The following is a 55,929-nucleotide window of genomic DNA, read 5'->3' on the forward strand; positions in this document are numbered from 1 at the left end:
TGGCGACGTTCGCCCTGCTGGCGTTGGAAAACGGCTAGCCCGCGAGCCCCGTCCAAGCTTGACCATACAACCCAGACGTCACTATCGCCTTGCGCGAAGATCCGCATACGGTTTACAATCGTTGACAATGCGGGGAGCCCGACGCGCGTTAAGGATGTTAACGCGCCCGAGCTCAGGGGCGCGTTCTAGTCCAAGGAGCTCGTCGTCATGTCTGACGCCGCGCACTGCCAGCGTATAGAAATCGCCCACGTCCCCGACGGCTGGGTCGTCACCGAAGATGGCCGCCTCGCCGGCTTCTTCGACAGCGCCGAAACCGCCTACAAGCGGGCGCTCGCCATATGCGGCGAGCTGTTCGAGCGGGGCGTGCCGTCCCGGGTCTACGAGCTGCCTGCTCTGGCCTGAGAGGTCACGACGGCCGACTATCCACCGCGCGCTGGCCGTTGCGCTCGCCTCCGCTTGTCGAGCGATCGGGGGCGAGTCCGCCGGTGCGCGTGAGCGCCGAGGCCGAACCGACGACTTTACAATCGTTGACATTTTTCCGGCGCTGAGAGGACTAACATCCTCAGGCTAGGGACTGTTTTGCCGCGCCTGGGGCTGCGCGACCTGCCGGAGGCCACGCCATGGCCCAGTCGACGCGTAACCACCTGCGTACCGAAGTCCGCATCTTCCTGATCGTCAGCGCCGGCGCTTTCGCCTTCGGCTTGGCGATCGGATTCGGGTTCATGGGCCTGCACTGATCCGGTCGAAATCGTTTCGGATCGTACGTGACTTCGCCCTCTCCTCGGGTGGAGCCGCCTCTATGCGGACCGACGAAACGTCGGCTTTGGGTAGAAAGCGAACATCCAGAACCCCTCTCTCTGAGAGAGAGGGAGGGGCCCGCCGCGAAGCGGTGGGAGGGTGAGTGGTTTCACCGCTGGCCGGAAATCCCGAGCCTCTCATTGAAGCATCTCAAGAGTGAACCCAGGTTTGAACCGTCGGCGGCGCCGCCGCTTTCGCCGGAGCTTCGTTCGGAAGAGTGTAACCTCTCACCCTCCCATGCTGCGCATGGGCCCCTCCCTCTCTCTCAGAGAGAGGGATTTTGGCAAACGTTCGCCCAGCGTCGAGAGCCAGCCCTCCGGCGGCAGCCCAACATTCTTCGCGGGGGCGTCGGCAATCCGCGCCCCCGACCGCCTCAGTCCCCCCGATCGCCCTTCATCAGGCGGGCCTTGTCGCGGGCCCAGTCGCGGGCGGCTTCGGTCTCGCGCTTGTCGTGGTTCTTCTTGCCCTTGGCCAGGCCGATCTCGAGCTTGGCCAGGCCCTTCTCGTTCCAATAGAGCTTCAGCGGGATCATCGTCCGGCCGTCGCGCTGCACCGCGCCGATCAGCTTGTCGATCTGCTTGCGATGCAGCAGCAGCTTCCGGTGGCGGCGCGGCTCGTGGTTGAAGCGGTTGGCGTGGCCGTAGGGCGGGATGTCGGCGTTGATCAGCTTGATCTCGCGCCCTTCGACCGAGGCGTAGGATTCGGCGATGTTGGCCCGGCCGACGCGCAGCGACTTCACCTCGGTGCCGGTCAGCATGATGCCGGCCTCGAAGGTCTCCTCGATGAAGTAGTCGTACCGGGCGCGCCGGTTCTCCGCGATCGGCTTGGTCATTATTCGAGGCCAGCCTCGCGCATGGCTTCCAGGATCGTTGGACGCACGGCTTGAGCGCACGGCGCGATCGGCAGTCGAACGTCTTCCGAGCACAGGCCCAGATGGGCCAGGGCGAACTTGGTCGGGGCCGGCGAGGAATCCATGAACAGGGCCTTGTGCAGGCGCACCAGGCGATCCTGCCAATAGAGGCCGGTTTCCCACTGCCCTTGCATGCAGGCGTTCATGAAGGCGGCGCAGGCGTCCGGCGCGACGTTGGAGGTGACCGAGATCACCCCGTGGCCGCCATGGGCCATGTAGCCGAGAGCGGTCGGGTCGTCGCCGGTCAGCAGCACCCAGTCGGGACCGCACATCAGGCGCTGGAAGCTGATCCGGGTCAGGTCGCCGGTGGCGTCCTTGATGCCGATGATGTTGGGCAGCTTGGACAGGCGCTCCAGCGTCTCGTTGGAGATGTCGACGCCGGTGCGGCCCGGCACGTTGTAGACGAACACCGGCAGCTCGACGGCGTCGTTGATCGCCTTGTAGTGCTGGTACATGCCCTCTTGGCTCGGGCGATTGTAGTACGGCGTCACCACCAGACAGGCGTCGGCGCCGACCGTCTTGGCGTGGCGGGCCAACTCGATGGCCTCGTCGGTCGAGTTGCTGCCGGCGCCGGCGATCACCGGCACGCGGCCGGCGGCGGTCTTCACGCACAGCTCGACGACGCGCTTGTGCTCGTCGTGCGACAGGGTCGAGGTCTCGCCGGTGGTGCCGACGGGCACCAGGCCGTGGACGCCGCCGGAGATCTGGCGCTCGACCAGGGCCACGAAAGCTTTTTCGTCCACCTCACCGTCCCGGAACGGCGTGACGAGGGCCGGAATGACGCCCTTGAAGTGAGACTGGACCATGACTGCAAATTGCCGTGAGAAGACGCCGCGTGGTGTTGCGGCAGGACGATGGGGGCGGACAATATGTCCCAGCCCCGGCGTCCGGCAACCGGCGCGTCGAGGCAGGGTGCGGATTTGAGGGGGGAAGCCTGCTTGGTCAAGCCCGGGAACCAGACTTTAAACCCTATTGAGGCCTGAATCGTCGCATAGGGCCTGGCCTGAGATTCGCGTACAAGGCTCTTTGGAGACTTGGTTAAGGAGAGCGTTTTGGCTTCAGTGGTGCGTCGGATTCTGCTCGGGGGAGCTTGCGTCGTGGCCGTGGTCGTGGGGGCCGCGGACGCCCAGACGACGTCGGGCTACGCCAGCCAACCCACGTCCGGCCTGATCACCACGCCGCCGACCGCCGTCCCCGCCGCCCTGTCGGACACCGACTCCGCCAACCTGCAGACCGCGCTGGCCGCCGCCAAGCGCGGCGACGTCTCGGGCGCGCGGATGGCGATGGACAGCCTGCAGGACCCGATCGCCAAGAAGATCGCCCAGTGGGCGCTGGTCGACAACAACGCCGAGGCGATGAGCTTCTTCGAGCTGGACGCCGCCCGCCGCGACCTGGCTGGCTGGCCGCGCGCCGCGCGCCGCGACGCCGCCGCCGAGAAGGCTCTTTCCACCTCCGGCCTGGATCCGGCCCGCATCGTCGCCTGGTTCGGCGGCGCCCAGCCGGCGACGGCCGACGGCGCCATGGCCCTGGCCAGCGCCTATCAAGCGACCGGCCGCAACAAGGAGGCGACCGACCTCATCCGCCGCACCTTCCGCGACAAGGTGTTCGAGGCCGACGCCCAGCGCAGCCTGATCGCCCGCTTCGGCGGCATGCTGACCGCCGACGACTACGCTCGCCGCGCCGACATCCTGCTGTACGGCCAGCAAGGCCCGGCCGCCCGCGACCTGGTCGCCATGCTGTCCGACAGCCAGCAGGCCACCGCGCGGGTGCGCATGGCCTATCGCCAGAACTCGGCCAGCGCCAACGGCCTCTACAACGCCCTGACGCCGGACCAGCAGGCCTCGCCCGGCGTGGTGTTCGAGCGTGCGGCCTATCTGCGCCGCGCCGGCATGGACACCCTGGCCCTGCCAATGGTGGTCAACTTCCCCGTCCCGCCGACAGAGGAGGCCTCGACCGCCATCTGGAAGGAGCGCAAGCAGCTGATCGTCTCGGCCCTGAAGGCCGGCGACAGCAGCGGCGCCTATGCCGCCGCCAACAATGTCCAGGCCCTGGCGCCGGCCGACATCGCCGAGTCCGAGTTCTATGCCGGCTGGATCGCCCTGACCCGGCTGAAGGACGCCGACGCGGCCGCCGCTCACTTCGCCCAGATCGCCGCCGTCGGCGCCTCGCCGATCACCAAGGGCCGAGCCCTCTATTGGCAAGGCCGCGCGGCCGAGGCGCAAGGCGACCCGATCGCCGCCCAGACCTTCTATGCCGAGGGCGCGCGCTACATCACCACCTTCTACGGTCAGCTAGCCGCCGAGAAGGCGGGGCTGAAGGAGCTGCGCCTGGACCGCGACCCGGTCATCACCCAGGCCGACCGCGCCCGCTTCTATGGCCGCGAACAGATCCGCGCCGCGCGGATCCTGGCGGACATCGGGGCGCGCGACCTGTTCCGCAGCTTGGTGCTGTACATCGACGACACCCTGCCCAACGCCGAGGAAAGCGCCCTGCTGGTCGATTTCGCCCGCGGCTATGGCGACCAGGACCTGGCCATGCGCGCCGTGCGCACGGCCGCCCAGCGCGGCTTCATCCTGGCGGAGCGCGGCTATCCGCTGCTGGACCATCACTTCACCCCGGGGCCAGGCGCGGCCGAGACGGCCTTCGTCTATTCGATCTCGCGCCAGGAGAGCAATTTCGACCCGGCCGCCCGTTCGGGCGTCGGCGCGCGCGGCATGATGCAGCTGATGCCCGCCACCGCCTCCATCGTCGCCCGCAAGCTGGGCGAGATCCACAGCATCGACCGCCTGTCGGACGCCTCGTACAACATGCGCCTGGGCTCGGTTTATCTGGGCGACATGGTCAGCAGCTTCAGCGGCTCGTACATCATGGCCGCCGCCGCCTACAATGCCGGCCCCGGTCGCCCGGCCCAGTGGGCGGGCCTGTGCGGCGACCCGCGCGGCGCCCAGACCGACCCGCTCGACTTCATCGAGTGCATCCCGTTCTCCGAGACCCGCAACTACGTGATGCGGACCCTGGAGACGACCATGGTCTACCGCGCCCGCCTGAACGGCGGCGTGGCCCCGCTGACCCTGTCGTCGGACCTCAAGCGCGGCGGCTACGTCTACAGCCCGTCAGTGGCGGCCGCCTACACGCCGTCGGCGCAGCCCTAAACCCGCTTCGCCGCCAGCACCGGCCCCGCCTCGGTCTCGACCAGCTCGCCGTCCAGCCGGAAGACGTGCCCGAGAATGAACCGCGACAGCGCCTCGCGCGGCGGTCCTTCGGCGACGATGCGGCCGTGCGAGACCACGACGATCCGGTCGCAGGACCGCGCAGCCAGGCCCAGGTCGTGCAGGGTCACCACCACCGCCGCGCCCTTGGCGGCCTCGGCCCGCAGGAGGTCCAGGGTCAGCAGCTGCGCGTCGGGATCCAGGCCCGCCACCGGCTCATCGGCGACCAGCAACGGCGCGCGCGTAGCCAGCAGCCTCGCCAGCAGCACCCGCGCCCGTTCGCCGCCGGACATGTCCAGCACGCCGCGATCGGCCAGCTCGGCCGCGCCGACCCGCGCCAGGCAATCCAGAGCCAACGTATCGGCCGCCTCGTCGGCGAGGTCGGTCGCGCCCAGGGCGGCGACCAGGCGGGCCGGCAGGTTCCAGGCCACGCGGCGGTCCTGCGGCAGATAGCCGACCAGCCTGGCGCGTTCGTCGGGCTTCAGAGACGCCAAGGGCTGATCCGACAGGCGAGCCTCGCCGGACTCCAGCGGCAGCAGCCCCAGGCCCGCGCGCAGCAGGCTGGTCTTGCCCGCGCCATTGGGTCCGACCACGCCGACCACCTCGCCGGCGGCCACGCTCAACGAGGCATCCTCCAGCACGGTCTTGCGCCCGTGGCGGGCCGCGAGCGTCGTCAGGGTCCAGAGCGCGCTCACGACCGCCAGCTCCGCGAAGCCCGCCAGGCCAGCAGGGCGAAGGCCGGCGCGCCGAACAGGGCCGTGACCACGCCCAGCTTCAGCTCCTGCTCGGTCGGGACCAGCCGGGCGGCGAGATCCGCCAGCACCAGCAGCAGAGCGCCCGCCAAGGCCGAGGGCCATAGGATCCGCTTGGGATCGTCCTTGACCAGGGCTCGCACCAAGTGCGGCGCGGCCAGGCCCACGAAGCCAATCACCCCGGCCGCCGCCACCGCCGCGCCCGTCAACAGGGCCGCGCCAGCCACGGCGTAGACCCGCAGGCGCGCCATCGGCAAGCCGGACATCCGTGCGGCCTCTTCGCCCAGGGTCAACATGCGCAGGCCATTGCCCGCTCGGACGCACAAGGCCGCGCCGATCGCCATGGGAACCAGGGCGCGAAGGGCGTCCATCGCGTCGCGGTTCTCGACCGAACCCATCAGCCAGGCCAGGATCTCGGCCGTCGTCACGGGCGATGGCGAAAGGTTGAAGACCAGCGCCGTCAGCGCCCCGCCGAACGCCGACAAGGCCACGCCGAACAGAATCAACGCCTCCGGCTCGCGGAACCGCGCCGCCAGCACCACGACCGGGCCGCCGGCGACCAGGGCGCCGATCAGGGCCGAAAGCTCGATCGCGCCCGGAACCACCGCCAGGCCCGCCGAGATGGCCAAGGCCGCGCCCAAACCCGACACGGCCGAGACGCCCAGCACGCCGGGATCGGCCAGCGGGTTGCGCAGCAGCCCCTGCATCGTCGCGCCGGCAAGGCCCAGGGCCGCGCCGACCAGGGCCGCCACCGCCACGCGGGGCGCGCGGATGGTCCACAGCACCTCGGCCGGCGGCGAGGCTGGGTGGGTCAGGGCTTGGGCGTACTGGGCCAGCGACAGCGGGGTCTCACCCAGCGACACGGCCAGGATCGCCGCGCTGGCCAGGACCAGCAGCATCAGAAGACAAAGGCGGACCAGGCTCATCGCGCCGCCTCGGCCAGGATCGCGCTGCCCTCGGCGGCGAACCAGCCCGGACAACCGATCATCGTTCCCGGGAGCGAGGCGACGGTGCGGGTCTTCACGACGGTCTGGAGGGCGGCATGACGGCCAGGCCCCCAGCGGTCCGCGCCGGCCCGGGTCCCGTCGAAGAAGCCCAGCACCACGGCCGCCGGCGGCTTCATCACCAAGCCCTCCAGCGAGACCGGCGCGAAATACGGAGCCTTGGAGGCGTTCGAATAGCCGGCCGCCTTCAGCAGGGTGTCGATCAATGTGCCCGAACCGGCCGTGTAGCCGCCGGGTGTCAGATACAGCACCGACTTGCCCTTCCCCGCCCCGGCCGCGCGGGCCAGCTGGGCGTTCATCCGCGCGATGATCGCCTCGCCCTGAGGCTTGCGGTCCAGGGCGGCGGCGACCTTGCGGACATTGGCGCGGACGCCGTCGAAATCGGCCGCGTCGTCGAGGGCGACGGTGGTGACGCCCTTGTTCTCCAACGCCTTGGACAGCCGCGCGTCACCGCCCCACAGACGTACGACGACGTCGGGCTTGGCCGCGACCAGGCTCTCGAAGGTGGCGCGGCGCAGCGGCAGGCCCACGGCCTCGCGGCGCAGGTAGCTGTCGCGGGAGATGGCGCGGTGCGAGAGACCGACGACGCTGTCGCGCGGCGCCAGCGCCAGGACGTACTGGTCGGCGCAGGAGTCCAGCGACATCACTTTCGGAGAGGCGGCGAGAGCCGCTCCAGGGGCGAACGCCATCACCGCCAGAAGCGCGCTCAAAGCCTTGACGGCGTTCACCAAATCAGTCCGTGACCAAGCCGTAAAGCAGGCCGTCCAGCATGACCTTCATCAGTTGATCCTGATCCGACCAGCCGCGCGAGGGCTTGGTGATCAGCAGCGAGACCAGGCCGTGGCAGCCGCTCCACAGCACTTCGGCGGCCTGCACCGCCGAGCCTGAGCGCAGGCGGCCCTGGGCGGCGATCTGGTGCACTGGCTCGCTGAACTTCTCGAAGCAGCGGTCGCCCAGCTCCAGGGTGTCGGCGATCTTGTCCTGCGAGATGTGCTCGCCGGTGCTGCAGAACACCAGCTGGTAGGTGTTGGGATTGTCGAGGGCGAACTTCATGTACGCCTCGAGCATCAGCCGCACGCGCGAGACCGGGTCGATCGGCTGGGCGGCGATTTCGATGTTCAGGGTCAGCAGACGCTCGATGGCGTCGTTGCTGATCTCCATCAGGATCTGGTCCTTGTCGCGGAAGTGCATGTACAGCGCCGTCGACGATACGCCCACCGCGTCGGCGATCTTGCGGATCGTCGCGCCGGCATAGCCTTCGGCGATGAAGATCCTCTCGGCCGCCGCCAGGATCTCGCCCCGCCGCAAGTGCCCGTCACCCTTGGGCTTTCGCGCGGACTTGTGAGGCTTCTTCAGAACGACCGTCACGGACTTGGCTTCCCCTGCATTTCCCCCGAGGGACACTAAACGGGAATCACCCAGTCGTCGCAAGAACGTGCGTCGCAGGAGAATTTCGCGAACGCCCGCGCAGATTGTGCGTAAGACGCACATTTTTCCGTTTGACAGCTCATGGTTGCGATTCCGTTATCTGCAAGTGTTGGGGCGAGCGGCGTTCAGGGGCATCCATGGCGCGCGAAGACAGACGATTGGACCCGGCGTTCGCGCCGGCTAGCGGACCTGTGTCCGTTGAACAGGAAGGCCCGGCGGCGTTTCCGCTCGGCTGGCAGGACAAGGCGCGGGACGGCGCGCACCTGACCCTTTCCCGGGGTCAGGCGGCGTTCGTCGCCGTGGCGGGTCTGCTGTCGGCCATCGGCGTCGCGTTGGATCCGTGGAGCGCCTTGACGGTGATCCATCACCTGTTCTTCGGTGTGTTCCTGCTGGGCGGCGCCACACGGCTGGCGGCGGCCTGCACGCCGCTGCCGTCCCCTCGGCCGCCGCCGTTGCCGGACGAGGACCTGCCGACCTACACGCTCATCGCCCCGCTCTATCGCGAGGCCGAGGTCGTGGCCGAGCTGGTCGAGAACCTTGCCGCGCTGGACTATCCGCGCGACCGGCTGCAGGCCCTGATCGTGCTGGAGGCCGACGACGAGGTCACCCGGGCCGCCGTGCGCGCCATTCCCCTGCCCGCCTTCGTCCAGGTGCTGATCGCGCCGCCGGGGACGCCCAAGACCAAGCCGCGCGCGTGCAACCACGCGCTGGAACGGGCGCGCGGCGAGTTGGTGGTGATCTATGACGCCGAGGACATGCCCGACCCCGGCCAGTTGCGCGAAGCGGCCGCCCGCTTCGCCGCCTCGGATCCGCGCCTGGCCTGTCTGCAGGCGCCCTTGCGGATCGAGGATCCGGGCTTTTCGCTATTCCTGCCTTCGCAGTTCCGGCTGGAATATGCCGCCCATTTCGAGGTGCTGCTGCCGGCCTTGGCGCGCTGGGGCCTGGCGTTTCCGCTGGGCGGCACCAGCAACCACTTCAAGGTCGCCGCCTTGCGCGAGATTGGGGCGTGGGATCCCTACAACGTGACCGAGGACGCGGATGTCGGCTTTCGCCTGGTCGCCGCCGGCCATCGGCTGGGCGTGATCAGCCGTCCGACCTGGGAAACCGCTCCGACCACCTGGGGCCAGTGGTTCCCGCAGCGGGCGCGCTGGATCAAGGGCCACATGCAGACCCTGGCCGTCCATGCGCGCGGCCAGGTCCCGCGCCAGCCGCGCAACGCCGCGGCCCTGGTTCTGACCCTGGCGCAGTCGGTCACGTCCTCGCACCTGCACGGCCCGGTCATGCTGGTCGCCATCGTCGCGGCGACTCTCGACTATTTGCCGGACGCCGCGTTCGGCATCCCGCCGCTGGACCTGCTGCTCTACGTCCTGGGCTGGGGCTCGGCGGCGATCGCCGGAGCACGCGGCGTGATGCGGGCCGGCGGCCAGCCGAAGTTCCTGCATCTGTTCGGCATGGTGCTCTACTGGCTGCTGCAGAGTGTGGCGGCGGGCAAGGCGCTGCAGCAGTTCATCACCGCCCCACATCACTGGGACAAGACCCGGCACACCGCCCGCGCGACGTCGGTCTTCGGGTCTCGCCCTGGCCCACACTCTGGACGCGCCGGGCCGTAAGGCGGTATGGGCGGGCGATGGCCCCGAAGATCGCCCCCGCCCCCCTCGTCATGCGCACCACCGGCTGGGCGGACTACGCCCTGCTGGACAGCGGCAACGGCAAGAAGTTGGAGCGCTACGGCCGCTACACCGTGGTGCGCCCCGAGCCGCAGTGCTTCTGGGCCCCGCGCCTGCCGGCCAAGGCCTGGGAGGACGCCGACGCGGTCTTCGATCCTTCCGACGAGGACGAGGCCGGCCGCTGGCGCTTCAAGGGCAAGCCGATCGAGAAGTTCGACCTCGCCTGGGGCCAGGCAAAGTTCCACGGCCAGTTCACGCCCTTCCGTCACCTGGCCTTCTTCCCCGAACAGGCCGCCAACTGGGCCTGGCAGGACGAACGGGTGCGGGCCTTCTCGAAGGGCTCCGGTCCGCAGCCCAAGATTCTGAACCTGTTCGGCTATACGGGCGTGGCCTCGCTGGTCTGCGCCGCCGCCGGCGCGGCCGTGACCCACGTCGACGCGTCGAAGAAGTCGGTCGGCTTCGCCCGTGAGAACGCCGCCTTCGCCGGCCTGGCCGACAAGCCCATCCGCTGGATCGTCGAGGACGCCCGCAAGTTCGTGGCCCGCGAAGTGCGGCGCGGCAACCGCTATGACGGCATCATCCTGGACCCGCCGAAGTTCGGCCGCGGCGCCGACGGCGAGGTCTGGCGGCTGTTCGAGGATCTGGCCGCCCTGACCAAGGACTGCGCCGAACTGCTCAGCGACGACGCCTCGTTCCTGCTGATGAACGCCTATGCCGCCCGTGTGTCGGGCGCGGCGATGTCGGGCCTGCTGGCGCAGGAGCTGCAAGGCCGTGGCGGCGTCATCGACTGGGGCGAACTTTCCCTGGTCGAGGAAAAGGGCGACCGCCAGATCGGCCTGTCGTTCTTCGCTCGCTGGTCGTCAGAGGGATAGCGGCGATGAGCACCAAGACCGTCACCTCCTTGACCAACAACACCGTCAAGGCCGTCCGCGCCCTGCACATGCGCAAGGAACGCGAAGAGAGCGGCCTGTTCCTGGCCGAGGGCCTGAAGATCGTCATCGAGGCGATCGACTGCGGCCACGCGCCGAAGATCGTCATGTACGGCCCCGACGCCGCCGACCATCCGATGCTGAAGAAGGCGGTCGCCGCGTGCCTGAAGGCGGGCGGCGAGGTCATCGAGGTCAACCGCGAGATCCTCGAGAAGGTCTCTCGTCGCGACAATCCCCAGGCCGTGGTCGCGGTGTTCCAGCAGGTCTACACGCCGCTGTCGGCCATCGTGCCCGAGAGCGCCCCGTGTTGGGTGGCCATGCAGGCCGTTCGCGATCCGGGCAACCTCGGCACGGTGATCCGCACCGCCGACGCGGCCGGCTGCGGCGGGGTGATCCTGGTCGGCGACTGCGTCGACCCCTATTCGGTCGAGGGCGTGCGCGCGACCATGGGCTCGATCTTCGCGGTGAAGATCGCCAAGGCGACGATCGCCGAGTTCCTGGCCTGGCGCCAGGAATGGCCCGGCAGCGTCGTCGGCACCCTGCTGACCGCCACCGTCGACCACAAGGCCGCCGACTATGTGAAGCCCTCGCTGATCCTGATGGGCAACGAACAGCAGGGCCTGCCGCCCGAGCTGGCGGCGGCCTGCGACGTCAACGTCAAGATCCCGATGCGCGGCCGCGCCGACAGCCTGAACCTCAGCGTTGCGACCGGGATCATGATCTATACGGTGACGGGCTAGAGAGTTCCTTCGGAGGTCGCGATGCGTTGGCTGGTCCTGTCCCTGGCGCTGCTGGCCTCTCCCACCCTCGCCCAGCAGGTCGCCGACGACAAGGCCGACGTCAGCGTCGCCGCGCCCACCTGGCCCAAGGACGCCGGACCGGTCCTGGCCATCGATGCGGCGCACAAGAACTTCCACACGATCGACGGCCGCTTTGCACCGTTCGCGGCCTTGGCCCGCAACGACGGCTTCCGGGTCGTCGGCAACGACGCCCCCTTCACGGCCGAGAACCTGACCAAGGTTCAGCTGCTGGTCATGGCCAACGCCGCCGAGGACTTGGCGCCGGACGAGATCAAGGCCGTTCGCGCCTGGGTCGAGGGCGGCGGCGACCTGCTGCTGATCGCCGACCACATGCCCTTCAGCCACGCCGCCGACGGTTTGGCGCGGGCGTTCGGCTTCCAGTTCGAGAGCAGCTTCGCCTTCGAGCCGGTGCGCGGCCCGGAACAATTCTCAAGGGCCAACGGGCGGCTGGTCGAGGGACCGCTGACGCGCGGCGGTATCGACAGCGTCTACGCCTTTACCGGCACGGTGCTGCACGCCCCGCCGCAGGCGACCGTGATCATGCGCCTGGGGACCGGCTGGTCGATCCTTTATCCCCGGGAGCCATGGAAGTTCGAAGGCGTTCCGCAACGCCCGTCCGACGACAGGGACTTGCGCGGCGCGATCCTGGCGGTCGGCAAGGGCCGCGTGGCCTTGTTCAGCGAGGCGGCGATGTTCAGCGCCCAGCGCACCCCCCAGGGCGGCGGCATGGGTTTCAACTATCCGCAGGCCACGCAGAACAAGGCCTTCGTCCTGAATGTCCTGCGCTGGCTGGGGCGCGCACCTTAGGTCCCTCGCGGCTTGGCCCGCGTCGTCGGCGCGGCCGCCGCCGGATCGTCCGGCCACACATGCCGTGGGTAACGTCCCTTCATCTCCACCTTCACCTCGCGCCATGAGCCCTTCCAGAAACCGGGCAGGTCGCGGGTGATCTGGATCGGCTTGTGGCCGGGCGATAGCAGCGACAGCACCAGCGGCACCTTGCCGCCGGCGATGCTGGGGTGCTCGGTCAGGCCAAACAGCTCCTGCACCCGGATGTCGATGCGCGGCCCGGCCTCGGCGGCATAGTCGATGGCTACGGTGGTGCCGGTCGGGGCCTTGAACCGGGCCGGCAGCATCTGGTCGACCTTCTGCTGCAAGTCCCAGGGGACCAGGGACCGGATCGCGCCATCGAGACTGCTCTCGTCGAGGCTGGCGAGCGACGAGCGGCCGTGCAGCAGCGGTTCGAGCCATTCATCGAGCCGCGCGACCAGAGCGGCGTCCGACAGATCCGGCCAGGCCTCGCCGTCCAGGTCGCGCAGGAACGCCACCCGGCTGCGGAAGCCCTCGACGCCCTGGCCCAGCCGCAACGCCGACAGGCCGTTGGCGCGGACCTGGTCCAGCAGGGCGGCGGCGATCATCGCCGGATCGGGGTTCTCGATCAGTCGCTCGGCCAAGACCAGCTTGCCCAGGCGCAGCAGCCGCTTGGCGCGCACCTTGCCGCCGGCGGTCTCCAGGCGATCCTCGGCGACCAGGCGGTCGGAGAAGGTCTCGCGCAGGTCGGCCTCGTCGACGGCGGCGGCCAGCAGGATGCGGTCGCGGCTGTCGCCGCCGCCCAGCTCGCCCACGGCCAGCCAGGCCTCGCGGGCCAGGGGATCGGTCGGCTCCAGATAGACGCCGCGTCCGCCGGCCAGCTGGAACTCGCCCGGCTTGCCGCGCGCCTTGGCCACCCGCTCGGGATAGGCTTCGGCCAGCATCACGCCGATCTCCAGTTCGCGAGCGCCAGAACCCCGACCGGCCGCGCGGCTCCAACGCTCGACCAAGGCCATGGCGTCGCGGGCGCGTGGCGAGCGGTCGCGATGCAGGCCCTCCAACCGTCGGCGCAGGTCGACATCCTTGCCGCCCAGCCCCTGCTCGGTCAGCACGGCGGCGATCTCGGCGGCCTCGCGGGCCTGGCCCGAGGCGGCGGCGCGCACGACCATGTGGGCCAGGCGCGGCGGCAGCGGCATCTCGGCCAGGGCCTTGCCGTGGGCGGTCAGGTCGCCCTGCCCGTCCAGCGCCTGGATGCGGGTCAGCAGCGTCCGCGCCTCGGCGAAGGCGGCGGGCGGCGGCGGGTCCAGGAAGGTCAGGCCCGCAGGATCGCGCGCGCCCCAGCGGGCCAGGTCCAGGGCCAGGCGCGACAGGTCGGCCTCCAGGATCTCCGGCCGCGCGAAGGCGGGCAGCGCCCGGGTCTCGGGCTCGTCCCACAGGCGGTAGCAGACGCCGGGCTCGGTGCGGCCGGCGCGGCCTCGGCGCTGGTCGGCCGCCGCGCGACTGACGCGGATCGTGTCGAGCCGGGTGATGCCCGAGGCCGGGTCGTAGCGCGGCACGCGGGCCAGGCCGGCGTCGACCACCACTCGCACGCCCTCGATGGTCAGGCTGGTCTCGGCGATCGAGCTCGCTAACACAACTTTGCGCCGCCCGGCGGGCGCGGCGGCGATGGCGCGGTCCTGAACAGCCGGCTCTAGGGCGCCATAGAGCGGCGCGACATCGACGTCCGGCCGGCGCAGGCGCTCGTTCAGCCAGCTCTCGGCGCGCCGGATCTCGCCCTGGCCCGGCAAAAAGACCAGCACGCTGCCGGTCTCCTCGGCCAAGGCCCGCTCGACGGCGCGACCGACACGCTCCTCCAGTCGCTGTCGTTCGTCGCGGCCGAGATAGCGAGTGTCGACCGGAAACATCCGCCCCTGGCTCTCGACGATCGGCGCGTCGGTCAGCAGGGCCGAAATCCGCGCCCCGTCCAAGGTGGCGGACATCACCAGCAGGCGCAGGTCGTCGCGTAGCACGCTCTGGACGTCGCGCGCGAAGGCCAGGCCGAGGTCGGCGTCCAGGCTGCGCTCGTGGAATTCGTCGAACAGCACGGCGGCCACGCCGTCCAGGCCCGGGTCGTCGAGAATCATCCGGGTAAAGACGCCCTCGGTGACCACCTCGATCCGCGTGCGGGCCGAGACCTTGGACTGCAGCCGGACCCGGAAACCGACCGTCTCGCCCACTGCCTCGCCCAGGTTGGCGGCCATGCGCGAGGCGGCGGCGCGGGCGGCCAGGCGGCGGGGCTCAAGCACGATCAGCTTGCGGCCTTGGACCCACGGCTCTTCCAGCAGCGCCAACGGAACGGCCGTGGTCTTGCCAGCTCCCGGCGGCGCGACGAGAACGGCGGCCTCCCGCGCGCTCAGGGCGGCTTTCAGCGCCGGAAGGGCCTCGAAAATGGGCAACATCAGCTCGGCTTTAGCGCTCGATGGCGCGCGCGCCAAGCAGGGCTGGACGAGTCAGGCCGACGGGTAGCATTTACGCCCCCTCGCGGCTCGGCCTTGACCCCATGCTCATAAACGGGTCACGGTCCGCAAAATTTATCCAAGGGCGACCCCCGGGGGGAGTCGTGCGTATCCAGGAGGAACTATGTGGCGCGTTAAATCGCTCGATGCGATCCTAGCGACCGCCGAGAAGAAGTCGCTGCATCGCTCGCTCGGGCCTGTGCAGCTGACCATGCTCGGCATCGGCGGCATTATCGGCACCGGTATCTTCGTGCTGACCGCCGAAGCGGCCCAAAAGGCCGGTCCCAGCATGATGCTGTCGTTCGTCATCGCGGGCGCCGTCTGCGCCGTCGCCGCGCTTTGCTACGCCGAATTGGCCTCGATGGTGCCCGTCGCGGGCTCCGCCTACACCTATTCCTACGCCGTTCTCGGCGAGTTCTTCGCCTGGCTCGTCGGTTGGGCCCTGATCCTCGAATACGCCGTGGCGGCCTCCGCCGTGGCGGTCGGCTGGTCCGGCTACGTGGTCGGGTTGATCGAGCACCTGGCGCACATCGACATTCCCGACATGCTGACGGCCGGCCCCTATGCCGGCGGCGTCATCAACCTACCGGCCGTGCTGATTTCGCTGCTGGTGACCTGGCTGCTGGTGCTGGGCACCAAGGAGAGCGCCACGGTCAACGGCTTCCTGGTCGCCATCAAGATCAGCGCCCTGACCGCCTTTGTCTTCCTGGCCGTGCCGGTCATGAAGATGGAAAACTTCCACCCCTTCGCGCCCCTGGCCACCGCCGGGGTCATCGGGGCCGGGGCCTCGATCTTCTTCGCCTATGTGGGCTTCGACGCGGTCTCGACCGCGGCCGAGGAAACCCGCAATCCGCAGGTCAATGTCCCGATCGGCCTGATCGGTTCGCTGGTCATCTGCACCATCTTCTACCTGCTGGTCGCCGGCGGCGCTGTCGGCGCCTATGGCGCCCAGCCCGTCTTCGGCCTGAACCACGAAGTCCTGTCGCCCGGCTCGATCGAACTGGCCGCGCGCTGCAAGGAAATCTCGGCCGTCGGCGCCATGCCGCTGGTCTGCTCCAAGGAAGCCCTGGCGCACGTGCTGCGCGAGATCGGCCACCCGGCCGTCGGCAACCTGCTCGGCCTCGCGGCCGGCTTGGCCCTGCCCTCGGTCATCCTGATGATGATCTACGGCCAGACCCGCATCTTCTTCGTGATGTCGCGCGACGGCCTGCTGCCCAGCGTGCTGAGCAAGGTTCACCCGAAGTTCAAGACGCCGCACATCGTGACCATGGTCACCGGCGGCCTGGTGCTGGTGGCCGCGGCCTTCTTCCCGGTCGGTCAGCTGGCCGACATCTCCAACTCCGGCACCCTGTTCGCCTTCTTGATGGTGGCGATCGCCGTGATGATGCTGCGGATCAAGGATCCGGACCGTCATCGTCCGTTCAAGACGCCGCTGGTCTGGATCATCGCCCCGCTGGCCATCGTCGGCTGCCTGGTGCTGTTCTTCTACCTGCCGATGAAGGCCAAGCTGCTGCTGCCGATCTGGGCGGCCATCGGCCTGGTGTTCTACTTCGCCTACGGCTACCGCAAGAGCCACGTCGGCCGCGGCGTGACCGAGGTCGCCGAACTCGACCCGAACGCGCCGGGCACCGCCATTCCGCCGATGCCGGGCGCGCCTGCGCCGGGCTCGAAGGAAGAGCGCGAGTAACGGCTGGCTTGATCTTCGGCCACCAGGCTTTAGGTCAAAGAGGGCGGGCGCTTCGGCTCCCGCCCTTTTCTTTTGGAGTTCCGCGATGTCCCAGGCCCCGGGCGCCTCGACCATGCCGATCGGCGCTGTGATCGCCCCGGTCACCCCGCTGCAGCAGAACTGCACGATCGTCTGGTGCGCCAAGACCTTGAAGGCCGCCGTCATCGATCCGGGCGGCGAGGTCGACCGCCTGCTCAAGGCCATCGCCGACAAGGGCCTGACCCTGGAGAAGATCTGGATCACCCACGGCCACATGGACCATGCCGGCGGCGCGGCCGAGCTGAAGGTCCGTACGGGAGTACCGATCGAGGGCCCGCACGAGGACGACCAGTTCTGGATCGACCGCATCCAGCAGACCGGCGAGATGTACGGCGTGCCCGAGGCCCGGATCTTCGTCACCGACCGCTGGCTGAAGGACGGCGACACCGTCACCCTGGGCGAGACCGAGTTCGAGGTCTTCCACTGTCCGGGCCATACGCCGGGCCATGTGGTGTTCTTCCATCGGGAAGCGCGCTTCGCCCAGGTCGGCGACGTACTGTTCCAGGGCTCGATCGGCCGCACCGATTTCCCGCTGGGCAATCACCAGGACCTTCTGGACTCGATCACCCAGAAGCTCTGGCCGCTGGGTGGCGACGTGCAGTTCGTGCCCGGCCACGGCCCGATGTCTACCTTCGCGGCGGAGCGGCGCAACAACCCGTTCGTGGGCGACCGGGTGATCGCGGCGATGCAGGCCCAGGGCGACGCCTATCAGGCGCCAAAGAACCACTCGCCGGGCTGAGGGATCGTCAAGAGGATCGCCGGGGCTCAACCTGCAAAGGGGGGAGAAGCAGGCCGAGCCCCGTACGCCGCCAGCTCACAAGGGGGACAGTGAGCCGCCGGTGCGACATTGGCCCCATATGGGGGATCGCCCTATGCGGATCGCACGACTGGGTTGCGCCGCTGTTTCAGGCGTGAAATCTGGACGTGACGGGGGCGTGACAGGAAAATCGCATGGAAAACGTCCAGAACACCGTCCCAGGGACCATTGGCCAAGGCGAAGTCGACGCTCAGCGGGGCGCAGCTCCGCGCATCCTGATCGTCGATGACGATCCGGGCATTCGCGATGTCGTTTCCGATTTCCTCACGCGCCACGGCTACGCGGTCGAGGCCGCCCAGGACGCCCGCACCATGGAGCAGGTGCTGGCGCGCGGCCCGATCGACCTGATCGTGCTGGACGTCATGCTGCCCGGTGAAGACGGCCTGGCCATCTGCCGGCGCCTGTCGGCCACCAGCGACGGTCCGGCGATCATCATGCTGTCGGCCATGGGCGAGGAAACCGACCGCATCGTGGGCCTGGAGCTGGGCGCCGACGACTACCTGCCCAAGCCTTGCAATCCGCGCGAGCTGCTGGCCCGGGTCCGCGCCGTGCTGCGCCGCCGGCAGGAGCCTCGCGCCGTCGACGACGCCATGGGCGCGGCCTGCGAGTTCGCCGGCTGGCGCCTGGACCTCGTGCGCCGCGAACTACGCTCGCCGCAGTCGGTGGTGGTCAATCTCTCCAGCGGCGAGTTCTCGCTACTGCGCGCCTTCGTCGAGCGTCCGCAGCGCGTCCTGACCCGCGACCAGCTGTTGGACCTGGCCCGCGGCCGGGACAGCGACGCCTATGACCGCGCCATCGACGTGCAGATCAGCCGCCTGCGCCGCAAGCTGGACGACGGCGGCGGCAGCGAGCTGATCCGTACGATCCGCAGCGAAGGCTACATGTTCACCGCCAAGGTCGTCCGCACCCCATGACCATCTTCCGGCGCGGCGCGCCGCTGTTCGTCCAAGCCCTGGGTCTTGTCATCGTCACCCTGGTGGCGGCCCAGCTGATCTCGATCGCGGTCATCTTCACCCTGCCCCCGCCGCCGCCGGAGTTCTACCGGTCCAGCGAGATCGTGCGCGCCTTGAAGTCGGGCGAGCCGGTCCAGCCGCGTGACGGCCGCCTGCTGGTGGTCAAGCAGCGCGGCTCGATCCGTTCGCTGGGTCCGGACAGCCCGCGTCGGGCCGACTTCAAGGCCGGCATCAGCCGTGCGATCGGCGTACCGGCGAACCGCATCGAGCTGCAGATCGACAACGGCCCACGCTTTTTCGTGCGCCGGACGCCCGTCACGCCGCCCAAGCCCGACGGTCGCGTCGGGCCGAACGGAGGAGCGCGCGAACCCTTCGCTCGCGAGCCCGGCTCCGGCGGCCCCGGCGGGACCCGCCCCCAGGCCAAGGACGAGCCGCTGATCTTCGGCGACTTCAAGCTGGGCGTACGCCAGAGCGACGGCCACTGGCTGGTGGTCGAGCCCAAGCCGACCTTCCGCTTCGACAGTTGGCAACAACGAATTCTGCTGATCCTGCTGCTGTCGGTCGCCGCCGTGACGCCGCTGGCCTGGCTTTTCGCACGGCGCCTGGCCCAGCCAATCACCGCCTTCGCCGACGCCGCCGAACGCCTGGGCAAGGACCCACGCACGCCGCCGCTCAGCATCTCAGGGTCTGGTGAGGTTGTCGCCGCCGCCACGGCCTTCAACATGATGCAGGAGCGCCTGCGCCGCTATGTCGAGGACCGCACGGCCATGGTCGGGGCGATCGCCCACGACCTGCGCACGCCGCTGACCCGCCTGAAGTTCCGCATCGAAGCCGCGCCGGACGACATCCGTCCCAAGCTGGCCGCCGACATCGACCAGATGGAGGCGATGATCGCCGCCACCCTGGGCTTCGTGCGCGACACCCAGCGCCCGGCCGAACGCACGAAGCTGGAGCTGTCCTCCCTGGTGGAAAGCGTGATGGACGAGGCGGCCGAGACCGGCGGCGAGGCCACGGCCGAACGGTCCGAGAAGGTGATCGTCGAGGGCGATCCGGTGGCGCTGAAGCGCCTGATCTCAAACCTCGTCGACAACGCCCTCAAGTACGGTGGCGCGGCGCGAGGCCGGGTCTATGTCGAGGACGGCATGGCCATCATCGAGATCGACGACGACGGTCCGGGCGTACCGCCAGGCGAGATGGAGCGGGTGTTCGAGCCCTTCTATCGCGGCGAGCCCTCGCGCAACCGCGAGACGGGCGGTATCGGCCTGGGTTTGGCGGTGGTCCGCTCCCTGGCCCGCGCCCACGGTGGCGACGTCACCTTGCACAACCGGGCGAGCGGCGGCCTGCGAGCCTGCGTGCTGCTCCCGGCCTGAAGATATCCCACGGTAATCTTCGGCGACCCATTGCGGCCGAACCATGGCGAGTGTTGCGCCGCCGCAAGGCCGGCGGCGCGATCTGACATCACCGGGACATTCTGCCGGGCTTCAAAGCTTGGCTGATTGGAGATTCCCCGGATGATGCTTCGCTCGCTCGGCCTGACCGCCGCCCTCGCCGCCACGCTCTCGGCCTGCGCCAGCGCGCCGGCCGAAGATCCGGGACATCGGGGCGGGCCCGGCGGGCCGCGCGGCGAAGGCCGGCCGGGCCCGGGCGGCGGTCCGCAGCTGTTCATCAGCCCGGCCGGCGAACCCTTCCGCGCGCCGCCCGGCGCCCCCTACCCCGTCGCGGCCTGGTTCGCCGGCGCCGACGCCGACCACGACGGCGCCCTGACGCGGGATGAGTTCGTCGCCGACTCGCTGCGCTTCTTCGCCGTGGTCGATGGCGACCACAACGGCGTGGTCGACGGCTTCGAGGTCTCGACCTACGAGACTCGCATCGCCCCGGAGATCATCGGCGGCGCGGCGCCGGGCGCGATGCGCCGCGGACCAATGGGCCAGGGCCCGGGTGGCGGCGACGGTGACGACGCCCCGCGCCGGCGTCCGCAGGGGAGCAACGTCCTGCAGGGGGCGGCCCTGTTCGGCCTGATCGCCGAGCCGGAGCCGGTCATGGCCTCCGACGGCAATTTCGATCGCCGCATCTCCAAGGACGAGGCGACCAAGGCCGCCAAGACCCGCTTCGCCCTGCTCGACACCAACAAGGATGGCGTCCTGAAGCTGGACGAACTGCCCAAGACGCCCTCGCAGACGGGCTTGCGTCCGGGGCGTGGCGGCGGGCGCGGCGAAGGCGGCGGGAGAGGTCGTCGCGGCGGACGTGGCGGCGGCATGAGCGGCCATCGCGGCTGACCTCAGCCGCCCACCAGGGTGGCGATGATGTTGATGCCCAGGGCCAGGATGGCGGTGTTGTAGAAATAGGCCGTAGCGGCATGGGCGGTGACCAGCCGGCGCAGCTTCGACGTCAGGATGCTGTTGTCCGAGACCTGGAAGGTCGCCCCGACGCTGAACGCCAGATAGGCGAAGTCCATGTAGCCGGAGGGCGGCTCGCCTGGAAACTGGATGCCGCCCTTGCTCCTGCCGTCGCCGAAATGACGATGAGCGTAGTGCAGGACGAACACCGACTGCAGCACCAGCCACGACAGCACCAGGGTCACGCCGGCGCACGTGGCGATGAAGGCCTGGGCGCCGGCGGCCGTGTTCTTGGCCGCGATCATGGCGTCCACCACCGCCCCGAGACTGGCGACGATCGCGGCCAGGATGATCAGCAGCAGCACCGAGACGCCCTCGTCCTCCTGGGCGGCCCGCAGGCGAACCTCGGCCTCGTCAGCCCGCAAAAACAACCGCCAGGTGGTCAGCAGATAGACGCTCGCGCCACTGTCCCACCCCAGCAACAGGTGGGCGCCACGCGGCGCGCCAAAATATTTCGCCGCCGTCCACGCGAAAATTCCGACCGCCAAACCCAGCCCTAAACGCCAGTGGGACGCGGCGCGATCGACCATCTGCTTGGTCCTGCGAGGCATTCTCGGACGTCTCCTTAACGGCCGGCTCGTCCCGGTGCGGCGTAATTAGTGTCATCGCACGGTGAACCGAAAGCGTCTTCGCTGGTTACTTCACCGGAACGCGCAGGAAACGACGCCAGTGACCGACCCAGACGCCCCGCCCCCGCCCGAGCCTAAACCGCCCGAGTACGAGCCCGGTGTCATCCCCGTCGAGGAGCCCCCCACCTCGCCGCCGGTCGATCCAGGGGACGACCGTCCCTATGGCGCCTGATCTCGCCCGTACCGCCTGTGACCTGTCCGACTAGGAGCCCCCACATGGACACCGATAGCGAACGTCCCCGCGGTCGTCGCGGTTTCGCCGCCATGGACCCGGAACGCCGACGCGAGATCGCCAGGAAGGGCGGAGCTAGCGTGCCCAGCGAAAAGCGCAGCTTCGCCAAGGATCGCGATCTCGCGGCGAACGCCGGACGCAAGGGCGGTTCGTCCTCGCGCGGCGGTCGGCCCGGAGAACGCGCGCTCTAGAAAAGAGCGCACGGATGCCTACCCGAGACGCGCCGGCTCCGAGCCTTCGGAACCGGCGCGTTTTCGCGCGTATCGATCAGGAGAACGGCGTCTAGGCCGCCCTTCAGGCTGTAAGGGCGTAGACCGCGAAGGCCGGGTCGGCGCTGACCCACCGCTGGGCCACGGTCCAGCCGGCGCGGCGGGCGATCGCCTCGAAGGCCTCGGCCGGGTACTTGTACGAGTTCTCGGTGTGGATGGTCTCGCCGGCGGCGAACCGGAAGCCGTAGTCGCCGACCATGACGATCTGGTCGCGCGTGCTTTCCAGGTGCATCTCGATCCGGCTCTCGTCCGCGTTCCACACCGCCTTATGGGCGAAGGCCGACGGATCGAAGGTCCCGCCCAGCTCGCGATTGATGTGGACCAGGACGTTGCGGTTGAACGCCGCCGTCACGCCCTGGGCGTCGTCATAGGCCGGAACCAGCACCGCCGGATCCTTGGCCACGTCGGCCCCGACGATGAACAGCGAGCCCTCGCCCAGCAGCTCCCGCGCCTGGCGCAACAGCGCCTCGGCCTCGGCCGGCGCGAAATTGCCGATCGTCGAGCCGGGGAAGAAGCCGACCGGCGTGTGGCCCTTGGCGCCTTCCGGCAGGTCGAGAGCCTTGGTGAAGTCCTCGACCAGCGGCGCGATGGTCAGCGCCGAATAATCGGCGCGCAGGCTGGCGGCGGCCTCGTCCAGGGCGTTGGGGCTGATGTCGATCGGCGCGTAGACGGCGATCTGCGGCGCGGCGTCCAGCACGATCCGGGTCTTGGTGCTGGCCCCGCTGCCGAACTCGACCAGGGCCGCGCCGGCGGGGATCCGCGCGGCGATTTCGGGCGCGATCTCGCGCAGCAACGCCGTCTCGGTGCGGGTCAGATAGTATTCCGGAAGCTCACAGATCGCCTCGAACAGGCGCGAGCCCTCGGCATCGTAGAAATACTTGGCCGGCAGGGTCTTGGGCGAGGCCGACAGGCCGGCGATCACCTCGTTGAGAAAGCCGTTCTCCGGCGTCACCTCGGCCAGGCGGTCGTCGTCGGCCAGGCGCACGCCGCCGAACATCCAGCGGCTGCCAGGAGGGAAGAAGTTACGATAGGTCGCCCGCGTGTGGCCCGGCGGCGTGGCCTCGCAGCCGCCGCGCAGGGTCATCTGGCTGACCATGAACTTGCCGTTGTACTCGCCCAGCGCGCCGGCCCCCGGCTTGAAGCCCGGATAGGGGCTGTAGGCGCTGGCGGTCCATTGCCAGGCCGAGCCGTAGAGCTGACGCAGGGTCGACATGCCCGTCGCGGTGGCGGCGGCCTCCCACTCGGCCTCGGTCGGCAGGCGCCGGCCCGTCCAGGCGGCATAGGCGGCGGCCTCGTAATAGCTGACATGGACGACAGGCGCGTTCGGGTCGACCGGGTGGCGGCCCCGTAGAGTCATGGTGGTCCAGCCGTCGCCCTCGCGCCGCCAGTAGGCCGGCGCCTCCCAGCCCTCTTCCTGGACCCTGGCCCAGCCCTCGGAGAGCCAGAGGTCGGGCTTGGCGTAGCCGCCGGCCTCGATGAAGGCCAGCCACTCGCCGTTGGTCGTCAGACGATCGGCCAGGCGGAACGGGGCGACATAGGTCTTATGGCGCGGACGCTCGTTGTCGAAGGCGAAACCCGCCTCGCAGGCCCCAATCTCGACGAGGCCGCCGGCGAAGCGATGGAAGCGCTGCGGACCGGGATCCGGGCGCGGCGTCGCGGCGCCCGGCTGATAGGCCGGGCTCAGCGGCGACTGGGCGAACAGGTGCAGGATGTCCATCAGGATCAGCTCCTGATGCTGCTCCTCATGGGCCAGGCCCAGCTCGATACGCTCCAGGATCTCCGGCGTCAGCGGACCGGCCAGCAGGCGGGTCATGGCCGCGTCGACATGGGCGCGATAGGCGCCCACCGTCTGGACCGAGGGCCGGGTCAGCAGACCCCGTTGCGGGCGCGGCTGCCGAGGCCCGACGGCCTCGTAATACGAGTTGAACAGATAGCCGAAGCTCCCGTCATAGACCTCATAGCCGGCCAGGAACGGCGTCAGCAGGAAGGTCTCGAAGAACCAGGTCGTGTGGGCGCGGTGCCACTTGGTCGGGCTGGCGTCCGGCATGGACTGGGCCGCCTGGTCCTCGGGCGACAGCGGCGCGGCCAGGACCTCGGTGCGCCGGCGCACCCGGCGATAGCGATCGACGAGAGCGTCGACCGAAACCTCGACAAGATCCATAGCGGGCTGATCGTCCGGGGTCATGGGCGTCTCCTGGCCGAGCAGGGCTGTGGCGAAGCCCGAGCGACGACAACGTTCCCGGAACTTCGGTGTTCCAACCCGCCGTGACAAGCGCGACGGTCCGGGCTGCTGACACTTTGTGGCAGGAGGCGCTCCGCAAGGCCTGAATCTTCGAAACCCAGAATGAGCGTTTTTCCGTCGCCGCGAGGTGGAGGGAGACCCTTCGTGGAGACGTCTCCCCATCGGAGGGACGTCGATGGCCCCTTACTGTCGACGCGCCTGCCGGTCGGGGAATTGAGCAGCTCCGACCGGCGACCCACGCGTCCCGGAAGCCGGGTTTGAGCGTTCTTGCCCCAACGTTCCACCGTCTACGCCCCGAACGGATTGTCCGGATAGACCGACGAGGCCCGCATCGTCTCGCCGCCCTCGGCGCGGCCGCAGACCGCCAGGGCCGTGAGGGCGTAGATCAGGGCGCTGTCGGCTAAATCCTTCGGCGACGGCCGCCAGCGTTTCGGACCCGTGGTGATCGCCGGAATCCGGTGCATGTTGAAGACGTTGTGATCGCGCCACATGCTGGAATAGACGGGATTGGCGCGGGCGGCGGGATGGCCCAGGCCCAGGCGCGTGGCCGCGTCCACCGCCCCGACCAGCGGCGCGACCTCGCCAGCATCGGCCTCGAAGCCGTGGCGGACCACCACCGGCTCGATCTCGACCCGCCCCACGCCCGCCGCGCGGACCATGGCTTCCAGGGCGTGCTGTGCGTCGGCCGCCTTCTGGCGCGGGTTCAGCCCGACCTCGAGGTAGAGGCTGACCACCTCGCTCCCATCGCCGAACTGATAGGGCACACCGCCTCGGATGGCGCAAAGCTGAACCTTCGGCTCGGCGACGCCGCCGGCGCTCTCGTAGCGGCTGGCGGCCTCCCACGCGCGGGTCCAGGCGTGGATGGCGTCGGTCAGGACGCCGACGCGGTAGATCGGGTTCGGGTGGTCGCTCGCCCGTTCAGGATGGCGCAGCAGCGGGGTGAAGGTCCCCTCGCCCCACAGCCGCAGGCGAAACACCACATAGCCGCAGCCGACCGAGGTCCAGCCGAAGTCGCAGCCCTCGGCGGCGATGGCGTAGTCCGGTGCGACGCCGCCATGGTGGAACAGGTAGTGGGCGCCGATGTCCTTGCCGAGGTAGGCGATCCCACGGTGCTCCTCGATCGGCTCGGGCCCGATCTCGCCGGGACAGGCCGTCAGATACATCTTGCCGGCCAGGCCATAGCCGGCGCTCTTCAGCGCCTTGGCGGCGATCAGGAAGCAGCTCATCGGCCCGCGATCATTGGCGATTGGATAGCCGCGCAACACACCATCCTCGAGCCAGCAGCGCTCCCACTCGGGATCAGCAAGGGTGGCGGGACTGTATTTGTGGATGTCAAGGTCGGGATCGCGGGTCGGGCTCTCGGTGTCGAGGTGGGCCGTGAACAGCAGGTTCTTGCCGGCTCCGAGGCCACCGTAGGTCCCGATGACGTTGAACCGGTCGGGGGTCGCGCCGATCTTGCGCGGCGAGAAGCCCTCGCGCGCCATCCAGTCGTGGACGAACTGACCGGCTTCGCGCTCCTGGCCCGAGCGGCTTGGGATATTGCCCAGGGTCAGGGCCAGTTCGACCAGCTCGTCGGTGTCGAGGGCGGCGGCGATCGCGTCACGGTCGGCCTGAGAGATCGGCGGCACTCAGGCGCTCCAGGCGGCGGCGACGCTGGCCGAGTCGGTCAGGATCGCGGTGTTGAGGTCCAGCATCTTCAGGGCGCCCGCGTGCAGGTCGGGCTCGTAGGCGGCGCAGGCGTCGGCGGCGACGAACACGTGGTAGTCCAGGTTGAAGGCATCGCGCGCCGTGCCATCGACGCAGCACTCGGTGGTCAGGCCCGCGATCACCAGAGTGTCGACGCCCAAGACCTTCAATCGTGCGTCCAGATCGGTGTCCCAGAAGGCGCTGTAGCGGGTCTTGCGGATGACCAGCTCGCCCGCCTGGGGCTTGGGACCAACGAAGGCGCTGCCGGCCTCGTCCGCCCGGCAGAGCGCCGCGTCGATCGAAGGATCGCCGCCCCGCCGCCGCATCCGCTCGTTCCAGGCCGCGGAGTCGGTTTCCGGCGTCGTGAATAGACCGGCGAACACCACCGGCACTTCCGCTGCCCGCGCGGCTTCCGCCAAACGCTCGGCGGCCGCCAGCGCCGCGGGAACGGTGGAAAGGTCGAGCCCCCAACACCCCGCCGCGCCTTCGGGGGAGGCGAAATCGGTCTGCATGTCGACGATCAGCAGCGCCGTCCGTTCGGGCGCGATCCAGTCTTTCAAATTCAGGGGCAAGCTCACGAGAACACGGCTCGCAGCTTCGGTAGGATTTCACCGCCGAACATCGCCAACCCTTCCTCGTAATCCGGGAAGATCAGCATCAGCCCGTCCAGCTCACACTCGACCATGAACGCCTCGACCTGTTCGCGGCAGGTGGCGGGTGAGCCGACCATGGTCTGGGTCATGAAGGCGCCCTGCTTGGCGGCCACCGCCTGCAGGCGCTCGGCCGGGACGCCCCAGCTGGCCAGCATGGCCAGGATCGCGCCGACGTCCGCCCCCTCGGCGTAGCGGCGGACCAGGGCCTCGGCGCCGGCGTCGCTCTCGGCGTGGATGATCGTGCACATGGCGTAGGTGCGGACCGTCTTGCCCAGGCTTTCGGCCAGTTGCTTGGCGCGGCGGGAGGCCTCGCGGTGCTCCTCGCGCGAGCGGCCGCCGATGAAGCAGGCGTCGGCCTCGCGCACCGAGAACTGGAAGCCGCGATCGGACATGCCCGCGCAGATCAGCTCAGGGCGCGGCTTGGACAAGGGCTTGGGCTTGGACTGGCAGTCCTTCATCGTGAAGTACTTGCCGGCGAAATCGACGCTGTCCTCGGTCCAGAGGCGCTTGACGATGGTCGTCCACTCCTCGGCCAGGCCGTAGCGATCGTCATGGTCCAGCGAATCGTCCCAGGCGCTCATCTGGTCGAATTCGGCCTTGTAGGCCCCGGCGACGATGTTCAGCCCCGCCCGGCCGCCGCTGATGTGGTCGAGGGTGGCGATCATCTTGGCGGCCACGGCCGGGTTCTGCAGCAGCGGGTGGACCGTGGCCCAGATGCGGACGTTCGTCGTCGCTTCGGCGATGGCCGCCATCAGAGTCACCGACTCGAGCGAGGTCCCCCAGTGGTCGGTCTCACCGCCGAAGCCGCGGAACTTGCCCATCGACATCACGAAATCCATGCCCACCTGGTCGGCGGCCACGGCGGCCGCGCGGTTCTGGGCGTAGAGGCCGTCCAGGGTCGGCGTCGTCTTGGAGACGATCCAGCCACCGTTGGCCACGGGCAGGAAGACGCCAAAATCCTTGTGCTGCGAGGGACGGTGGAACATGACGCGGATCCTTACACGGCGCACCGGTAAGGATCACGCGGTTCGGCGCGCCAAACAACCTGGGCAGGCAACCGAACTTGACGGAGCCCCAACCGCCCCCATTTGCACCCCACCTCCATGCGCCAGGACCGCGCACCGGGAAACAAAGGTCTTGGGCGAATGACGACGTGGGACTATCCATTCCCCCAAATGCTCACCCAGACTGATGGCGCCTCCGCCGTCCCCCCCACCGAAAGCGCCGCTGAACGGGCCCGCAACCGCCGGCGGAAGCCGGTCCGACGGCTGCGCCTGGTCCTGGCCATCTTCGCCATCGGCGTCGGCGTGGCCGTGGTCGGCCAGGCCTCGTGGCGCAGTTTTATCTCGAACAAGCTTCAGACCCAGGCCGCCTCGACGCCGCTGCTGCTGAACAAGCCGCGCTTCACGGGCGTGCTGAAGGACGGCCGGGCCTTCCTGATCACCGCCGACCACGCCGAGCGTGACGCCAAGGACCAGAACCTGGTCCGCCTGACCACGCCGATTCTGGTGCGTGGCTATGGCGCGCCCAATCCCAGCCAGGCCACCGCCAAGTCCGGCCTCTATCGCGAGGCCGAGCACAAATTGCTGCTATCCGAGGACGTAAAGATCACCAGCGCCGAGGGCTACACGTTTGATGCCCCCCGGGCCTTGATCGACATGCGCACGGGCGAGGTCAGCGGCGACGCCGGCATCGCGGGAGGCGGCCCCAAGGGCAGCACCCGCGCCAACAGCTACAACGTCACCGACAAGGGCGATCGCGTCGTGCTGAACGGCCGCGTTAGAACCCGGCTGGAGCCGCGACGCTGACGTGGCCGCCAGCAAACGCGTCTGTTTCCTCTATATCGCGCAGCACCATCAGGTTTGGCACAGCCTGTCGGTGGCCGTCGCCATGGCTCGACGGTGGCCGGCCATCAAGGTCGAGATCGCCGCGACCACGCCCGAACTGATCGACTATGTCGCCGGCCTGATCGCCGAACTGGGCGGCGCGCCGATCGAGCTCGTCCTGCTGCCGCCGGCGTGGCTGCGTCATTTCGGCGGCGGCGGCTTGCCGCCCAAGGCGCCGATGCTGATCGCCAACGCTCCGCGCCTGGCGCGCTACGACGCCGTGATTACGCCCGAGCGCACCACCGCCCTTTTACGCCGGCTGGGCGTGCGCCATCCGCTACTGGTCTACACCCAACACGGGGCCGGCGATCGCGGGGGCCCGTTCGAGCCGCGCCTGAAGGTTTTCGACCTGGTCATGGCCGCCGGCCGCAAGCAGCGCGACCGCATGCTGCAAGAGGGCTGGGTCACCGAAGACACCTGCGCCATGGTCGGCTATCCCAAATTCGACCTGGTCGACGACCTGCCGCAACGCGCCCCTCCCCAATTCGAGCGCCCCGGCCCCGTGGTGCTGTACAATCCGCACTTCCACGCCGAACTGGGCTCCTGGCCCAAGTGGGGCAAGCAGGTGTTGGAATTCTTCGCGGCCAACGACCGCTACAACCTGATCTTCTCTCCGCACATCCGCCTGTTCGAAACCGCCTCGACCGAGGAGCGCGCGGCGTTCAAGGCCTTTGCCGAGCACCCCCGCATCCACGTCGATCTCGGCGGGCCGGCGGCCGCGGACATGACCTACACCAAGGCCGCCGACCTCTATCTCGGCGACGTCTCCAGCCAGGTCTACGAGTTCCTGCGCACACCCAAGCCGTGCCTGTTCCTCAATTCCAGCGGCGCGACGTGGTGTGGCGATCCCAGCTTCCACCATTGGCTGTTCGGTCCCGTGCTGGAGGCCATCGACGGCCTGGGCGACGGGCTGGACGAGGCCTTCGCCAACCACGATCAATATCGCGAGACCCAGGTCTGGGGCATCGACGAGACGTTCGACGTCAGCAACACGCCCGCCTCCGTGCGCGCGGCCCGCGCCATCATCGACAAGCTGGAGCGCGTGGCATGACCGCCGCTCGGCCCCAGCTTGCCTCGACTTCCCCGCTCAAGAAGGTCCTGGCCAACGCCGGCCAGCTGCTAAGCGGCCGCGTGGTCAACGCGGTGGTCGGCCTGGCCTATATCGCCCTGACCGCCCGCAGTCTCGGCAAGGAGACGTTCGGCGTCCTGGTCCTGATCAACGCCTTCGCCCAGTTCCTGGGCGAGGTGGCGCATTTCCAGTCCTGGCAGACCCTGCTGACCTACGGCACCGGGCCGCTGATGGACAACGACAGGCCGAGATTTCAGCAGGTGCTGCGTCTGTCCCTGCTGCTGGACCTGATCAGCGGCGTCCTGGGGATCCTGCTGGGCGTGCTGGGGGCCTGGTTCTTCTGGCAGGAACTGCGCTGGCCGGAGGGCACGCACGGCTACGGCGCGCTTTACGCCCTGTCGATCGGGGTCATGACCTCGGCCACCGGCGTGGGCCTGCTGCGCCTGTTCGACCGTTTCCGATTCCTGGCCGCCGAGCAGGCGATCAGTTCGTTCGTGCGGATGATCGGTTGCGCCCTCTGCGCGGCGACCCACGCGCCGCTGCCCTACTTCCTGGCGGCCTGGGCGGCGGGGACGTTCGCCTCGTTCTTCTACATCGCCTCGATCGCCATCTGGGATCTGAACCGTCGCGGCCTGCTGAAGGGTTTCACCCTGGTCGGGCCGACCAGCCAGGGCTTCCCCGGCGTCTGGCGGTTCGCCATGGCCACCAACTTCTCCAGCACCCTGGACGTCGGCTTCACCCACGTGCTGACCATGGCGGTGGGCGCTCTGCTTGGTCCGGCTCAAGCCGCCTTCTGGCGGATCGGCAAGCAGGTGGCCGACGGCATGGCCAAGCCCGCCCGGCTGATGGTCCCCGCCCTCTATCCGGAGCTGGCCAAGATGCGCGCCACGGGTGGCCGGCTGGCCATGACCAAGCTGGCCGTGCAGATCGGCCTGATCGGCGGCGCCGCGGCGGGCGTGTTGCTGCTGGTCAGCCTGGTCGCGGGCCGCTGGATCTTGACCATCACCATGGGCGAGAGCTACGGCGCTGCGGCTGGCGTCATGAACTGGCAGGTCGCGGCCGCCGCGATCGGGGTCATGACCCTGCCGCTGGAGCCGATGCTGGTCTCGATGCGGGCTGCGGGCGCGGCCCTAGCCGTGCGCCTGGTGGTGGCGACCGCCTATCTCGCGGCCCTGGTTCCGCTGATCACGACGTTCGGCCTGACCGGCGCGGGCGCCGCGCTGGTTGCGGCCGCTTTGGCCATGGCCATTGGCATGTATTTCATGGCGCGCCGCAGGCTCGCCCGACTCGCGGCGGAAGATTCCTCCGCCCGCACCGAAAAAGACGATGAAGGCCTCTCTTATGATCACCCCCACGGCGTCTGACCGCAAAGTCCGGTTCGCCGACTTCCCGACCCTGACCGAGGCCCTCGACTTCGCCGCCAAAGGCGAAACGGGGATCAACCTGTATTCGCTGCGCGGCGAGCTGGTCGAAGCCCTGCCCTACGCCAAGCTGCGCGAGGATGCCCAGGTCCTGGCCCGCCGCCTGCTGGCCGCCGGGGCCAAGACCGGCGACAGCGTCGCCCTGCTGGCCGAGACCGACGGCGACTTCGTGCGGGCGTTCTTCGCCTGCCAATACGCCGGCCTGCTGCCCGCGCCCATGGCCCTGCCGACGCCCCTGGGCGGCCGGGAAGCCTATATCGAGCAGATCAAGACTCTCGCGAACTCCGCTCAGGCTCGAATTCTGATCGGTCCGGTCGGGCTGAAGGACTGGGTGGCCGAGATCGGCGAGCGCGCCGGGCTCGACTTCGCCGGCGTCCTGGCCGATCTGCCGGAGGACGGCGGCGCGCCCCTGCCGACCATCACCCCGGAAGATCCCTGCTACCTGCAGTTCTCGTCGGGCAGCACCCGCACCCCGACCGGTGTCCTGGTTCGCCACAAGGCGCTGATGGCCAACTGCGTGGCCATCACCCGCGACGGCCTGCAGGTAAAGCCGGAAGACCGCGCCATCTCGTGGCTGCCGCTCTATCACGACATGGGCCTGATCGGGTTCCTGCTCAGCCCGCTGAGCTGCCAGATGTCGGTCGATCTGCTGCCGACCGGGGCCTTCGTCCGTCGCCCGCTGCTGTGGATCGACCTGATCGGCCGCAACAGGGCCACCATCGCCTACAGCCCGACCTTCGGCTACGAGCTGTGCGCCCGCCGGGTGCAGGGCCAGCCGCTGGACGCCTATGACCTGGCCCATTGGCGCAGCGCCGGCCTGGGCGGCGACATGATCCGCATGCCGCCGCTGAAGGCCTTCGTCGAGGCCTTTGGCCCCGCCGGCTTCTCGGACAAGGCGTTCGTGGCCAGCTACGGCATGGCCGAGGCGACCTTGGCCCTGTCGATGGCCCCGCTGGGCAAGGGCCTTCGGGCCGAGACCCTGGACGTCGAGCGCCTGGAGCGCGACGCCGTGGCCGTCGACGCGCCGGAAGGCTCGGAACGCGCCCGCGACTTCGCCCGCTGCGGCCCGGCCCTGCCCGACCATTTCCTGGAAGTGCGCGGCGAGGATGGCCAGGTGCTGCCCGAGCGCGGCGTCGGCCGCATCTTCGCCAAGGGCCCCTCGGTGATGAGCGGCTATTTCGCCAATCCGGAAGAGAGCGCCCGTGTGCTGTCGGCCGACGGCTGGCTGGACACCGGCGACATCGGTTTCATCATCGAAGGCGAGATCGTCATCACTGGCCGCGCCAAGGACCTGATCATCCTGAACGGTCGCAACATTTGGCCGCAAGACCTTGAATGGACAGCGGATCATGAGATCGAAGGCCTGCGCAGCGGCGACGTCTGCGCCTTCGCGATCCCGGCCGAGCCGGAGGACCAGATCGTGGTCCTGGTCCAGGCGCGAGGTGGCGACGCCGACAGCCGCCTGGCCCTCGTCGAGTCGGTCACGACCCTGCTGCGCACCCGCCACGGGGTCGACGCCAAGGTGAAGCTGGTCGGCGCCCACGCCCTGCCCCAGACCTCGTCGGGCAAGCTGAGCCGGTCCAAGGCCCGCACCGCCTATCTGGCCGGGACCTACGGTGACTAGCAGGGTCGTCGCCGTCACCGGAGCCACGGGCTTCCTGGGCCGTCACCTGGTCCGCGCCCTGGCACAGGACGGCTGGCTCCCGCGCGTCCTGGTGCGCCGCGACCCGATCCACCCCCTCTGGCGCGAGATCGAGGTCGAGGTGGTTACCGGCGACCTGAAGACTCCGGGCGCGCTGGGTCGCCTCTGCGACGGCGCCGAGGTGGTCGTCCACGTGGCGGGCCTGATCAAGGCCGCCTCGCTGGAGGGCTTCAACGTCGTCAATCGCGATGGCGCCCGCGCCGCCGCCCGCGCCGCCAGCGCGGCAGGCGCGCGGTTCATTCTCGTCTCCAGCCTGGCGGCCCGCGAGCCCCAGCTGTCGAACTACGCCGCCAGCAAACGCGCCGGCGAGGACGCCGCGCGTGAGGCGGCGCCCGACGCCCTGATCGTGCGCCCGCCCGCGATCTATGGCCCCGGCGACACCGAAACCCTGGGATTTTTTCAGCTGGCCGCGAAAAGTCCGATCCTGCCGGTGCTCTCGCCGGCCAGCCGGATCGCGATGATTCATGTCCTGGATGCGGCGGCCAAGCTTGCGGATTTTTGCAAAAACCCCATTTCAGGCCTGATCGAGCTGTCAGATGTGCGGCGCGACGGTTACACCTGGGTGGAAATCATGAGCGCGGCTGGCGTCGTTATGGGCGCGAAACCGCGCTTCGTAAGGCTTCCCGACACTGCGATCTTAGCCGCCGGAGCCCTTGCGGACGCTTGGTCTTCAGCCACTCACACCCCGGCCGTATTCGGTTTTGGTAAGGCCAGGGAGTTGCTTCACGCCGATTGGACCCCATCTAGCGCTCCGATGGCGGAGAGAGTACCCAGCGTGTTCGGCCTGATTGATGGGTTCTCAAACACCGTCGATTGGTATCGTTCTGAGGGTTGGCTACCCAAAAATATCGTCGCCTAGTTCAAATATGGCGGAATTCTGACAGACTCGCCGTTACAGTAGTGTCACGGGTGGGGCTCCCGGAGGTTTGATTTAGATATGGAAACGGTGACGGATCTCAGCTTGCGCGAGATCGGGGTAGCGGCGAGCAAGGTTCTGGGACGCCCTGTCGAGGTGCGTGCAGAGTCGCATATCGGCCGTGATCTCGCCGTAGATTCCCTGGCCCTCATGAATATCATCATGGAACTCGAAGACACCTTCGACATCTCCATTCCTCTCGATCGCCTGGCCTCTGTCGAGACCGTTGGCGACCTTTCCAAACTGATCAATGATCTCCGGACTAGGGCTTAACTGATGGGGCTATTCGATAAGCACCTGGCCTATCGCGACGCGTACAAGGCCATCCAGGAAGCGGGCGCTGACCCGTTCAAGGTTCGCTTCGACTCGGTGATCTCGCCGACCGAGGGCGTCGTCGAGGGTCGTCCGACGATCCTGCTGGGCACCAACAACTATCTGGGCCTGACCTTCGACCAGGAAGCGATCGCCGCTTCGGTCAAGGCCGTCCAGGAGCGCGGCACCGGCACGACCGGCTCGCGCATCGCCAACGGCAGCTTCGAGGCTCACGTCGAGCTCGAGACCGAACTGGCCAAGTTCTACGGCCGCAAGCACGCCATGGTCTTCACGACCGGCTACCAGGCCAATCTGGGCGTGCTGTCGACCCTGGTGGGTCGCGGCGACCACCTGATCCTCGACGCCGACAGCCACGCCTCGATCTACGACGGCTCGCGGCTCGGCCACGCCGAGGTCATCCGTTTCCGTCACAACGACCCTGAAGACCTGGCCAAGCGCCTGCGTCGCCTGGGCGATGCGCCGGGCGAGCGTCTGATCGTGGTCGAAGGCGTCTATTCGATGATCGGCGACGTCGCGCCGCTGAAGGAAATCGCCGCGATCAAACGCGAGATGGGCGGCTACCTGCTCGTCGACGAAGCCCACTCGATGGGCGTGCTGGGCGCGACCGGCCGCGGTCTCGCCGAAGCGGCGGGCGTGGAAGAGGACGTCGACTTCATCGTCGGCACCTTCTCCAAGAGCCTGGGCGCCATCGGCGGCTTCTGCGTCTCGGACATGGACGACTTCGACGTCATGCGCGTCGTCTGCCGTCCGTACATGTTCACCGCCTCGCTGCCGCCGGCCGTGGTCGCCTCGACCGTGACGGCCCTGCGCCGCATGATCGAGCAGCCCGAGCTGCGCGACCGTCTGAACCACAACGCCAAGCGCCTGTACGACGGCCTGACGACCCTGGGCTTCCACACCGGCCCGACCGCCAGCCCGGTGGTCGCCACGACCATGCCGGACCAGGAACGCGCCATCGCCATGTGGAACGGCCTGCTGCAGGCCGGCGTCTACCTGAACCTGGCCCTGCCGCCCGCCACACCGGACAGCCGTCCGCTGCTGCGCGCCAGCGTCAGCGCCGCCCACACCAACGAACAGATCGACACCGTCCTGGCCACCTTCGCCGAAATCGGCGCGGCCCTCGGCGTCATCGAGCCCCTCAAGCGCGCCCGCGCTTAGAGGTCTCGCATCGTTGCAACGAAAACGCCCGGGCTCGCGCCTGGGCGTTTTTGTTTGCCGGTTGTCCGAGAAATCAGGCTGTTCGCCGCCGGTTCTTCCAGACCTTCAGCAGCACCGCCGGCGCCGACAGGATTGGATGCCGCTCCCGCCACGGCGTGACCTCGACCTCGACGCCCGTGTGCCGTTGGATCTTCCAGGCGGCGTAGCGCGCCGCGCCCTGGAAGGTGAAGGCCGCCTTGACCAGCCGCGCCACGTTCAGCGGCTTGCCCGCCAGTTTGCGCAGCCGCCAGGCCTTCCTCAGCCGCGTCCGCTCCGCCCCGGCCATCGCCGCGCCCTCGTCGCGCCAGACGGCCTCCATCACATGGTCGTAGCGCTGCGGGTCATAGGTCAGGATCGAAACCTCGCGGCCCGCCTTCTCGACCCGCAGCTCGGCCCGGTAGGTCTCCTGAAACAGCGCCGTCCACAGAGCGTGCGGGCTGGCGTCGACCGGTCCCAGGGCCTGGGCGAAGCGCGCGGCCGTGCGGCAGGCGTCGGTCACGGCGTCGACCACTGCCTCGCGCGCGCCTTCGGCCGCCCAGATCAGAGCGCAGGGCTGCACGAAGCGAGCCCAGATGGTGGTGTCCGCCCCGGCCCCGCTCGTCGCGCGCTGGAACTGGCCGAGAGTCATCGAGGCGACCTTGGCCCGCAGGACCAGTCCCCCCTGTTCCAGCTCGTGATAGCTGACGTCCGGCCACAGGATGCGGGTGAAGAAACCGCGCCAGCCCGCGGGCGGACGCTCGGTCAGGACGTAGTAGTCCAGCACGCCGGACAGGTCGCCCGTGCGCAGGATCGAGCCGTAGAACAGCACCCCTTGGACGCCCGGGAAGACGGTCGTCAGATGCTCGGCGAAGGCGGAGATCGGCGCGGGCGTCGGCGTGGAGAGCTCGGCCGCGACCAGGTCGCGAAGGCCGCTCATCCGACCAGGAACCTCAGGGGCGGACCGAGGCCGATGGTCAGGTCACCCCCCTCATAGACCTCGCCGTCCAGCACGAACGGCGCGCCGCCGGCCAAGCCGATCTGGTGGGGATCACGGCGGCGGTACCCAAGCCCCTCGAGGGCCGGTTCGGCCTTGCCGCTCAGCACCATCGGCAGGGCTTTCAGAAGCCGCCGCGGCGGAGCGTCGACGTCCAGCAGCTTCAGGCCCTCGCGCGGGACGCCGAAGGGCTTGAGGCCGAAAGGCAGGCGCTTGAGCGCCGTGGCCACGATGGCGAAGCGTTCGTCGCCAGGCTGGTCCTGGCCATCGATGGCTAGTTTGGCCGGCACACCCTCGCGCCACTCGTCCTTGGCTCCGCCGAACAGTGCGCCCAAGGTCGCCGTCAGGATGGTCACCGCCACGGCCAGATTATGGAAGAAACCGACCTTGTGGGCCTTCTGAGCCACGTTGGTGGCCTTCACCATGGCTCCGACGCCGAAGAAGAACCCTTGTAGACACGGCCGGCCATCGGCCCAGCTGACTCGCAGCGGCGGACGCGACTTGATCGTGGGTTCGGCCCGACGGGCGGCGATCAGGGCCTCTTCCAGCCGCCAATCCCTGGGCGTGCCCAGGTCGATGGCCAGGACGTTGGTCTTGCCCGACGGCAGCACGGCCAGCAGCGGCAGATCCTCGCCGAACGTGTGCGGCAGCAGGCTGATGACGTCGCGCACCGTGCCGTCGCCGCCATCGATGATCAGCAGGTCCAGGCCGTCGCGAGCGAAGTCCTCCAGCGCGTTCCTCAGGGCCTCGCGTCCGAACGGCTCGACCAGGCGCACGCCTTCGGGCGTGGGTCCCGGCGGGCGGGCCCGGTTGCCATGGCTCTTCGGATTGCGGACGACCCCGATGCGCGTCATTTCGACAGCCACGATTGGATGGAGCCCTTCGGCGCGGCCAAGCCCTGCAGAATCTGGACGGCGTGCACCAGGAAGCACACGGCCGTCCAGATCGCCACCAGGGTGAAGCCGACGTCCGGTCGTCCGACGAGGACGCAGGCAGTCATCAGGATCAGATTGGGATTACGGCGCGCCGTGATCAGGCGGAAGAAGCTGTCGAACGGTCGCCAGGCGTGCATTTCCAGCTTGAACAGGGCCAGGAAGATCCCCTCCTCCACCCGCTGGGCGACATAGCCGCCGATGACGATCGCCAGGCTCAAGCCCGCATAGGGGATCGACTGGCCGACCGCATAGACACCGACGAACCAGGCCCACCACCAGAACGGCGGATGCAGCAGGTCGATGCCGTGGTCGAACACATTGCCCCACTTGGACGAGGTCAGGGTCACCCGAGCCAGCTTGCCATCGACCGTGTCGAGGAAGGTCATGATCCAGGCGCAGACCAGACCCCATCCGAAGTGGCCGGTCCAGAACAGCCAGGTCGCGGCCAGGGTCAGCAGGAAGCCGATGAAGGTCACCTGGTTCGGCGTCATCTTCGCCAGGGCGCACCAGCGGGTGACGATCCGCGCCGGCGTCGGCCAGACATACTTGGTGACCAGGTCGGTGACGCCCTTGTACGAGCCCTGGAACAGCCGCTTCTCGACCGCGCGCACGGTTTCCGGCGTCAGGCGCTCAAGCACCGGCGGCTCGCGCTTGCGCAGGGCGCTGTTGTAGGCCGAACCCAGTTCCAGCGCGGTCAGGCGCGTGAGACGCGGATCCAGGGTCGAGGGATCCTGTCCGACGGCCAGTGACTCGCTGGCGGCGTAGGCCAGCTCGGCCGGCGCATGGACGGCCACGGCGCGGCCGGTCTCATCGACCAACACGGCGCCCTCGCGCCCCGCCAGGGCCTTGATCAGCGACTCGTCGAACACCCAGCCGGCGTCGACCGCCACCACCGGGTTCGACAGGTCGACCGCCGGTGTCTCGGCCAGCCCCAGGCGGCGATAGATCCGCGACAGGCGCTCGCTGGAGCTCATGCCCCAGATGCGCCCGCCGGCCTCGCCCACCGTCAGGGCGCGCGGTCCCCCGCCAGCCCGTGGGCCAGTCCGTGGGCCAGGCCCGTTTTGCATTTCACCGCTCAAAGACAGATATACCCCTTGTAACCCGAGCCGATTGATAAGCAGCTTCGGCTGCTTCGACCAGAACGACCCGAACCGTCTTGTCCATATACCGCATCGCGCACCTGTCCGACCCCCACTTGCCGCCGCCGCGGGGCGCTTTCGGCTGGAAGGACATCTTCACCAAGCGCCTCCTGAGCCGTATCGCCTGGCGCAAGAAGCGCGAGGTTCATCGGCCCGAGGTGCTGGCGGCCCTGGTCGCCGACCTGAAGGCCGCCGCCCCCGATCATGTGGTGATCAGCGGCGACCTCACCAACTTTGCTTCGCGTACGGAGATCGCGGCGGCGCGGGCCTGGCTGGAAACCCTGGGCGCGCCGGCGGACTTCACCGTCAGCCCCGGCAATCACGACGCCCTGGCCGGCCGCGGCGGCGCCGAGCGCTTCGCCACCTGGACACCCTGGCTGGGTGACGCCGGCGAGGTCAGCTTTCCGCAGGTGCGGGTGCGCGGTCCGGCGGCGATCTTCAATCTGTGTTCGGCCGTGCGGACCGCGCCCCACCTGGCCACCGGCCGCTTGGGCGACGACCAGCTACAGCGGCTGGACGCCCTTCTGGCCGACCCGGTCCACGCCGACCGGTTCCGGATCGTGGTGTTGCACCATCCGCCGCAGAAGGGCGCGGTGACCAAGCGCAAGGCGCTCGAAGACCAGGAGGCGCTGCGCGCCATCCTTGCCCGACGTGGCGCGGACCTCGTGCTGCACGGCCATGCCCACGAATCGCTCGTGGGCTCGGTTCCCGGTCCGAACGGTTCGGCCATTCCGGTGCTGGGCGTGTCTTCCGCCTCCGCCAAGCCCAGCGGCCATTCGCCGGCCCGCTGGCATACAATCGAGATCGAGCGTCGTTCCGCCGGCGGCTACCGGGCCAAGGTCGTGGCGCGCGGCATCGAGCCCGGGCGCGACAGTCTCAGCGAACTTGGCCGCTACAGCCTCGCCGACGTGTCCTGAAATGACGTGTCCTGAAATTCAGCGGGGATAACGAACCTTGATGCGGATCGTCGTCTCGCCCACGGGCTTGACGCCGAAGCGCACGGCGTCGAACGACGGCAGCCCGAACTTGGTCGGGGCGTCGTTGGAGAAGCCATAGCCCTCCGTCGGCATGCCCTCGGGGCTGCGGTCCAGTTCCTTGTCGCCGTTCGTGTCGTGAAAGACGAAGACCGCGTAGGCGTCGGCGGGCGACGGCAGATAGAAGCAGGCTTGGCTCATCGGGGCCGAGGTCTTGACCCGCTGGCGAGCCAGCTTGCCCCGCGGCGCCATGAAACGGCTGGGATCCCCTGGATAGACCGTGATGACGACCTCGCCCGCGTTCGAGCGCAGGGCGCCGACCTGCACGTTCAAGCGGGTCGCGGTCTTGCGGCCCACGCACTCCTTGTCCGTCAGCGATCGAGCCGCGCCCTCGGCGCGAGCGATTCCCGCCGTCGCGAACACCGCGAACATCGCACCGACGAGAACGGATCGTGCTTCCATGTAAAAGGCCGCATCCCTATTGTTACGCACGGGCGACATCAGCCCGAAGTTCCGGCTTTCTCATGACCAATCCTACCGCCCTGGCGTTCGGCTATCCCGGTTCCAAGATCGCGGAGACCGCTCACTGGCTGATTCTCGTCCGTCCTAAGCAACCGACATTTGGGTCTTTGGTCCTGGTGTGCAAGGAAGCTGTCCAGGCGTTCTCCGATGTGAGTCCCGCCGCCTTCGCCGATCTTCAGGTCGCGGTGGCCGGGATCGAACACCTGTTGAAGGCGCAAGTCGACTACGAGAAGATCAACTACCTGATGCTGATGATGGTCGACAAGGACGTCCACTTCCACGTGCTGCCCCGCTACGCCGGGACTCGCGAGCACGACGGCCAGGTCTTTCCGGACGCCGGCTGGCCCGCCGCGCCGGCCCTGGGCGCGGCCGTCGAGCTCTCGCCGGGGGCCATTGAACGCCTCGCCCGACGTTTCGCGCAAGCCTGGGTCCAAGCGTGAGCGCCAAAGACCTGCAAGCCGGCGGCCTTCGCCTGATCGATCGCTACCTGCTGCGCCTGCTGGTCTGGCCGCTGGTCGGCTGCCTGGGCGTCACGGTCGTGGCCTTGCTGCTGGAGCGCACCCTGCGCCTGCTGGACGTGCTGTCGCAAAGCAGCGCCCGCTTCGGCTACGTCTCGCAGTTGGCCGTCAATCTGGTGCCGCACTATATCGGCCTGGCCCTGCCGGTCGCCTTCTTCGTGGCGCTGTTCATCGTCATCGCGAAGCTGTCGGACGGCTCGGAGATCGACGCCCTGCTCGCCAGCGGCCAGTCGCTGGAGCGGATCGCCGCGCCATTCCTGGTCGTCGGCGTCTTGCTCGGCGTCTTCAGCGTGGTCGTGTTCGGCTACATGCAACCCTACAGCCGCTACACCTTCCGCGCGGTCATGCACGCGGCGATCAACGCCGGCTGGAACGGGCGTCTCGCGGGCGGGGCCTTCATCGACGACAAGGGCTCGCTGCTGACCGCCGACAGCGCCGACGTCGCCGGCCAACGGCTGACCCGCGTCTTCATCCGCCGCCTGGACTCCCGCGGTCAGGAAGAGATCATCACCGCCGCCTCGGCCGACCTCAAGATGGACCCCGGCGGCAAGACCATCACCATGGACTTGCGCGACGGCCGCCGCATCGCCCATGACGCCGCCGGCGCCTACCGCAACCTGGCCTTCGACAGCCTGACCACCCAGACGCCCCTGGCCGCCGCCGCGGTGCTGCTGCGCGACCGAGGCGGCGACGAGCGGGAACTGACGCTCGGCGAACTGGCCAAGCAGGCCAAGTCTCCCCATCCGGTGGTCTCCAAGGCTACCCTGCTGAGCGAGCTGTACGGCCGCTGGGCGCGGGCCATCTTCCTGCCGTTCCTGCCGCTGCTGGCCTTCCCCTTCGGCTTGGCGTCGAAGCGCGGCAACCGAGGTCCGGGCCTGGTGATGGCCGGCCTGCTGTTGTTGGCCTTCCAGCACTCGCTGCTGCTGGGCCAGGGCATGGCCAAGGTCGGCATGGTCCCGCCGTTCCCGGCGATCTGGGTTCCCTTCACGGTGTTCGCCTCCCTGGCCGTCTGGCTGTTCGTCGGCAGCCGCACCCGCCCCGGCGACACGCCGGTCTCGCGTCTGGTTCGCCGCATCAACAACCTGGTCGCGCGCGTTGTCCGCGCCATGCCTAAACCGAAGAAGCGGCGTCCCGCATGAAGCTGCAGCTCTACGTCCTGCGGACCGCCGCCAGCCGCATCCTCGTCGCGGCCCTGATCCTGATGTCCATCCTGCAGATGCTGGACCTGCTGGATGTCACTCCCGACATCCTCGAGCGCGGCCTCGGCGTGGCGGGCGTGGCCTATTACGCCGCCCTGCGCCTGCCGCGCCTGTTCGAGCAGGTCGGTCCGATCGCCGTGCTGGCTGGCGGCCTGTTCGCCTTCTCGCAGCTGGCCCGCGAAAGCGCCGTGGTCGCCATGCGCGCCAGCGGCATTTCCGGCTATCGCATCGTCGGCATGGCCATCCCGGCCGCGGTCGCGGTCATGCTGCTGGACGTCCTCTGCAGCCAGGTGCTGGCCCCGCGCGCCGACCCGATCCTGGCTGACTGGTGGAAGAACACGACGCCGGTCGCCGAGCGTAAGGTTCCCCCGCCTCGCACTTTCCGCGCCGGAACCGACCTCGTCATGGCCGCCAGCGCCTCGGCCGACGGTCACGACATGACGGGCGTCACCGTCTTCCGCCGCGACACCAAGGGCATCCTGATCGAGAAGGTCGAGGCCGCCCGCGCGCACTACAAGGGCGGAGCCTGGGCGCTGGAGCAGCCGAAGACCACCCGCTTCACCGGCGACCTGGCCCAAATTTCGACGGGGGCCATGACCACTTGGCCAACGGCCCTGCGGCCGCAGGACGTACAGGGCCTGTTCGGCGATGACGGCGTGCCCACCGCCGCCTCGGCTCGCCGAGCGCTGCAAAACGGCGGCTCCGACCGTCCGGAAAGCTTCTACGCCACGCACCTGCAGGCGGCCTTCGCCAGCCCGTTCGTGTCGTTGGTCATGCTGCTGCTCAGCGCGCCCGTGGCGCTGGCGAACTTCCGTAGCGGCCAAGGCGCCGTCCTGCTCACAGCGGGCTTGGCGGCCGGCCTCATGTTCCTGGTGACCAATGGCATGCTGACCGCGCTTGGCGAGTCCGGCGCCCTGTCCCCCATCCTGGCCGTCTGGGCCGCTCCCGCGATCTTCGGCGCCCTCGCCGCTCGAACCTTCTTGGCCCTGGAGGGGTGATGCCTTTCGACTCCACGAACGCCGACCTCTCGGTCATCCCGGTCAAGACCGCCGAGGAGCTGAAGCGATTCATCGCCCTGCCCGCGCGCCTCAACGCCAAGGATCCCAACTGGATCACGCCGTTGACCATGGAGCGGATGGAAGCCTTGTCGCCGAAGACCAACCCGTTCTTCGATCACGCCGAGGTGCAGCTGTTCATCGCCACGCGCGGTGGCCGCGACGTCGGCCGGATCAGCGCCCAGATCGACCAATTGACCCCGCAGCCCGCACCCGGCCGCCTGGACGGCCACTTCGGCATGATCGCCGCCGAGGACGACGCGGCGGTGTTCCAGATCCTGTTCCGCGCCGCCGAGGACTGGCTGCGCGCCCGCGGCCGCACCCACGTGGTCGGCCCGTTCAACCTGTCGATCAACGAAGAGGTCGGCCTGCTGGTCCACGGCTTCGACACGCCGCCGATGATCCTGATGGGCCACGATCCGGCCTATACCGGCAAGCGGGTCGAGGAGCAGGGTTACGCCAAGGCCCGCGACGTCTTCGCCTACCGCGCCGACGAGACCGGCGACATCCCCGAGATCGCCCAGCGCCGGGTCAAGCGCGGCCTGCCCTCGGGCGTCGTGCTGCGCCAACTGGACATGAAGCGCTACGACGAGGAGGTCCAGACCCTGACGGACATCCTCAACGACGCCTGGAAGGACAACTGGGGCTTCACCGCCACCACCGAGGCCGAGACCCGCCAGTTGGGCAAGGCCTTGAAGCAGGTGATCGACAAGCGCCTGATCTGGTTCGCCGAGATCGACGGCGAGGCGGCGGGCGTCGTGGTCTTCCTGCCGAACGTCAACGAAGCCATCGCCGACCTGAAGGGCAAGCTGCTGCCGTTCGGCTGGGCCAAGCTGCTGTGGCGCCTGAAGGTCAAGGGCGTGAAGTCGGCCCGCATCCCGCTAATGGGCGTCAAGCGCAAGTTCTCGACCACCCAGCGCGGCCGCATGCTGCCGTTCTGGATGATGAAGGCCAGCCGCGATAGCGCCATCGGCCTGGGCTACAACCGCTTCGAGATCTCGTGGGTGCTCGAGGACAACACCGCCATGTGCCACATCGCCGAAAACGTCGGCGGCACGCACTACAAGACCTACCGGATCTACGAGAAGGCTCTGTGATCAGCCACTTCAAGGCGCTGATCCTGGCCGGCTCGCGCGGCGGAGAGGTCGATCCGGCCGCCGCCTATGCCGGGGTCGCCCACAAGGGCCTGATCGTCCTGCAAGGCCAGACCTTGCTGGCGCGCGTGCTCGGCGCGGTCGAGGCCGCCGGCGCGGCCACGATCGGCGTCTCGGCCAATGACGAGACGATCCGCGCGGCGCTGGCAGGCGCGAAAGCGGTCATCCTGCCGCCCGCCGCCGGTCCCAGCCAGAGCGTCGCCGACGGCGCGGGCGCCCTGGGCTTCCCGCTGATCGTGACCACGGTCGACCACGCCCTGCTCAAGCCCGAATGGATCACCCAGTTTCTGGCCGACACGCCCGACTGGGCCGACGTCGCCGTGCTGCTGGCCCCCGAGGACCGCGTGCGCGCAGCCGCGCCCCAGACCAAGCGGACCTATCTGAAATTCCAGGACGGCCGCTATTCCGGCTGCAACCTGTTCCTGCTGCGCGACGAGCAGGCGATGGGCGTCGTCCAACTGTGGCGCAAGGTCGAGGCCCTGCGCAAACAGCCCTGGAAGATCGCCGCCATGCTGGGGCCGAGCTTCCTGCTCCGCTATGTGCTGGGCTTGCTGACGCTGGACCAGGCCGTGGCGCGGCTGGGCAAGCTGGCCGGCGTCAAGGCCGCGGCCGTGCGCGCCCACGACGGCTTGGCCGCCGTGGACGTCGACAAGCCGTCGGACCTGGATCTGGTGCGGGAACTGGTGGGCGAGGCCTAGGCCGAAACCGCTTCCTTGGCCGCCCAGGCCTCGGTCAGCGCGCGATTGCCGACCAGGTCTTCCGGGAAGTCCATCTCGGCCCAGTCCAGACCCTCGATCGAGCGCACGCGCACGGCGTCGTGATTCTGGGCGATCTCATTGATCACGCTGAGATACCAGCGCTTCAGGCCTTCCGGCGTGCGCATGATCGCTTCCAGCGTCGCGATGAACAGCGCCGCGCCCTCGGCGTCGAAGCGCAGGAAGCCGATCGACTCAGCGTCGTATTGCGTGATGGTCTTGCCGATGGCGCGCAGGGCGTCGCCGTCGGTCAGCACCTTCATGTCATCGGCGTCGTACGAGCCCTTGCGGTCGACTGTCACCGTGATCGGCGCGGCGGGCGCGCTGATCAGGCGCTCGGCGATCGCCGGCTCGAACAGAGTGTCGCCATTGAGGATCATGAACGGCCCGCCGCGCATCTCCTCGCGCGCCAGCCAGCAGGTCGCGAGGTTGTCGGTCAGGCTGTAGAACGGATTGTAGAGCGTGCGGACGCTCATGCCCGGCAGCTTCAGGCGCGCCACCTCGGCCTCGACCAGGTCACTGCGGAAGCCGGTGACCACCACGGCCTCGGTCACGCCGGCCTGATGCAGGTGGCGCAGCTGCCATTCCAGGACCGAGCGCCCGGCCAGCTCGACCAGGCACTTGGGGCGATCGTCGGTCAGCGGCGACAGCCGCTTGCCCTGGCCGGCGCTGAGGATGAGGGTCTTGACCGGCTGCATGACGTTTCGAAATCTCGCTGGGTTCGGGGCGTCTTCGCCCCGGTAGGAATCGTTGGACCGCGCGCTTGGCGGCCGCGAGCGCATAACTGAGCACGAACCCGCCTCACGGCAAGGGCGCTCGGCTTTTCAAAAGCGGTCATGGCGTCGCGGCGCAAGCCCTCGCGGGCGCTTTTCGGAAAAACGCGTCGCGCTGGCGACGGTGACAAGCCCCTGAGCCCTCCCAAGATCAACGCTACTCACGGTTCAGCTTGGGTTCAGCTTGACCTGAAGATTGTCCCTTCATCGGCCAGGACGCCCCTTCCGGAAACTGAACCGTTCTCCCATATGGCCATTGTCATACGGAGGATTTGGGGGGCCTCGACAGTAACCAACGGAGGCGTCGTGCAGCTCGCGGAAAGATTCAATCGTCAGCCCGCTGAGGAAAAATCCGCCGAAGGCCTGCGCCTGGCGTTGTTCTCCGGCAACTACAACTACACGCGCGACGGCTCGAACCAGGCCCTGAACCGGCTGGCGGCCTATCTGATCGGAGCGGGCGCCCAGGTGCGCGTCTACTCGCCCACCACCGACACGCCCGCCTTTGAACCCGCCGGCCAGCTGGTCTCGGCGCCCTCGGTGGCGATCCCTGGCCGCGCCGAGTACCGCCTGGCCCTGGGCCTGACCCGCGCCCTGCGCGCGGATCTCGACCGGTTCCAGCCGACGGCCATCCACCTCTCGGCCCCCGACCTGCTCGGCGCTCAAGCCGGGCGCTGGGGCCGCAAGCAGGGCCTGCCCGTGGTCGCCAGCCTGCATACGCGGTTCGAGACCTATCTGTCGTACTACGGCCTCGACTGGCTGCGGCCGAGCGCCGAGCGCTATTTGGACCGCTTCTATCGCGGCTGCGACCGGGTCTTGGCCCCCAACGCGCCGATCGCCGACCTCTTGCGCCAACAGGGTCTGGGTGAACGCGTCCGGGTCTGGGGTCGTGGCGTCGATCGCGAGCGGTTCTCCCCCGCGCGCCGCGACACCGCCTGGCGCCGGTCGCGGGGTGTCGCCGACCACGAGGTCGTCGTCGCCTTCCTGGGTCGGCTGGTCATGGAAAAGGGCCTGGATGTCCTCTCCGAGACCATGGTCCGCCTGCGCGGCCAGCCGATCCGCCCGCTGATCATCGGCGACGGCCCCGCCCGGGCGTTCCTGGAAGCCAAGCTGCCCGAGGCGATTTTCACCGGCCATCTCGACGGCGAAGCCCTGGGCCGCGCGGTGTCCAGCGCCGACGTCCTGTTCAACCCCAGCCTGACCGAAGCGTTCGGTAACGCCAGCCTCGAGGGCATGGCGGCGGGTCTGGCGGTGCTGTGCCCCCGCGCGCCCAGCACCAGCGCCTTGATCACCGGCGGCCTCGACGGCGTGCTGATCGAAGGCGCCGACGCCAAGGCCTATGCCGGAGCGATCCAGAGCCTGGTCGCCGAGCCGATGCGCCGCCTGCGCCTGGGCCGGGCCGCGCGGATGTCCAGCGTCCGCTACGACTGGAACGCGATCTGCGGGTCGGTGGTCGACGTCTATCGCGAGCTGGGCGCGGCGCCGACTCAGCGTGCGCGCTCGGCGGCATGACCAAGCAGACCACGACGCCACCTTGGCGAGGTTGGCTGCTGACGGCCGGTGTCGCCTTGCTGGCGCTCCTGCTGGCCACCCATGGCGTGGGGGCCGTACGCGAGATCGTGCAGCGGGTCGGCTGGCAGGCGATCCTGGTCGTGGCCGCCCATCTGCCCGTCACCCTGCTGGCCACGATCGGCTGGCAGGTGCTGTTGCCGCCGGATCGGCGTCCGCCTTTGGGCTTCCTGTTCCGCCTCCGTCTGATCAAGGAGGCCGTCAACGCCCTGCTCCCGGTCGCCCAGGTCGGCGGCGACGTGGTGCGGGCCAAGCTCTCCGTCCGCGATGGCCTGACCCAGGCCGAGGCCACGGCCAGCTGTGTCGTCGACGTGCTGACCGGTATGATGGGCCTGGTGCTGTTCGTCCTGGCCAGCCTGGTCGTGGCGATGACTACTCTGCATGACCCACGCCTGGCGCAGGCCGGACTGGCCCTGATCGTCCTGGTCGCCGCGATCGCTCTGTCACTGTTCGTCGCCCACAAGGCCGGCGCCGGCCGACGCCTCGGACAGTTCTCGCAACGCTGGACCGCCGTCGCCAGCCGGGTCGGCGAACTGGGCCAGGCCTTTCGCGGTATCGGTCGCCAGCGCGCCAACCTGTTCGCCTCCTGGGCCTGGCACATGGCCGCCTGGATCGGCGGCGCGTTCGAGACCTATGTCTCGATGTGGGCGCTGGGCCTGAGCCCCACCCTGCTGCAGGCCTTGATCGTCGAGGGCTTGGCCCAGACAGCCAAGGTCGTCGGCTTCGCCATTCCCGGCGCCCTGGGCGTGCAGGAAGGCGGTTATCTGCTGCTGGGCGGAGCCCTGGGCCTGACGCCCGATCAGGCCCTGGCCCTGTCGCTGCTGCGCCGCCTGCGCGAGCTGACTCTGGGCGGGATCGGCCTGGTCCTGTGGCGCGCGACGCGCTCGCCGGCGTCGATCGCTAAAGAATCCGACAGCGAGGCGGCGGTCGCCTGAGGCCTATCAGGCGGGTCAGCAACCGCCGGATCGCCCATGCGCCCCTTCCTCTGGACCACCGCCGCCTTCGCCGGCTTCGCCCTGTTGGCCGGCCACGCCGCCGCCTCGGACCATCTCGACACGCCCAGCGTCATCGCCGACGCCCGCGCCGACGTCGGCGACCTCTACGCCTGGACAGCGCCGGACGGTCGTCACCTGAACCTGGTGATGCCGATCGTCGGGCACGGCTTCTCCGACCGCTTGACCTACGCCTTCCATATCGACAGCGGCCGGCGGTTCGGGGCGACGACGGCCAGCGTCACCCTCACTTGCCGGTTCCCGAGTCCAGGTCAGGCCGACTGCCGCCTCGGCAAGGACGTCGCCCAAGGCGCAGCCATGGCGTCAGAGGGGTTGCGCAGCCGCCATGGCCAGTTCCGCGTCTTCGCCGGACTGCGGGACGATCCGTTCTTCAACAACGTGCGCGGCACGCGGGCGGCCTATGATGTCGCCGCCGACGCCCTGAAAGCAGGCGCGCCGGTCGACGTCGCGGGCTGCCCGACCTTCGACACGGCCACGGTCGCCGCGATCCGCCACGAATGGCGCCACACGAAAGGCGGCCCGCCCCAGAACCTGCTGGCCGGCTGGACTCCCGCCTCGATCGTCGTCCAGGTCGAGCTGAAGGCCGTCGCCAAGGGCGGGCCGATCCTGGCCGTCTGGGCCAGCACGACCTCCAACCAACGCCAGATCGACCGCGCGGCCAGGCCACTGACTGGCAACGCCCTGCTCGGTACGATCGCCAGCGACGCCGAACAGGACCGGATGAAGGAGGCCTACAACGCTGCTACGCCGGCCGACGGCGAGCAATTCGTCGCCGAAATCGAGAAGAGCCTGGCCCTCTATGACGGCTTTGATGGCCAGTGCGGCAATCAACTGCTGGCGTCGCCGAAGGTCGAGACCCACCGCTACCTGGCGCTGGCGCGGCTACTGGCCGACGATCGCCAGTGGGTGAACAGCGGCTCGAGGATCTGTACGCAGCTGTTCGCGATCGAGATGGCGGCGCTGGCCGGCCGCCCGACCGGCGGCGACTGCGGCGGCCGCGCGCCCAGCTACAGCGCCGTCAACGTCTATCGCTCGCTGTTGGTCGACGGGACCAACACCAGCATCGACGACGGCTTGAGCCACGACGAGCAGCCGGTCTCGGACACCGCCTTCCCGTTCCTGTCGCCGCCGAAATCCTGACCGATGCGCCCTCGTCTCCTCTTGGGCGTCGCCGCCCTGGCCTTGGCCGTCGCGCCGCCGGCCTTCGCCCATGATTTCTGGCTACAGCCGCAGGCCTTCCAGATCGCCGCCGGCGCGACCACTCCCCTGACCTTGCAGGTCGGCCACGGCGGCGCCCGCCAGCGCTCGCCGATCCGCAAGGACCGCATCGTCCGGTTCGAGGCCGTCGGCCCCGAAGGGCGACTGGATCTTGCCAGTGACCTGCATCCGGGAGAGCCGGACGAGGACGGCCGTCTTCGCCTGTCCGCGCCCGGTCAGTACGTCGTGCTGCTGACGACCGACGACCACGCCGAGAGCCACCTGCCGGCCGATCGCTTCAACCTGCATCTCGAGGCCGAAGGCCTGACGCCCGCCCAGGAGGTTCGCCGCCGCCAGCGCCGCGAGGCCACGGACGGTTCCGAGCGCTACAGCCGCGTCGCCAAGGCCATCGTCCAGGTGGGGAGCGGCGGAACGGCCGCCAGCCTAGCGCCTTTGGACCTGCCGCTGGAGATCGTGCCCGAGGCTGATCCCTATGCGTCGGGCCGATCGTCCGATCTGCCCGTGCGCGTCTACCAGCACGACCGCCCGTTGGCCGGCGCCTTGGTCAAGCTGACGGACCTGACCCACGACGCCGAGCCGGTCGAGACCCATCGCACCGATACCGCCGGCCGCGCCCGCTTCCAGATCCCACCGCACGGCGCCTGGCTGCTGACCGTCGTCTGGACCCGTCCCCTGCCCGCCGACGCCGAGGTCGATTTCGAGACCGTGTTTTCCAGCCTCAGTCTGGGCGATCGCTAAAGATCCTGACAGCGACACGGGTCCCGGACGTGGTCCTTCTCATCCCGACGAAACATCCAAAGACGCCAAGACAGGAGATCCTCCCATGGACCCCAAGACCTGCGCCGCCTGTGACTGCGAGCTGGAGAGCGACGCCATCACCGTGACCATCGGCGGCAGGACCGTAGAGGTCTGCTGCCAGGCCTGCGCCGTGCTGCTGGGCGAGGCCCAGACAGCTATCGCTGGTCCGGAGGCGTGAGCCCGATGCGCACCGACATGACCCGCCGCCGCTGGCTGATCGCCTCGACAGGCCTGGCCGCTACAGCCCTGCTCAGCGGCGCCGCCCGCGCCCACGGCTTCGACGCCGAGGATGACGCCGACGCCGCCGAGCGCTGGACCCGCGAGCGCCGCTTCCAGACCACGCCCTATGGCCGCACCGCCTATATCGATCGAGGCGCCGGCCCTACGGCGCTGTTCCTGCACGGTTTTCCGCTGAGCGGCTTCCAGTGGCGCGGGGCCATTGATCGCCTGTCGAAGATCCGCCGCTGCCTCGCGCCCGACTCCATGGGCCTGGGCTTCACCGAGGTCTTGCCCGGCCAGTCGGTGACGCCGGACGACCAGGTGAAGATGCTGATCGCCTTCTTGGACGCTCTGTCGGTCGATGCGGTGGATCTCGTCGCCAACGACAGCGGCGGGGCGGTGGCCCAACTCCTGGCCATCCGTCACCCCCAGCGCGTGCGTTCGCTGCTGCTGACCAATTGCGACGTCGAGCCCGACAGCCCGCCGCCGGCCCTGAAGCCGGTGTTCGAGCTGGCCGAGATGGGTATCTGGCCCGACGCCTGGTTGGCCCCCTGGCTGAAGGACAAGGCCAAGTGCCGCATGCCCGACGGCCTGGGCGGCATGTGCTTCTCCAACCCGGAGCATCCGACCGATGCGGCCATCGAGCAGTATCTCGGCCCCATTCTGCAATCGGTCGAACGCAAGGATCTGGCCAACCGCTACGCCCTGGGCCTGAAGCCCAATCCGCTGGCGGGGATCGAAGGCGATCTGCGCAAGCTGGACATCCCCGTGCGCGTCGTGTGGGGGATGAGCGACGATATCTTCGCCAAGGACAACCCGGACTATCTGGCCCGAGTCCTGCCCCGCGTGGAGGGCGTCCGTCGAATTCCGGAAGCCAAGCTATTCTTCCCCGAGGAGTATCCCCATATCCTCGCCGAGGAAGCACGGCGCCTATGGAAGGTCGCCTAGAGGGGTCATGAGCGGATACGCCGTCCAGCAACTGCTCGATACGCCGACCGTGTCGCTGTACGACGTGGTCTGCGACGGCGCGTGCCGGCACAAGAGCCACGAGGAGTGCGCCCACGGCGCGCACCTCGTGTTCCCCTATCGCGGCCTGTTCATGCACCACCTGGGCGGCGACCGCGACGCGGTGGCCGAGCCCAACCAGGTGGTGTTCCTCAACAGCGAAGAAGGCTTCCGCATCAGCCATCCAGTCGGCGGCGGCGACGCCTGCCTGTCGCTGTCGCTGAGCGAGACGATGCTGGCCGAGCTGACGCCCAAGGACCAGACACGCGGCGGTCCCTTGGTCAACTTCGAGCGTCAGCGGCGACGGATCGATCCCCGCGCCCAGGCCTTGGTCGCCCTGTTGCGCCACAGTCTGTCGCGCGGCGCGATCGAGACCCTGGAAGCCGAGACCCTCAGCCTGACCCTGGTGCGCCGCGCCCTGGGCGAGCGGACCTCGCATGCCGCGGCGGCAAGCTGGGGCCGTCAGAAGCTGGTCGACCGCGCCAAACTGGTGCTGGCCTCGGACCTCGGCCGCCGCTGGACCCTGGCCGAAATCGCCGATGAGGTCGGAGTCTCGCCGGTCTATCTGACCCAGGTATTCCAACAGGTCGAAGGCGTGCCGCTCTATCGCTATCAGCTACGCCTGCGGCTGGCCCGGGCGTTGGACCTGCTGGACAGCTATGACCACTTGACCAACCTCGCCCTGGACCTGGGCTTCTCCAGCCACAGCCATTTCAGCGCCGCCTTCAAGCAGGCCTATGACCGCACGCCGGCCGAGTTCCAGCGCTCGGTCCGCGCCGGGACGTAGGTCCCATATTTCAGGATAATGTCCTGTATTTTGACATTGAAACCCCCTGCTAGCGGGGCTACCAAGATCACGGACACGGCGCGCAAGGGAGGCGGCATGATCCTGGATCGGCGCAAGCTGTTGGCGGGCCTCGTTCTTGCGCCGAGCGTCGCGCTCGCCAGGGAGGTCGCGCCCGTGTGGGCCTTCGATTTCACGACATCGCCCGCCATCGGGCCCTATGATCTCGCCGTGGGCCATGGCTTCGAGCCGGGCTCCGATCGCCTGTTCTCCGTCCGCGTCCCCGAGGGCGATTACCGGGTCACGTTGGAGCTGGGCGGCGACAAGGCCTCCGAGACCACGGTGAAGGCCGAGGCCCGGCGGTTGATGTTGGAAGGCGTCCGGGTCGGGCCCCGCAAGACCGAGACGCGCGCGATCATCGTCAATGTCCGCCGCCCCGACCTTGCGCCACCGCCGCGCAATGCGCCGGGCGGGACACGGGTGCTGCTCAATCCGCGCGAGATCGACAGCTTCGACTGGGACGACAAGCTCACTGTGGAGTTCTGCGGCCCCACCGCCGCCGTGCGCCGTCTGAGGATCGAGCCGGTCACCGTCCCCACCGTCTTCCTGGCCGGCGACTCCACGGTCACGGACCAGAACGGCGAGCCCGCCGCCAGCTGGGGCCAGATGCTGCCGCGCTTCTTCAAGCCGGAAGTCTCGGTCGCCAATCACGCCGAGTCCGGCGAGACCTTGAAGTCGTTCCTGACCGAACACCGGCTGGACAAGCTCCTGAGCAGGATCAAGCCTGGCGACTGGCTGCTGATCCAGTTCGGCCACAACGATCAGAAAACTCAGTGGCCCCAGACCTATGTCGAGGCCGCCACCACCTATCGTGACTATCTGCGGGCCTATGCCGGCGAGGCGCGACGGCGCGGCGCGACGCCCGTGCTGGTGACCTCGATGCACCGCCGCAAGTTCGACGCCGCCGGCAAGATCGTGAACACCCATGGCGACTATCCGCAAGCGGTGCGCGATACGGCCAAGGATCTCGGCATCCCGCTGATCGACCTCCATGCGATGAGCGCGGTCTTGTACGAAGCCCTGGGACCCGACCAGGCTCCGAAAGCCTTCAACGACGGCGGCAAGGACGCGACGCACCACAACAACTACGGCGCCTACCAACTGGCGCGCTGCGTGGTCGAAGGGATCCGGACCGGCGTGCCGGATCTGGCCGCGCACCTGACGACAGACTTGCCGCCGTTCGATCCGGCGCATCCTCCCTCGCCCGACACCTTTACCCTGTCGCCCAGCGCGGCGCGTAGCCAGGAGCGACCCCGTGGAAACTAAAAGGGGGGCCATTGAAACCGATCGCCGCGCCCTGCTGGGCCTCGCCGCCGGCCTGGCGACCTTGCCCGGCCTCGCCCGCGCGGCGGACAGCGCGGCCGGCGTCGAGACCGTCGACCTCTGGCCCAAGGGCGCGCCCGGCAGCGAGAAGGTCACCGTCACCGAGCAGGTGATCCTGCGCACGCCCGGCGGCGATCCCAACGACACCGCCTTCCTGAACGTGACCAAGCCCTGGCTGACCATGCGTCGGCCGGCCAAGCCGAACGGCGCGGCGGTGCTGATGATCCCTGGCGGCGGCTATCTCCGTGTGGCGGTGGGCAAGAACGGCGGACCGATCGACGCCTGGCTGGCCAGTCTGGGGATCACTGCGTTCGTCATGGACTACCGCTTGCCCGCCGACGGCTGGGCGGCCGGCCCCGATGTGTCCCTGCAGGACGCCCAGCGCGCCATCCGCCTGATCCGCGCCCGCGCGCCGTCGATCGGGGTCGATCCGACCAAGGTCGCGGTGATCGGTTTCTCGGCCGGCGGCCACGTCGCCGCGCGCCTGGCCACCCAGTTCGGCCGCGAGACCTATGCCCCGGTCGACGAGACCGACAAGCTGTCGACCCGGCCCTTCGCGGCGGGCCTGTTCTATCCCGTCGTCACCCTGACCGCGCCCTACGCCCACGGCGGATCGGTGAAGGAAATGTTCGGAACCAATCCCACGGACGCTCAGCGCCAGGCGGTCTCGGTCGAGCTGAACACCCCGGCCGACACGCCGCCGACCTTCATCGCCGCCGCGGCCGACGACAAGACCGTGCCGGTCGAGAACAGCGTGCTGATGTGGCAGGCCCTGCGCGCCAAGAAGGTTCCGGTGGAAATGCACCTGCAGGAGGTCGGCGGCCACGGCTTCGGCCTTCGCACGCCCGACGGCCAGCTAGCCCCCGCGATGACCGCCCTGGACGTGTTCTTCAAGCGGCACGGCCTCTACGCATGAGAGGCGATGGGGCATGAGAGGCGATGGGGCATGAGAGGCGACGGGCCGGCCCTGGCCACGGACGCGATCAACGCCGCCATAGCCCATGCGCACGCCCGGGGCGGCGGCGAGATCGTGCTGCCGGCCGGGCGTCACCTGTCGTTCTCGATCCGCCTCCTCAGCGGCGTCACCCTGCGGCTGGAAGAAGGCTGCGTGCTGGAGGCGGCCGATCCGACGATCCACGGCGGAACCTACGACGCCGCCGAGCCCAATCCGCACGACCTGTGGCAGGACTTCGGCCATAGCCATTGGCGCAACAGCCTGATCTGGGGCGAGGACCTCGAGGACGTCGCCATCCTGGGCCCTGGCCGCATCGACGGCGCAGGCCTGACCCGCGAAGGCCCCGGCTCGCGCTGGTCGCGCCAGGCCGGCGAGTTTCCGCTCAGCATGGCCGGGCTGTCGGCCGAGGCGATGGCGGAACTGTCGCCGGCGGTCGAGGCCATAGCGGGGCGGGGCAACAAGGCCATTGCCCTGAAGCGCGTAAAGCGGGCGCGGATCGACGGCCTGACCATCTTCCGAGGCGGCCATTTCGCGGTGCTGGCGAGCGGCTGTGAAGACTTGGTGCTGCGCGACCTCGTCGTCGACACCAATCGCGACGGGCTCGACATCGACGCCTGTCGCGACGTCCTGGTCAGCGGCTGCCGCGTGAACACGCCCAATGACGACGCCATCGTGCTGAAGAGCTCGCTGGCTCTCGGCGAATTGATCCCGACCGAGCGCGTCGTGATCGAGCATTGCGAGGTCAGCGGCTTCGACCTCGGGACGATGTTGGACGGGACCTTCGGCCGAACCCAGCTGCTCTCGCCGGACCAGGACCGGGTCACCGGCCGTATCAAGCTGGGCACCGAGTCCAACGGCGGCTTCCGCGACGTGACGATCCGCGACTGCCGCTTCACGCGTTCGCGCGGCCTGGCCTTGGAAGTCGTCGATGGCGGAACGATGGAGAACATTGTCGCCGAGCGGCTACGCCTGCACGAGGTGACCACCGCGCCGATCTTCCTGCGTGTCGGCGACCGACGGCGCGGGCCCGAGGGCACACCGATCGGGGCCATGCGAAACATCGCCCTGCGCGACATCGAGGCCTTCGACATCCTGCCCGACTACGCCGCCACGATCGCCGGTCTTCCAGAGTCGCCGATCCGGAACGTGACGCTCTCGAACATCCGGCTGTCCTATAGCGGCGGCGGGTCGGCCGAGTGGGCCGAGCGGCGCCCAGGCGACCTGCCCGAGGCCTATCCCGAGCCCAGCATGTTCGGCCCCTCCCCGGTCCATGGCCTGTGGGCGCGGCACGTGGACGGACTGAAGATCGAGAACCTGGCCCTCGAGACGACGACGCCCGATGGCCGTCCGGCTCGGCTGTTCGAGAACGTCCGCGAGGCCCCATGAGCCTCGACCGTCGAACCCTGCTGGCCGGTCTAGCCGCCACGCCCTTCGCGGGCCGGCGCTTGTTCGCCGACGACTTCCGTCATGGCCTGAAGAACTGGACGATCGAGGCCGAAAAGCCGGCGACGGTCACGGTGAAGGATGGCGTGCTGGACATCGTCGCTCCAGCCGGCTTCACGGCCTGGTTCAAGCCGGAGCTGATCGGTGCGGTGGCCATCACCTACGAGGCCCGGGCGGTGTCGGCGGGCGGTCCCTACGACCGGGTCAGCGACCTGAACGCCTTCTGGATGGCGCGCGAGGCCGATGGCGGCTCGCCGCTGGCGCATCCGCGCTCCGGGGCCTTCGCCGACTACGACGCCCTGAAGACCTACTATGTGGGCCAGGGCGGCAACGGCAATACGACCACGCGCTTCCGCCGCTATGTCGGCAAGCCCGGCGACCGGCCGCTATTGCCGCAACACGATCACGCGGCGGCCGACGAGATGCTGACGCCCAATCGTTGGACGCGCGTGCGGCTCGTCGCCGAGGGCGACCGCATCGAATACTGGAGCGACGAGCGCCGGCTGTTCGAACACCGCGACCCCGAGCCCTACACGCGCGGTTGGTTTGGTCTCAGAACGACCCAGAGCCACCTGCGGCTGCG

The 55,929-nt window shown here is 69.0% G+C and carries 56 protein-coding genes (2 of these 56 cut by a window edge); 39 read left to right on the forward strand and 17 right to left on the reverse strand.

Annotated features, from left to right (window positions below; genetic code table 11):
• The 3 genes from ASC70_RS17605 to ASC70_RS24565 form a co-directional block, all read left to right on the forward strand.
• Positions 1-38, forward strand: partial view of a DUF2891 domain-containing protein gene (locus ASC70_RS17605; protein ID WP_056052459.1) — the 3' portion only. Its footprint begins 958 nt before the window's first position; only the last 38 of its 996 coding nucleotides appear in the window; its start codon lies off the left edge, out of view; the stop codon is at positions 36-38.
• Between the two features lie 169 nt (positions 39-207).
• The gene (locus ASC70_RS17610) at positions 208-402 is read left to right on the forward strand and encodes a hypothetical protein (RefSeq protein WP_047413381.1); all 195 of its coding nucleotides are present in this window, start codon (positions 208-210) and stop codon (positions 400-402) included.
• A 218-nt stretch (positions 403-620) separates the two neighbouring features.
• The gene (locus tag ASC70_RS24565) at positions 621-737 is read left to right on the forward strand and encodes a hypothetical protein (protein WP_082539768.1); all 117 of its coding nucleotides are present in this window, start codon (positions 621-623) and stop codon (positions 735-737) included.
• 434 nt (positions 738-1,171) lie between these two features.
• Here ASC70_RS24565 and smpB read toward each other — a convergent pair whose 3' ends face one another.
• Positions 1,172-1,630, reverse strand: coding sequence for an SsrA-binding protein SmpB (gene smpB / locus ASC70_RS17615; RefSeq protein ID WP_047413377.1), 459 nt, complete (start codon positions 1,628-1,630; stop codon positions 1,172-1,174).
• The gene (gene dapA, locus ASC70_RS17620) at positions 1,630-2,514 is read right to left on the reverse strand and encodes a 4-hydroxy-tetrahydrodipicolinate synthase (protein ID WP_056052462.1); all 885 of its coding nucleotides are present in this window, start codon (positions 2,512-2,514) and stop codon (positions 1,630-1,632) included. Before dapA ends, smpB begins: the two co-directional genes overlap by 1 nt.
• A gap of 246 nt (positions 2,515-2,760) precedes the next feature.
• On the opposite strand from dapA, the gene ASC70_RS17625 reads away from it, so the two are divergent.
• On the forward strand, positions 2,761-4,860 hold the full coding sequence (locus tag ASC70_RS17625) for a lytic transglycosylase domain-containing protein (protein ID WP_056052466.1): 2,100 nt from the start codon (positions 2,761-2,763) through the stop codon (positions 4,858-4,860).
• On the opposite strand, the gene ASC70_RS17630 is transcribed toward ASC70_RS17625, so the two are convergent.
• The 4 genes from ASC70_RS17630 to ASC70_RS17645 are packed head-to-tail and all read right to left on the reverse strand — an operon-like array spanning position 4,857 to position 8,041.
• Positions 4,857-5,612 (reverse strand): ABC transporter ATP-binding protein, encoded by a 756-nt coding sequence (locus ASC70_RS17630; RefSeq protein ID WP_056052468.1) that lies wholly within the window; start codon positions 5,610-5,612, stop codon positions 4,857-4,859. The genes ASC70_RS17625 and ASC70_RS17630 overlap by 4 nt on opposite strands.
• Positions 5,609-6,649: an iron ABC transporter permease gene (locus ASC70_RS17635; RefSeq protein ID WP_056052470.1), complete on the reverse strand. Its 1,041-nt coding sequence runs from the start codon at positions 6,647-6,649 to the stop codon at positions 5,609-5,611. Before ASC70_RS17635 ends, ASC70_RS17630 begins: the two co-directional genes overlap by 4 nt.
• Positions 6,592-7,401, reverse strand: a complete 810-nt coding sequence (locus tag ASC70_RS17640) for an ABC transporter substrate-binding protein (protein ID WP_056052877.1) — start codon at positions 7,399-7,401, stop codon at positions 6,592-6,594. Before ASC70_RS17640 ends, ASC70_RS17635 begins: the two co-directional genes overlap by 58 nt.
• 4 nt (positions 7,402-7,405) lie before the next feature.
• Positions 7,406-8,041, reverse strand: a complete 636-nt coding sequence (locus tag ASC70_RS17645; protein WP_047413369.1) for a TetR/AcrR family transcriptional regulator — start codon at positions 8,039-8,041, stop codon at positions 7,406-7,408.
• A 197-nt stretch (positions 8,042-8,238) separates the two neighbouring features.
• Between ASC70_RS17645 and ASC70_RS17650 the strand changes: the two genes are divergently transcribed.
• From ASC70_RS17650 to ASC70_RS17665, 4 genes are read left to right on the forward strand one after another with little or no spacing between them, the layout of a single operon-like run.
• On the forward strand, positions 8,239-9,711 hold the full coding sequence (locus ASC70_RS17650; RefSeq protein WP_082539769.1) for a glycosyltransferase: 1,473 nt from the start codon (positions 8,239-8,241) through the stop codon (positions 9,709-9,711).
• A 17-nt stretch (positions 9,712-9,728) separates the two neighbouring features.
• A complete protein-coding gene (locus ASC70_RS17655) occupies positions 9,729-10,640 on the forward strand; it encodes a class I SAM-dependent methyltransferase (protein WP_056052473.1) in 912 nt (303 codons plus the stop codon).
• A 5-nt stretch (positions 10,641-10,645) separates the two neighbouring features.
• A complete protein-coding gene (locus ASC70_RS17660) occupies positions 10,646-11,437 on the forward strand; it encodes an RNA methyltransferase (RefSeq protein ID WP_047413365.1) in 792 nt (263 codons plus the stop codon).
• Positions 11,438-11,458: 21 nt separating this feature from the next.
• Entirely contained in the window at positions 11,459-12,304 is an 846-nt protein-coding gene (locus tag ASC70_RS17665) for a DUF4350 domain-containing protein (protein WP_056052475.1), read from the forward strand.
• On the opposite strand, the gene hrpB is transcribed toward ASC70_RS17665, so the two are convergent.
• Entirely contained in the window at positions 12,301-14,742 is a 2,442-nt protein-coding gene (gene hrpB / locus ASC70_RS17670) for an ATP-dependent helicase HrpB (RefSeq protein ID WP_056052478.1), read from the reverse strand. The genes ASC70_RS17665 and hrpB overlap by 4 nt on opposite strands.
• 181 nt (positions 14,743-14,923) lie before the next feature.
• Here hrpB and ASC70_RS17675 point away from each other — a divergent pair, with 181 nt between their 5' ends.
• The 5 genes from ASC70_RS17675 to ASC70_RS17695 all read left to right on the forward strand — a co-directional run bounded on the left by ASC70_RS17675 (position 14,924) and on the right by ASC70_RS17695 (position 20,610).
• The gene (locus ASC70_RS17675; protein ID WP_056052481.1) at positions 14,924-16,486 is read left to right on the forward strand and encodes an amino acid permease; all 1,563 of its coding nucleotides are present in this window, start codon (positions 14,924-14,926) and stop codon (positions 16,484-16,486) included.
• Between the two features lie 85 nt (positions 16,487-16,571).
• Entirely contained in the window at positions 16,572-17,303 is a 732-nt protein-coding gene (locus ASC70_RS17680; RefSeq protein WP_056052484.1) for an MBL fold metallo-hydrolase, read from the forward strand.
• Positions 17,304-17,515: 212 nt separating this feature from the next.
• Entirely contained in the window at positions 17,516-18,295 is a 780-nt protein-coding gene (locus ASC70_RS17685; RefSeq protein WP_056052487.1) for a response regulator, read from the forward strand.
• Positions 18,292-19,704 carry an ATP-binding protein gene (locus tag ASC70_RS17690; protein ID WP_056052489.1) on the forward strand — a complete coding sequence of 471 codons (1,413 nt, stop codon included), beginning with the start codon at positions 18,292-18,294 and terminating at the stop codon, positions 19,702-19,704. The genes ASC70_RS17685 and ASC70_RS17690 overlap by 4 nt, the downstream gene beginning before the upstream one ends.
• Before the next feature lie 141 nt (positions 19,705-19,845).
• A complete protein-coding gene (locus tag ASC70_RS17695) occupies positions 19,846-20,610 on the forward strand; it encodes a hypothetical protein (protein ID WP_056052491.1) in 765 nt (254 codons plus the stop codon).
• A 2-nt stretch (positions 20,611-20,612) separates the two neighbouring features.
• On the opposite strand, the gene ASC70_RS17700 is transcribed toward ASC70_RS17695, so the two are convergent.
• Positions 20,613-21,281 carry a DUF1345 domain-containing protein gene (locus tag ASC70_RS17700; RefSeq protein WP_056052494.1) on the reverse strand — a complete coding sequence of 223 codons (669 nt, stop codon included), beginning with the start codon at positions 21,279-21,281 and terminating at the stop codon, positions 20,613-20,615.
• A 118-nt stretch (positions 21,282-21,399) separates the two neighbouring features.
• Here ASC70_RS17700 and ASC70_RS25095 point away from each other — a divergent pair, with 118 nt between their 5' ends.
• Positions 21,400-21,531: a hypothetical protein gene (locus ASC70_RS25095; protein WP_156396246.1), complete on the forward strand. Its 132-nt coding sequence runs from the start codon at positions 21,400-21,402 to the stop codon at positions 21,529-21,531.
• 44 nt (positions 21,532-21,575) lie between these two features.
• Positions 21,576-21,782 (forward strand): general stress protein, encoded by a 207-nt coding sequence (locus tag ASC70_RS17705; RefSeq protein ID WP_047413350.1) that lies wholly within the window; start codon positions 21,576-21,578, stop codon positions 21,780-21,782.
• 103 nt (positions 21,783-21,885) lie between these two features.
• Here the strand turns inward: ASC70_RS17705 and egtB are convergent, their stop codons facing one another.
• The 4 genes from egtB to ASC70_RS17725 form a co-directional block, all read right to left on the reverse strand.
• Positions 21,886-24,045, reverse strand: a complete 2,160-nt coding sequence (egtB, locus tag ASC70_RS17710) for an ergothioneine biosynthesis protein EgtB (protein WP_056052497.1) — start codon at positions 24,043-24,045, stop codon at positions 21,886-21,888.
• A gap of 344 nt (positions 24,046-24,389) precedes the next feature.
• Positions 24,390-25,730, reverse strand: a complete 1,341-nt coding sequence (locus ASC70_RS17715) for a peptidase M20 (protein ID WP_200939229.1) — start codon at positions 25,728-25,730, stop codon at positions 24,390-24,392.
• On the reverse strand, positions 25,731-26,354 hold the full coding sequence (locus tag ASC70_RS17720; RefSeq protein WP_056052888.1) for a cysteine hydrolase family protein: 624 nt from the start codon (positions 26,352-26,354) through the stop codon (positions 25,731-25,733).
• Between the two features lie 8 nt (positions 26,355-26,362).
• Positions 26,363-27,427, reverse strand: coding sequence for an LLM class flavin-dependent oxidoreductase (locus ASC70_RS17725; protein WP_056052501.1), 1,065 nt, complete (start codon positions 27,425-27,427; stop codon positions 26,363-26,365).
• 189 nt (positions 27,428-27,616) lie between these two features.
• On the opposite strand from ASC70_RS17725, the gene lptC reads away from it, so the two are divergent.
• The 7 genes from lptC to spt all read left to right on the forward strand — a co-directional run bounded on the left by lptC (position 27,617) and on the right by spt (position 34,926).
• Positions 27,617-28,249, forward strand: a complete 633-nt coding sequence (gene lptC / locus ASC70_RS17730) for an LPS export ABC transporter periplasmic protein LptC (protein WP_056052503.1) — start codon at positions 27,617-27,619, stop codon at positions 28,247-28,249.
• A 1-nt stretch (position 28,250) separates the two neighbouring features.
• The gene (locus ASC70_RS17735; protein ID WP_056052506.1) at positions 28,251-29,378 is read left to right on the forward strand and encodes a hypothetical protein; all 1,128 of its coding nucleotides are present in this window, start codon (positions 28,251-28,253) and stop codon (positions 29,376-29,378) included.
• Positions 29,375-30,760 (forward strand): lipopolysaccharide biosynthesis protein, encoded by a 1,386-nt coding sequence (locus ASC70_RS17740; RefSeq protein ID WP_056052509.1) that lies wholly within the window; start codon positions 29,375-29,377, stop codon positions 30,758-30,760. The genes ASC70_RS17735 and ASC70_RS17740 overlap by 4 nt, the downstream gene beginning before the upstream one ends.
• A complete protein-coding gene (locus ASC70_RS17745; RefSeq protein ID WP_082539770.1) occupies positions 30,723-32,441 on the forward strand; it encodes a fatty acyl-AMP ligase in 1,719 nt (572 codons plus the stop codon). Before ASC70_RS17740 ends, ASC70_RS17745 begins: the two co-directional genes overlap by 38 nt.
• Entirely contained in the window at positions 32,434-33,378 is a 945-nt protein-coding gene (gene cerR / locus ASC70_RS17750; RefSeq protein WP_056052515.1) for a ceramide reductase, read from the forward strand. The genes ASC70_RS17745 and cerR overlap by 8 nt, the downstream gene beginning before the upstream one ends.
• Positions 33,379-33,456: 78 nt before the next feature.
• On the forward strand, positions 33,457-33,708 hold the full coding sequence (locus tag ASC70_RS17755; RefSeq protein ID WP_047413332.1) for an acyl carrier protein: 252 nt from the start codon (positions 33,457-33,459) through the stop codon (positions 33,706-33,708).
• Positions 33,709-33,711: 3 nt separating this feature from the next.
• Positions 33,712-34,926, forward strand: coding sequence for a serine palmitoyltransferase (gene spt / locus ASC70_RS17760; RefSeq protein ID WP_047413330.1), 1,215 nt, complete (start codon positions 33,712-33,714; stop codon positions 34,924-34,926).
• A 73-nt stretch (positions 34,927-34,999) separates the two neighbouring features.
• On the opposite strand, the gene ASC70_RS17765 is transcribed toward spt, so the two are convergent.
• Genes ASC70_RS17765 through ASC70_RS17775 form a run of 3 tightly spaced genes read right to left on the reverse strand, consistent with a single transcriptional unit; the run spans position 35,000 to position 37,940 of the window.
• The gene (locus ASC70_RS17765) at positions 35,000-35,881 is read right to left on the reverse strand and encodes a hypothetical protein (RefSeq protein ID WP_056052518.1); all 882 of its coding nucleotides are present in this window, start codon (positions 35,879-35,881) and stop codon (positions 35,000-35,002) included.
• A complete protein-coding gene (locus ASC70_RS17770; protein WP_056052521.1) occupies positions 35,878-36,870 on the reverse strand; it encodes a diacylglycerol kinase family protein in 993 nt (330 codons plus the stop codon). The genes ASC70_RS17765 and ASC70_RS17770 overlap by 4 nt, the downstream gene beginning before the upstream one ends.
• On the reverse strand, positions 36,789-37,940 hold the full coding sequence (locus tag ASC70_RS17775) for a CDP-alcohol phosphatidyltransferase family protein (protein ID WP_056052524.1): 1,152 nt from the start codon (positions 37,938-37,940) through the stop codon (positions 36,789-36,791). Before ASC70_RS17775 ends, ASC70_RS17770 begins: the two co-directional genes overlap by 82 nt.
• A gap of 89 nt (positions 37,941-38,029) precedes the next feature.
• Here ASC70_RS17775 and ASC70_RS17780 point away from each other — a divergent pair, with 89 nt between their 5' ends.
• Positions 38,030-38,929 carry a metallophosphoesterase gene (locus ASC70_RS17780; protein ID WP_047413325.1) on the forward strand — a complete coding sequence of 300 codons (900 nt, stop codon included), beginning with the start codon at positions 38,030-38,032 and terminating at the stop codon, positions 38,927-38,929.
• 18 nt (positions 38,930-38,947) lie between these two features.
• Here the strand turns inward: ASC70_RS17780 and ASC70_RS17785 are convergent, their stop codons facing one another.
• Positions 38,948-39,448, reverse strand: coding sequence for a DUF2141 domain-containing protein (locus tag ASC70_RS17785; protein WP_047413323.1), 501 nt, complete (start codon positions 39,446-39,448; stop codon positions 38,948-38,950).
• 62 nt (positions 39,449-39,510) lie between these two features.
• On the opposite strand from ASC70_RS17785, the gene ASC70_RS17790 reads away from it, so the two are divergent.
• The 5 genes from ASC70_RS17790 to ASC70_RS17810 are packed head-to-tail and all read left to right on the forward strand — an operon-like array spanning position 39,511 to position 44,132.
• A complete protein-coding gene (locus ASC70_RS17790; RefSeq protein ID WP_056052529.1) occupies positions 39,511-39,948 on the forward strand; it encodes an HIT family protein in 438 nt (145 codons plus the stop codon).
• Positions 39,945-41,165: an LptF/LptG family permease gene (locus ASC70_RS17795; protein ID WP_047413320.1), complete on the forward strand. Its 1,221-nt coding sequence runs from the start codon at positions 39,945-39,947 to the stop codon at positions 41,163-41,165. Before ASC70_RS17790 ends, ASC70_RS17795 begins: the two co-directional genes overlap by 4 nt.
• Positions 41,162-42,223: an LptF/LptG family permease gene (locus ASC70_RS17800; protein ID WP_056052532.1), complete on the forward strand. Its 1,062-nt coding sequence runs from the start codon at positions 41,162-41,164 to the stop codon at positions 42,221-42,223. The genes ASC70_RS17795 and ASC70_RS17800 overlap by 4 nt, the downstream gene beginning before the upstream one ends.
• The gene (gene bcerS, locus ASC70_RS17805) at positions 42,223-43,377 is read left to right on the forward strand and encodes a ceramide synthase (protein WP_056052535.1); all 1,155 of its coding nucleotides are present in this window, start codon (positions 42,223-42,225) and stop codon (positions 43,375-43,377) included. Before ASC70_RS17800 ends, bcerS begins: the two co-directional genes overlap by 1 nt.
• Positions 43,281-44,132, forward strand: coding sequence for a nucleotidyltransferase family protein (locus ASC70_RS17810; RefSeq protein ID WP_082539771.1), 852 nt, complete (start codon positions 43,281-43,283; stop codon positions 44,130-44,132). Before bcerS ends, ASC70_RS17810 begins: the two co-directional genes overlap by 97 nt.
• Here the strand turns inward: ASC70_RS17810 and ASC70_RS17815 are convergent.
• Entirely contained in the window at positions 44,129-44,887 is a 759-nt protein-coding gene (locus ASC70_RS17815) for an NTP transferase domain-containing protein (protein ID WP_056052541.1), read from the reverse strand. The two genes, ASC70_RS17810 and ASC70_RS17815, sit on opposite strands and share 4 nt — an antisense overlap.
• A gap of 381 nt (positions 44,888-45,268) precedes the next feature.
• Here ASC70_RS17815 and ASC70_RS17820 point away from each other — a divergent pair, with 381 nt between their 5' ends.
• From ASC70_RS17820 to ASC70_RS17865, 11 genes are all read left to right on the forward strand, one after another.
• Positions 45,269-46,471 carry a glycosyltransferase family 1 protein gene (locus ASC70_RS17820; protein WP_056052543.1) on the forward strand — a complete coding sequence of 401 codons (1,203 nt, stop codon included), beginning with the start codon at positions 45,269-45,271 and terminating at the stop codon, positions 46,469-46,471.
• Positions 46,468-47,463 (forward strand): flippase-like domain-containing protein, encoded by a 996-nt coding sequence (locus ASC70_RS17825; protein WP_056052546.1) that lies wholly within the window; start codon positions 46,468-46,470, stop codon positions 47,461-47,463. Before ASC70_RS17820 ends, ASC70_RS17825 begins: the two co-directional genes overlap by 4 nt.
• Positions 47,464-47,499: 36 nt before the next feature.
• Positions 47,500-48,681, forward strand: a complete 1,182-nt coding sequence (locus ASC70_RS17830; protein ID WP_056052549.1) for a DUF4331 family protein — start codon at positions 47,500-47,502, stop codon at positions 48,679-48,681.
• 3 nt (positions 48,682-48,684) lie between these two features.
• Positions 48,685-49,497 (forward strand): DUF4198 domain-containing protein, encoded by an 813-nt coding sequence (locus ASC70_RS17835; RefSeq protein ID WP_082539772.1) that lies wholly within the window; start codon positions 48,685-48,687, stop codon positions 49,495-49,497.
• Positions 49,498-49,582: 85 nt separating this feature from the next.
• Positions 49,583-49,735 (forward strand): hypothetical protein, encoded by a 153-nt coding sequence (locus ASC70_RS25310; protein WP_164468820.1) that lies wholly within the window; start codon positions 49,583-49,585, stop codon positions 49,733-49,735.
• Positions 49,736-49,740: 5 nt separating this feature from the next.
• Positions 49,741-50,724 (forward strand): alpha/beta fold hydrolase, encoded by a 984-nt coding sequence (locus ASC70_RS17840; protein WP_235519437.1) that lies wholly within the window; start codon positions 49,741-49,743, stop codon positions 50,722-50,724.
• Positions 50,725-50,731: 7 nt separating this feature from the next.
• Positions 50,732-51,568, forward strand: a complete 837-nt coding sequence (locus ASC70_RS17845; RefSeq protein WP_056052554.1) for an AraC family transcriptional regulator — start codon at positions 50,732-50,734, stop codon at positions 51,566-51,568.
• A 96-nt stretch (positions 51,569-51,664) separates the two neighbouring features.
• Positions 51,665-52,891, forward strand: a complete 1,227-nt coding sequence (locus tag ASC70_RS17850) for a rhamnogalacturonan acetylesterase (protein ID WP_056052558.1) — start codon at positions 51,665-51,667, stop codon at positions 52,889-52,891.
• Entirely contained in the window at positions 52,881-53,864 is a 984-nt protein-coding gene (locus ASC70_RS17855; protein WP_056052561.1) for an alpha/beta hydrolase, read from the forward strand. The genes ASC70_RS17850 and ASC70_RS17855 overlap by 11 nt, the downstream gene beginning before the upstream one ends.
• 30 nt (positions 53,865-53,894) lie before the next feature.
• On the forward strand, positions 53,895-55,289 hold the full coding sequence (locus tag ASC70_RS17860; protein ID WP_082539773.1) for a glycoside hydrolase family 28 protein: 1,395 nt from the start codon (positions 53,895-53,897) through the stop codon (positions 55,287-55,289).
• Positions 55,286-55,929: the 5' portion of a DUF6250 domain-containing protein gene (locus ASC70_RS17865; RefSeq protein ID WP_056052566.1), read on the forward strand. The gene runs 40 nt beyond the window's last position; 644 of the gene's 684 nt are visible here — the first part of the coding sequence; the start codon lies at positions 55,286-55,288; its stop codon lies beyond the right edge, outside the window. Before ASC70_RS17860 ends, ASC70_RS17865 begins: the two co-directional genes overlap by 4 nt.

Source organism: Caulobacter sp. Root343, assembly GCF_001425745.1.
In the GTDB taxonomy this organism is placed as follows: domain Bacteria; phylum Pseudomonadota; class Alphaproteobacteria; order Caulobacterales; family Caulobacteraceae; genus Caulobacter.

Excerpts from the sequence above, each read along its gene's own strand:
- ASC70_RS17685 (WP_056052487.1), top strand. The coding sequence starts at position 17,516 with ATGGAAAACGTCCAGAACACCGTCCCAGGGACCATTGGCCAAGGCGAA.
- ASC70_RS17775 (WP_056052524.1), bottom strand. The coding sequence starts at position 37,940 with ATGCAAAACGGGCCTGGCCCACGGACTGGCCCACGGGCTGGCGGGGGA.
- ASC70_RS17660 (WP_047413365.1), top strand. The coding sequence starts at position 10,646 with ATGAGCACCAAGACCGTCACCTCCTTGACCAACAACACCGTCAAGGCC.
- ASC70_RS17850 (WP_056052558.1), top strand. The coding sequence starts at position 51,665 with ATGATCCTGGATCGGCGCAAGCTGTTGGCGGGCCTCGTTCTTGCGCCG.
- ASC70_RS17680 (WP_056052484.1), top strand. The coding sequence starts at position 16,572 with ATGTCCCAGGCCCCGGGCGCCTCGACCATGCCGATCGGCGCTGTGATC.
- ASC70_RS17835 (WP_082539772.1), top strand. The coding sequence starts at position 48,685 with ATGCGCCCTCGTCTCCTCTTGGGCGTCGCCGCCCTGGCCTTGGCCGTC.
- ASC70_RS17765 (WP_056052518.1), bottom strand. The coding sequence starts at position 35,881 with ATGAGCGGCCTTCGCGACCTGGTCGCGGCCGAGCTCTCCACGCCGACG.
- ASC70_RS17840 (WP_235519437.1), top strand. The coding sequence starts at position 49,741 with ATGCGCACCGACATGACCCGCCGCCGCTGGCTGATCGCCTCGACAGGC.
- ASC70_RS17665 (WP_056052475.1), top strand. The coding sequence starts at position 11,459 with ATGCGTTGGCTGGTCCTGTCCCTGGCGCTGCTGGCCTCTCCCACCCTC.
- ASC70_RS17755 (WP_047413332.1), top strand. The coding sequence starts at position 33,457 with ATGGAAACGGTGACGGATCTCAGCTTGCGCGAGATCGGGGTAGCGGCG.
- ASC70_RS25310 (WP_164468820.1), top strand. The coding sequence starts at position 49,583 with ATGGACCCCAAGACCTGCGCCGCCTGTGACTGCGAGCTGGAGAGCGAC.
- ASC70_RS17675 (WP_056052481.1), top strand. The coding sequence starts at position 14,924 with ATGTGGCGCGTTAAATCGCTCGATGCGATCCTAGCGACCGCCGAGAAG.
- dapA (WP_056052462.1), bottom strand. The coding sequence starts at position 2,514 with ATGGTCCAGTCTCACTTCAAGGGCGTCATTCCGGCCCTCGTCACGCCG.
- ASC70_RS17830 (WP_056052549.1), top strand. The coding sequence starts at position 47,500 with ATGCGCCCCTTCCTCTGGACCACCGCCGCCTTCGCCGGCTTCGCCCTG.
- ASC70_RS17790 (WP_056052529.1), top strand. The coding sequence starts at position 39,511 with ATGACCAATCCTACCGCCCTGGCGTTCGGCTATCCCGGTTCCAAGATC.
- ASC70_RS17610 (WP_047413381.1), top strand. The coding sequence starts at position 208 with ATGTCTGACGCCGCGCACTGCCAGCGTATAGAAATCGCCCACGTCCCC.
- bcerS (WP_056052535.1), top strand. The coding sequence starts at position 42,223 with ATGCCTTTCGACTCCACGAACGCCGACCTCTCGGTCATCCCGGTCAAG.
- ASC70_RS17705 (WP_047413350.1), top strand. The coding sequence starts at position 21,576 with ATGGACACCGATAGCGAACGTCCCCGCGGTCGTCGCGGTTTCGCCGCC.
- ASC70_RS17860 (WP_082539773.1), top strand. The coding sequence starts at position 53,895 with ATGAGAGGCGACGGGCCGGCCCTGGCCACGGACGCGATCAACGCCGCC.
- egtB (WP_056052497.1), bottom strand. The coding sequence starts at position 24,045 with ATGACCCCGGACGATCAGCCCGCTATGGATCTTGTCGAGGTTTCGGTC.
- ASC70_RS17825 (WP_056052546.1), top strand. The coding sequence starts at position 46,468 with ATGACCAAGCAGACCACGACGCCACCTTGGCGAGGTTGGCTGCTGACG.
- ASC70_RS17690 (WP_056052489.1), top strand. The coding sequence starts at position 18,292 with ATGACCATCTTCCGGCGCGGCGCGCCGCTGTTCGTCCAAGCCCTGGGT.
- ASC70_RS17815 (WP_056052541.1), bottom strand. The coding sequence starts at position 44,887 with ATGCAGCCGGTCAAGACCCTCATCCTCAGCGCCGGCCAGGGCAAGCGG.
- ASC70_RS24565 (WP_082539768.1), top strand. The coding sequence starts at position 621 with ATGGCCCAGTCGACGCGTAACCACCTGCGTACCGAAGTCCGCATCTTC.
- ASC70_RS17700 (WP_056052494.1), bottom strand. The coding sequence starts at position 21,281 with ATGCCTCGCAGGACCAAGCAGATGGTCGATCGCGCCGCGTCCCACTGG.
- ASC70_RS17745 (WP_082539770.1), top strand. The coding sequence starts at position 30,723 with ATGAAGGCCTCTCTTATGATCACCCCCACGGCGTCTGACCGCAAAGTC.
- ASC70_RS17800 (WP_056052532.1), top strand. The coding sequence starts at position 41,162 with ATGAAGCTGCAGCTCTACGTCCTGCGGACCGCCGCCAGCCGCATCCTC.
- ASC70_RS17785 (WP_047413323.1), bottom strand. The coding sequence starts at position 39,448 with ATGGAAGCACGATCCGTTCTCGTCGGTGCGATGTTCGCGGTGTTCGCG.
- ASC70_RS17740 (WP_056052509.1), top strand. The coding sequence starts at position 29,375 with ATGACCGCCGCTCGGCCCCAGCTTGCCTCGACTTCCCCGCTCAAGAAG.
- ASC70_RS17725 (WP_056052501.1), bottom strand. The coding sequence starts at position 27,427 with ATGTTCCACCGTCCCTCGCAGCACAAGGATTTTGGCGTCTTCCTGCCC.
- lptC (WP_056052503.1), top strand. The coding sequence starts at position 27,617 with ATGCTCACCCAGACTGATGGCGCCTCCGCCGTCCCCCCCACCGAAAGC.
- hrpB (WP_056052478.1), bottom strand. The coding sequence starts at position 14,742 with ATGTTGCCCATTTTCGAGGCCCTTCCGGCGCTGAAAGCCGCCCTGAGC.
- ASC70_RS17695 (WP_056052491.1), top strand. The coding sequence starts at position 19,846 with ATGATGCTTCGCTCGCTCGGCCTGACCGCCGCCCTCGCCGCCACGCTC.
- smpB (WP_047413377.1), bottom strand. The coding sequence starts at position 1,630 with ATGACCAAGCCGATCGCGGAGAACCGGCGCGCCCGGTACGACTACTTC.
- ASC70_RS17650 (WP_082539769.1), top strand. The coding sequence starts at position 8,239 with ATGGCGCGCGAAGACAGACGATTGGACCCGGCGTTCGCGCCGGCTAGC.
- ASC70_RS17655 (WP_056052473.1), top strand. The coding sequence starts at position 9,729 with ATGGCCCCGAAGATCGCCCCCGCCCCCCTCGTCATGCGCACCACCGGC.
- ASC70_RS17845 (WP_056052554.1), top strand. The coding sequence starts at position 50,732 with ATGAGCGGATACGCCGTCCAGCAACTGCTCGATACGCCGACCGTGTCG.
- spt (WP_047413330.1), top strand. The coding sequence starts at position 33,712 with ATGGGGCTATTCGATAAGCACCTGGCCTATCGCGACGCGTACAAGGCC.